Here is a 55,223-nt window from a genome sequence, read left to right as displayed (position 1 = left end):
CGCCGCCGCGGGCGCCATCGAGGAGAACCTCACCGAGGCCGACCTCGAGCTGGACACCATCGTCCCGGACTCGCCGAACCAGCCCTACGACATGCACGAGGTCATCAAGCGCCTGGTGGATGACGAGGAGTTCCTGGAGGTGCAGGCCGAGCGCGCGATGAACATCATCATCGGCTACGCCCGCATCGACGGCCGCAGCGTCGGCTTCGTGGCCAACCAGCCCTCGCAGTTCGCGGGCTGCCTGGATATCGACGCCTCGGAGAAGGCCGCGCGCTTCGTGCGCACCTGCGACGCCTTCAATATCCCGATCATCACCCTGGTGGATGTGCCGGGCTTCCTGCCGGGCACCGGCCAGGAGTACAACGGCATCATCCGCCGCGGCGCGAAGCTGCTCTATGCCTACGGTGAGGCCACTGTGGGCAAGATCACAATCATTACTCGCAAGGCTTACGGCGGCGCGTACGACGTCATGGGTTCCAAGCACATGGGCGCGGATGTGAACCTGGCGTGGCCGACGGCTCAGATCGCCGTCATGGGTGCATCCGGAGCGGTCGGTTTCGTCTACCGCAAGCAGTTGCAGACCGCCGCCGCCGAGGGCAACGATGTCGACGCCCTGCGCCTCGAGCTGCAGAACGAGTACGAGGACACCCTCGTGAACCCGTACGTGGCGGCCGAGCGCGGCTACGTCGACGCCGTCATCCCGCCCTCGCACACCCGCGGCCAGATCGTCTCGGCGCTGCGGCTGCTGGAGCGGAAGATGGTCTCGCTGCCGCCCAAGAAGCACGGCAACATTCCGCTCTGAATCGGCGATAAGCGCGGTATGAGGCGCACACTGTCCAGTAGGACAAGTGTCTCGTACCGCGCACGAACGCCTCATCCGAGCAAAGATGGTGAAGGAATGGCTCTCGTTTCCGAGGGCCGGAACGAATACCGTTTGCGGGCCTGGGAAGATCTTCCGGCCGCGAATAACCGCCCCGGCGGTGATTGGACAGGAGGACTGGCGCTGTGACGACCATGGCTGACGAAGAGGTACTGCGCGCCGCCGAGTTGGATCTAGCGGTCGACGAACTGGACGCGGTCGAGGCCGCCGTCGTCGTCGAATCCACCGAACCGTCGAGCAACGGACCGGTCATCGAGGTACTCAAGGGCAATCCCAGCGATGTCGAACTCGCCGCGCTGGTCGCCGTGTTCGCCGCCGCCTCGGCGAGCGCCGGCAACGGCACGGCCGACAACGGCCCGGCCGATATGTGGGGCCGCCCCACCCTGCTGCACCGCGGCTCCGCCCCGTTCTCCCCGTACGCCTTCCCGGCGCTGTCGCACCTGCGCGACTGACGGGCGTGACGGTCTTCGTACTGGGGTCCCAGTCCCCGGCACGGCTCGGTGTGCTGCGCAACGCGGGCATCGAGCCGGTGGTCCGGGTATCGAATGTCGATGAAGACGCGGTGGCCGCGGCACTGCCCGCGGGTACCGCGCCCGAGCAGATCGTGATCGAGCTGGCTCGGGCCAAGGCGCGGGATGTGGCGGCGACCATCTTCGCCGCAGGTTCCGAGGCCGCCGAATTCCCCGATTCCATTGTGGTGGGCTGCGATTCGATGCTGCTCGTGGACGGGGTGCTGCAAGGCAAACCGCACACCGCCGAGGTGGCTCGCGCGCGCTGGGCCGAAATGGCCGGGCGCAGTGCGGATCTGCTGACCGGGCATTCGGTGCTGCGGATTCGCGACGGCGCGATCGTCGGCGAATCGGCCGATTGCAGCTCCACCACAGTGCATTTCGCCAAACCCGAGCCCGCCGAACTCGATGCCTATATCGCGTCGGAGGAGCCGCTCCAGGTGGCCGGCGCCTTCACCCTCGATGGCCGGGGCGGCTGGTTCGTGGATCGCATCGACGGTGATCCGTCGAGCGTGATCGGTATCGGGCTACCGCTGGTTCGTCGACTGCTTGCCGAGGTGGGCGTCGGCATTGCGGAATTGTGGGTCCCCGTTCCGTAATTGCGGATCGGTATTGCGCAGTTGCGGCGCAACGCGATTGGTCGCGGTCGCCAGCCGCGGTTCGCCGTTCTCGGTGGCCGGCGTGGTCGGGGTGGCCTGTTCCGCGTTCGCCTGAGCTTCGGCCGGACGCGCTTTCAGCAGTTCCAGCCGGGCCACGCACAATTCGGGCTCCACGAAGGGGTGCAGGCGCACGCTCACCTCGTCGCGAGCGCCGTTGCGGTCCAATACTTCTCGCATCAGTCCCAGGTGTACGCCGCAGACCACTTCGGAGTGGGTGCGGGCGAGTTCCCGCAGCGGGCACGCGGTCATGCGGATCATGACCTGTTCCTCGGTCTCGGTGGCGTGATCGCGTTCGGGCGCGAATCCGAGTTCGGACATCAGGGTGATGGTGAGATCTTTCGCGTCTTCCAGCGATTCCACCGGCTGGTCGACGGATTCCATTTTCGCGCCCCAGACCCGGCCCGCGGTGACGGCGGCTTCGGAGCGGCGACGCGGATCACTGCCGAGCTGGTCGGCGAGAACCTGTGCCAATTCCTGATAACCGACGGATCGCTGAACAGCGGTATATCCGATGCGCGGGCGGCCTCTGCCGCGCGGTGGCTGCTGGAATTGGCGGACCAGGGATTCCTTGGTGAGCACATCCAAATGGAAACGGACGGTAGTCACATGTTGGCCGGTGACGCGCGCCAGTTCTTGCGCGTCGAGAGGCTCGCTGGCGCCGCGTAGGATCGCGAGCAGTCGTCGTCGCGGCCAAGAATCGGACATAGCTCACCCCTCCTCTCGGGAGACTTTATCGGATGAAGCTGCGCTTAATTCGCCCAATCATCCGATTCGTGATCTGAAACGAGTTTCGTTACCGCCATCTGCCTACGATCGGTGTTGAGATTCGAACCGCTGAAAGCCATCCCAGTCCACCCAACCACGCGCTAAGGACCACACCGTGCCCGTCGCTCCGGATCCACACCACTCATTCGGCTCCTACGCACATCCTGAACGACTAGTAACCACGGAGTGGCTGTCGGCAAACATCGGCGCGCCGGGTCTCAAGATCATCGAGTCCAACGAAGACATATTGCTATACGACATCGGTCATGTCCCCGGCGCCATCAAGATCGATTGGCGAACCGAGTTGATCGATCCTCGCACCCGCGACGTAGTGGATGGGGCGCGGTTCGCAGAACTCATGCGTGTCAAGGGGGTCGGACGCGACGACACGGTGGTCATCTACGGCGATAAATCCAATGGCACCGCCGCCGCTACGCTCTGGGTTTTCGAACTCTTCGGCCACCCCGACGTCCGGCTGCTGGACGGCGGGCGCGACGCCTGGATCTCCGAGGCCCGCGACACCACCTTCGAAGTGCCGTCCGCCGGACTCGGCGAGTACCCGACCGTCGATCGCGACGACAAGACCGCCCGGGCGTTCCGTGGGGACGTGGTGGCGCACCTGGGTCGTCCGCTCATCGACGCTCGCGCATTCGACGAGTACACCGGCGAACTCGTGGTCCTCGATCGCCCCGAGGAACAGGCGCTGCGCGCCGGTCACATTCCCACCGCCGTCAATGTTCCCTGGACCTCCTCGGTCGGCGCCGACGCCCGCTTCCGCCCCCGCGCCGAACTGGATGTCATCTACGGCGGCGTCTCCGAAGGCATCGCCCCGCTGGTCTACTCGCGCATCGGCGAACGCTCCGCGCTGACCTGGTTCGTCCTCACCTATCTGCTGGGCGTGACCGGGGTGCGTAACTATGACGGCTCCTGGACCGAATGGTCCAATGCGGTCGGCGCTCCGATCGTCACGGGTGCCGAACCCGGGCCGATTCCCGATAGCGTGCGTTCCTAGGATTTGTCCCAAGGGTTTCGGGGCCGGCCCGTGAGCTCTCCCGCTTTCGAGGTTTCAGGGGCTTGACCCTGAGAGGCTACGAGAGTTGTAGAGTGCCCTCGGTCACTTCCGGGTGCTACCGATGGGTAGCCCTATCCCCGTTCGGCGGTTGTTGGCAGACTGCCTACACTGCCCAAGACGAAGTTTTCAGAGCACAGGAGGCTCAGTGCCCAACCATGCCAACGCGCAGATCACAAAGGTCCTCGTAGCCAACCGAGGCGAGATCGCCGTGCGCGTGATCCGGGCCGCCAAGGATGCCGGCATCGCCAGCGTCGCCGTGTATGCGGAGCCGGATGCCGATGCCCCGTTCGTGAAGCTCGCCGACGAGGCGTTCGCGCTGGGCGGCCAGACCTCGGCCGAGTCGTACCTGGTCTTCGACAAGATCCTCGATGCCGCCGCCAAGGCCGGCGCCGACGCGATCCACCCCGGCTACGGGTTCCTTTCCGAGAACGCCGATTTCGCGCAGGCCGTGATCGACGCGGGCCTGATCTGGATCGGCCCCTCGCCGCAGTCCATTCGCGATCTGGGCGACAAGGTCACCGCCCGCCACATCGCCGAGCGCGCGCAGGCGCCGATGGCCGCGGGCACCAAGGACCCGGTCAAGAACGCCGACGAGGTCGTCGCGTTCGCCAAGGAGTACGGCGTTCCGGTGGCCATCAAGGCCGCGTTCGGTGGTGGCGGTCGCGGCATGAAGGTCGCGCACACCATCGAGGAGATCCCGGAGCTGTTCGAGTCCGCCACCCGTGAGGCCATTGCCGCCTTCGGTCGCGGCGAATGCTTCGTGGAGCAGTACCTGGACAAGGCCCGCCACGTCGAGGCGCAGGTAATCGCCGACAAGCACGGCAACGTGGTGGTCGCCGGCACCCGCGACTGCTCGTTGCAGCGTCGTTTCCAGAAGCTGGTCGAGGAAGCCCCCGCCCCGTTCCTCTCGGACGAGGTGCGCGCCAAGATCCATGAGTCGGCCAAGCGCATCTGCAAGGAAGCCGGTTACTACGGCGCCGGCACCGTCGAATACCTGGTGCAGGGCGAGACCGTGTCCTTCCTCGAGGTGAACACCCGCCTCCAGGTCGAGCACCCGGTCACCGAGGAGACCGCCGGAATCGACCTGGTGCGCCAGCAGTTCCGCATCGCCGAGGGCCACGAGCTCTCCATCAAGGAGGACCCGACCCCGCGCGGCCACTCCTTCGAATTCCGGATCAACGGTGAGGACGCCGGCCGCGGCTTCCTGCCCGCCCCCGGCCCGGTCGTCGTCTACAAGGAGCCCGCGGGCCCCGGCGTGCGCGTCGACTCCGGCGTGGTCGCGGGTTCGGTCATCGGCGGCCAGTTCGACTCCATGCTCTCCAAGCTGATCGTCACCGGCGAGAACCGCGACCAGGCGCTCCAGCGCGCCGCCCGCGCCCTGGCCGAGTACCAGATCGAGGGCCTGGCCACGGTCATCCCGTTCCACCGCCACATCGTCGAGAACCCCGCGTTCATCGGTGACGGCACCAAGTTCGAGGTCTACACCAAGTGGATCGAGAACGAGTGGGACAACACCATCGAGCCCTACACCGGTGGCCAGCCCATCGAGGACGAGGACGAGGCGCCCCGCCAGAAGGTAGTCGTCGAGGTCGGCGGCCGCCGCCTCGAGGTCTCGCTCCCCGGCCAGTTCTCGGTCGGCGCCGGTGCCGCTCCCGCCAACGGTGCGGGCGTCGTCCGCAAGAAGCCGAAGCCGCGCAAGCGTGGCGGCGGCGCCGGCGGCGCTGCCTCCGGTGACGCCGTGACCGCCCCCATGCAGGGCACCGTCGTCAAGGTGGCCGTCGAAGAGGGTCAGACCGTCGAAGCCGGCGACCTGGTCGTCGTCCTCGAGGCCATGAAGATGGAGAACCCGGTCACCGCCCACAAGGCCGGCGTCATCACCGGTCTCGCGGTGGAGGCCGGCGCGGCCATCACCCAGGGCACCGTGCTCGCCGAGATCAAGTAAGGCACAGCGCTTTCGGGCGGGCCGCTCACTTCGGTGAGCGGCCCGTTTCGTTTTCGGGCACCCCGAGAAATCCCTTACGTCCGCAGGCGTGCGTCGCGGTACGCATCGCGGCGGACGCGGGGGGTGACCGGGCGCGATAAGGTCGGAACATGGCTGAACCACCGGAGATTCGTATCGGGACCGCTGAGCGTGAGGACGCTATGAAGCGGTTGTCGGATCACTTCGCGGCGGGGCGGTTGAGTGTCGCCGAATTCGACGAGCGGAGCGGAGTTGTCGCCGCGGCCTTGACCCGGGGTGACCTGGCGAAGGTGTTCGTCGATCTGCCGGAGCCGGTGAGTATGCAGAAGGCGGTGGAGGAGCCGCGGCGGGCTCGGTTCGGCGGCTTGGTGCCGGAGCGGATCATGCCGGTGGTGCCGATTCTGGCGGTGATTCTGTTCTTTGTTACGCATCAGTGGTGGGTGTTCTTGTTGATTCCACTGGTGGGTGCGGTGTTGTTCGGGGGTGCGAATCAGGTTCGGCAGCGTGGGGTGCGGCGGGACCGGAGGCGGGAGCGGTAGTGGAGCCGATCGAGATCAATGCGGGTAGTTGGTATTTGCGGGCGTTGCGGGCGGATGAGCGGATCGATGATCGGCCGGCGCTGGCGGACGGCGGGATCACCGATCCGGAGTATGTGGCGCGGCGGAGTGCGGGATGGGCTGCGGAGACGCAGTTTTCGTGGGCCGTGTGCGTGCCGACGACGGCGGAACTCGTCGCCGAGATCGTGGTGACGCCGGGGACGGATGGGACCGCCGAGGTGGTGGGCTGGGCGCGGGACGGGTATCGGGCGGCGCTGGAGGACAGCCTTCCCACCGTGCACCGATTCACCGCCGGGGCGCTGGGATTGACGCCGCGCGACGCCTCCTGACGGCGTGTAGGTGCGCGCCGTCGGATCGCGCGGGTGGGGGCACGCGAGCCGGCGGGGCACGGGCGGGGAGTAGCGTGCCGAGCATGGAGCGGGCTGCGCTGGATGCGGAAAAACTGCGGCGGGATGTGGTCGAGGGGCCGGAGAAGTTCTTCTCCGGGCTCGAAGTGGTGGAATCGACAGGGTCGACGAATGCGGACCTGGTCGCGCGGGCCATGGATTCGGATGCGGATCGGCTGGTGTTGATCGCGGAGGCGCAGGAGAAGGGGCGGGGGCGGCACGAGCGGCAGTGGGTCAGTCCGGCGCGGGCGCAGATCGCCATGTCGGTGCTGGTGCGGGCGCGGGGGATCGATCCGGCGGTGCTGGGGTGGTTGCCGTTGCTGACCGGGGTCGCCGTGGTGGATGCGGTGCGGGCCGCGACCGGGGTGGGGGCGGTGCTCAAGTGGCCCAATGATGTGCTGGTCGAGGGGCGCAAGCTGGCGGGGATTCTGGCCGAGATCGCGGCCGCCGGCGCTGATCCGGCGGTGGTGGTGGGGATCGGGTTGAATGTGAGCCTCACCGAGGCGGAACTGCCGGTCCCGCATGCGACTTCGCTGCTGCTGGCCGGGGCGGCCGAGACCGATCGGACGGCGTTGGTGACGGCGATACTGCGGGAGTTCGCGCAGCGGTTCGCGGCCTGGGAGGCCGCGGGGTGGGATATCACCGAGTTGGCCGCCGCTTATCGCGATCGCTGTTCCACCATCGGCGCGCAGGTGCGGGCCGAGATTCCCGGCGGTGAGGTGCTCACCGGGATCGCCACCGGGGTGGATGAATTCGGGCGGTTGCTCATCGGTGATCGTGCGGTGTCGGCGGGTGACGTCACCCACCTGCGCGCCGAATATTGATCCCGCGCAGGGCTTTCCGTATGTGACCCGCGCCTAGTGGTGGGTTTTGGTCGGTTTATCGGGCTTACGCTGCCCGTTGCCGTTGCCGTTCCCAGTGCCGCCGTTGGGCTGGTTGTCGACCGGCGGCTCGGCACTACCGGGAACTGTGGGCAGGTTCGGTATCGGGAACGGGATCGTGACCTGTGTGGTGGTCGGAGCCGCCGTGGTGCCCGTGGTCGCCTGCGTCCCGGCGTCCGAACTTTCCTGTGGTGGAGCCGGATTGACCGCCCGCGTCGATACGTTCCCGGTGAACCGCGGCGCTTCCGTCGCCGCGGTGGTCGGTTCGGCCGTGGCGTTCGGACCCGGCGCCGGAGCCGAAGTGGTCTGCGTCGGCGATGAATCCGAATCCTGTCCGGCACGCCACAGCGCCAGCCCGGTACCGGTACCGGTGAGCAGCGCCGCGATGGCTACGATCGCCGCGAAGCGCCGCGGAAACGCCGGTGCGGGAACGGGTTCGACGGGCGTCACCCCGTCCTCCGCCTCCGCACCGCCCGGATCCACCCGCACCGCACCCTCGGCACCATTCCGTCCCCCCGCCGCGAGCACCCCCGCCATCGTGGTGCGCCGCCCGGGTACAGCGGTCAGCGGCGCGGTGGGTGCGCTGCCGACGGCGGCGAGCGGAGTGGTCGGCGCCGACCCGGCCGTATCGAGCGCATTGCGCGCCTGTGCCGCGAATTCGCCGGTGGTGGACGGTCGTTCGCCCGGATCCTTGGCGAGCGCGCGGATGATGACGTCGTCGAGCGCGGCCGGCAGCGTGGGATCGGATTCGCTGACCCGCGGCGGTTCGGCGATGAGGTGCGCGTGCATCTGCCCCGCCGGATCGGGGGCGGCGAAAGGTCTTCGGGCCGTGAGCGCTTCGTGCAGCACGCAGGCCAGCGAATAGGTGTCGGAGGCGGGAACGGCGGCGCCGGTGAACCTTTCGGGCGCCATATAGGCGGGGGTGCCGATCACGGTCCCGGTGCCGGTGAGCGTCGCTTGCCCGGTCTGCTGAGCGGTCCCGAAATCGATGAGATAGGTGAACCCACTGGGGCAGATCACGATATTGGAGGGTTTGACGTCCCGATGCACCAGCCCCCGGCGGTGCGCCTCGTCGAGCGCGGCCGCCGCCTGTGAAATCATGTCCACCGCCCTCGACGGAGACAGCGGCCCGCCGGCGCGCAGCAGCAGGCCCAGATCGGTGCCGTCCAGGTACGCCATATCGATGAACAGCCGACCGTCGTGCTCACCGAAGGTGTGGATCGGCACCACATGTGGTTCCCGCAGCTGCGCCGCGGCCCGCGCCTCGCGTTGGAAACGCTGCCGGTAGATCGGATCGGCACCGAGCTCGCGCGCCAGGATCTTCAAGGCGACGGTCCGTTCGGTGTGCGTATCGTGCGCCCGCCACACCTGCCCGGTTCCGCCGTTGCCCAGCAGTTTCTCGAGCCGATAGGGACCGAAATGCTCGTCCCCCATGAGAACTGATCCTTCCGTGCCGACAAGCTTCCGTTAGGGGACTACCCCCGATTCCGGAAGTTTCTCGCTCGGGCAGCGCAGTGGTTGTGCCGCTGTCGCGTGGTAGGCGAGGGTGGTGCTGCGGTTATCGCGACTTCCCCGGCTTGTCGGGCTTGTGTGCGCTGCCGCCGTGGTGGCTCGGTCCGGGGTGATCCACCGGCTCGCGCGGGTCCGAGTCCGGGGCGGGCGCGGACGGGCTCGCGGCATCCGGCGGTGCCACGCCCGAGGGTGCCGTGGTCTCCGGTTCCGACGCCGCGAGCTGCGGCGCGGATGGCGGAATCGTCTCCCGCGCAGGTGTTTTCGCGTCGGCCGTCGCCGTCGGCGTACTCGCTGGCGTTGGTGCCGAGCCGGTGTGCCCGGTAAACCACACCACGCCCATCCCCAGGGTGATCACCCAGGCGGCGAGCGCGACGACCGCGAGTGACACCGCAAGAACCCCAGCCACGGCACCCGGGTTTCCCGAGACCTCCGGCCGCGTGCCGCTCACCGGGCGCGCGTCCGGTATGGGCTGCGTGCCGGGCGGATCGATGCCGGGTGCTTCCGCCGCTATCGCAGCCGCGGCCGCGAATTCCCCTGCGCTGGCGTACCTTTGCGCCGGATCCTTCGCCATGCCGCGGGCGATCACCCGGTCGAGGGCGATGGAGACCGCCGGTGCGAGCGAGGAGGCCGCGGGCGGATCGGTTTCCAGCTGCGCACGCATGAGCTGCGCCGGGTTGCCGGTGCGGAAAGGCCGTTGCCCCGTGAGGCATTCGTACAGCACGCACGCCAGCGAGTAGATATCCGAACGCGCGCCGGCGATTCCGGCGTAGCGTTCCGGGGCCAGGTAGGCGGGCGTGCCGATCAGCATCCCGGATCGGGTGATGCTCGTCTGCCCGTCGTCCAGCACCGACCCGAAGTCGATCAGGTATGCCGTGTCGTCGGGCGCCACGATGATGTTCTGCGGCTTCACATCCCGATGCACCAGCCCGGCCGCGTGCGCTTCGTCGAGCGCCGCGGCTATCTGCGCGATGAGCCCGACCGCGGCGGCGGGCGCGAACGGCCCTTCCCATTCCAGCAGCGCCTCGATATCCAGCCCGTCCACGAATTCGGACTCGATGTAGAGCCGTCCTTCGAGCTCACCGAAGGCGCGCACCGCCACTACATGCGGACCGTGCAGCAGCGATGCGGCCCGGGCTTCCCGTTCGAAGCGCCGCCGGTACTCCGGATCCGCGGTCAGTACCGGCGCGAGCAGTTTGAGCGTGGCGGTGCGCCCGGTTTCGGTGTCGTGCGCCCGCCAGACCTGCGCCGAACCGCCACTGCCGAGTAGTTCGTCGAGGCGGTAGCGGCCCAGGTAGCCATCCGCCACTGCTGTCCTCTCGTTTCACCCGGGGGCTTACCCTAGTGGCCCGAGAGGCAAAACTGGTCAGACGGTTTGCAATTCGCCGCGGGCGGCTTCCCGCGCGAGCAGGCGATCGCGCTGCTCCTCGAACTTGAGCACATCCTGTTCGAGCTTGGCGACATACGCCGCGAGGGTCTCCCGCGCCTGCTCGCCGCGCGCCCCGAAGTCGTTGCGCTCGAAGATGTTCCAGTTCTTCAGCACCGGATTCACCACCTCCTCCAGATGCTGGCGCAGATCGTAGATGCCGTGCTTGGCCATCAGCACCCCGTTGCGCCGCCAGTTCGGCATCCCGGACCCGGGCATGACGAAATTGGTGAGCACCTTGGTGATGGCCTCCAGCGCCTGATCCGGCACCAGATCCAGCCCGGCCCCGCACAGCGTCCGATAGAAGATCATGTGCAGGTTCTCGTCGGCGGAGATGCGCTGCAACATCCGGTCGGCGATGGCGTCGTTGCACACCCGGCCGGTATTGCGATGCGAGATCCGGGTGGCCAGCTCCTGGAACGTCACGTACGCGACGTTCTCCAGGAACCCGCCCCAATCGTCGGGCGACTGCGCGCCATTGGTCATGTGGATCATCCGCGCCTGTTCCAGGGCCACCGGATCCACGCCGCGCGTCACCACCAGGTAATCCCGCATGACGATGCCGTGCCGGTTCTCCTCGGCCGTCCAGCGCCCCACCCAGGTGCCCCAGGCCCCGTCCTGGGAGAAGTTCTCGGCGATCTCCCGGTGGTAGGAGGGCAGATTGTCCTCGGTGAGCAGGTTGGTGACCATGGCGATCTTGGCGACCTCGCTCAGCTGCGACTGCGAGGGGTCCCAGTCCTCACCGCCCAGCGCGGCGAAGTTGCGGCCCTGGTCCCACGGCACGTAGTCGTGCGGGTGCCAGTCCTTGGCCATCGACAGGTGGCGGTTCAGATTCGCCTCCGCCACCGGCTCGAGTTCTCGGAGAATTTGCAGCTGGGTCAACTCTCGGGTCACACACGCCTCCTGTGTCATGCAGGGCAAGAATGGTGTCGCGCGGGGGACAGCTGGGCGGAGCTCGGCAGAACGTGATCGCCGATGTTACGCGCGAGGGCCGCACGATTGTGCGTCACACCGCTTCTCGGCGTCAGGCATTCTGGCATCTCGGCGCGGTAGCGTGTGCGCATGGGTTATCCGGAGGAGGCGCTGGCGCCCGAAGAGCGACTACTGCTGCACCGTCATCCGCATTGGAAGATGTTGTTCTGGCCCGCTGTGACTTTCATCCTGATCACCGCATTGGCCGGATTCGGCGCGGGGGTCGTTTCCCGCAATACCGAAGGTGGCGTGCGGTCCTGGCTGCTGCTCGCCATTCTGGTGCTGTGGGTGGTGATCGTGTGCTGGCGGTCGGTGATTCCGCTGATCCGTTGGAAGTCGACGCATTTCATCATCACCGACCGCCGGGTATTGATTCGCCAAGGCGTATTGACCCACACCGGCATCGACATTCCGATGAACCGGATCTCGAATGTGCAGTTCCGCCACGGCCTCTTCGATCGCATGCTCGGCACCGGCACCCTGATCGTCGGCTCGGCCTCGGAGGACCCGCTCGAGTACGACGACATCCCGGAGGTGCAGAAGGTGCACGCGCTGCTCTATCACCAGGTTTTCGATGTGGTGCAGAACAATCCGGGCAACGGCGGCGGCTACTACGGATCCGGGCCGGCTTACCCGTAGGCTTACTGCGTGACCGCCGTACTGCTGGCCGAAGACGACGAGGCCATTGCCGCGCCGCTGTCGCGGGCGCTGGGGCGCGAGGGCTATGCGGTGACCGTGGAGAGCTACGGTCCCGCGGTCCTGGAACGGGCCCTCGAAGGCGGTCACGACCTGCTGATCCTCGACCTCGGCCTACCCGGTATGGATGGCCTGGAGGTGTGCCGTCAGGTGCGCGCCCGCGGGGCCGATCTGGCCGTGCTGATGCTCACCGCGCGCACCGACGAGGTCGATTTCGTGGTCGGCCTGGATGCCGGCGCCGACGACTACGTCGGCAAGCCGTTCCGCCTCGCCGAACTGCTGGCCCGGGTGCGGGCGCTGTTGCGGCGCAGCGGAATCGGGGACGAAGCGGTCGAAGTGGGCGGTATCCGCCTGGAGCCGGCGGCGCGCCGCGTGCTGGTGAACGGCGTCGAGGTGAACCTGGCCAACAAGGAGTACGAGCTGCTGAAGGTGCTCATCGACCGTGCCGGACAGGTGGTCTCGCGCGAGACCATCCTGCGCGAGGTGTGGGGCGATGCCGATCTGCGCGGCTCCAAGACCCTCGATATGCACATGTCGTGGCTGCGCCGGAAGATCGGCGACGAGGGTCCGGTGGCCGAACGCCGGATCGTCACCGTGCGCGGCGTAGGCTTCCGCTTCAATACCGACTAGCTCGTCCGTCGGAACCGATCGTTCTGTGCTGTTGCGCGCGCGTACCCCACCCGAAAGCCCGGCGAAGCGAGGCATCTCGACGATGAGACGCAGGATCCTGCTGTCCATGGTGGCCGCGCTGACCCTCACCACACTGGTGCTGGGCGTGCCGCTGGCCTTCACCGCGTGGCAGTGGGTGGAGGACATCACCCGCAACGAACTGCGCAATCGCCTGGACCGGATCGCGGTGGAGGTGGTGGCGCAGGAGAAGGACGACGGCCTGGTGCACGGCGAGCTGGATCTGCGGTCGGTGCGGCCGCTGATCCCGGCGGGCGGGCGGCTGACCGTCGTGTACCCGACGCCGCAGGACAATGCCTCGCGGCTCGATGTGGGCCCGGACGCGGTCGACGATCCGATCATGGAATCCCTCGCGATGGGCACCTCCGGTTCGCTGCGCCTGGAAACCCCTGCGGCGCCGATGCATTCGATGCAGCGGCAGGCGCTGGGCGCGGTGGTGGGGCTGGTGCTCATCTCGCTCGGTGCGGGTATCGCGGTGGCGGTGGTGACCGCGCGGCGGGTCGCCGATCCGCTGCGCGATGTGGCGGCCCGGGCGGCGCGCCTGGCCATGGGTGACTTCCGGGCCGATCCGCGCCGCCACGGCATCACCGAACTGGACCGGGTCTCGGACGTACTCGATTCCGCCACAGTCGAAATCGCGGGCCGCCTGCAACGCGAGCACGCCCTGGTCGCCGATGTCTCGCATCAGCTGCGCAGCCGCCTCACCGCGGTGCGCCTACGCCTGGACGAGCTGTCCACGCACCACGATCCGGAGGTGGTGCACGAGGCGGAAGAGGCCATGGCGCAGGTGGATCGGCTCACCGACGCCATCGACGAACTGGTGCGCGCCTCCCGCGACGAGGGTGCGGCCGAACGCGATCCGGTGCCGGTCGTCGCGGAATTGCGTGGGGTGGTGGCGGAGTGGCGGCATCCTTTCGCGGAGGCGGGCCGCAAACTGGTGCTGCTCGGCGACCCGACCCTGCGGGCCCCGGTGACCGGTTCCCGGCTGCGCGAGGCGGTCGCGGTGCTGGTCGACAACGCGCTCATGCACGGCGGCGGCACCTGCACGGTCTCGGTCCGCACGGTCACCGGCGGCCGCCTCGACGATCGCGAACCCCTGGTGGTGGTGGAGGTCGCCGACGAGGGTGACGGCGTCCGTGACGAACTCGCCCCGCACATCTTCGATCGCGGTTTCTCGGCCGCCGGTTCCACGGGTGTGGGCCTGGCGCTGGCCCGCGCGCTCATCGAGGCCGATGGCGGCCGGCTGGAGCTGCAACGCCGCCGGCCCGCCCTGTTCGCGGTCTTCCTGGGCTCCTCCGGCGCTTCCCGCCCGCAGAACGGCCCGGTCACCGAACCGCGCTGATCTTCTATCCGTTCTCTAACCATTGGTTATCGAGAGTTGAAAAGTGGCTTCCTACTGTCGGTTTCGTTGTGAGGGAGCGATGAGCGCCTCCTCGACGCGAGGACAGGAGTGGTTATGCCGAAGTTCACCGTGCGCCGGATCGTGGGAGCGGGCCTGATCGGAGCGACGGGGCTGCTGGTGCTGGCGGTGCCGGCCAATGCCGCCGAACCCGCCGAGGCGACCGAGATCGCGCTGCCGGACACCGGGAGCGCGGGCGGCCGGGCCGAGCGGCCCGAGCACGGCCGGATCGTCATCCAGGATCGGGACGGCCGGGTCGAGTATCGCGATGGTCAGTTGCCGCCCGGGGTGGACGCGGTTCCGGCGATTCCGATCACTCCGGGACAGCCGCTGCCGGATGGCGTGACCATCATCCAGCGGGATCCTGGCGTGTCAGATGCACCGGGCGCGCCGCAGATCACCATCGTGCGCCCGGTTCGCTGATAGTTGTCCGGTCGCCGCGATCAGTATCGTCGACGGGTGTGACGGCTCCCCGGATTCTGGTGGTGGACGATGACGTCAGGGTGCTGACGTCGGTGGCGCGGGGGCTGCGGATGTCCGGTTTCGAGGTCGAGACCGCGGCGGACGGAGCCTCCGCGCTGCGGCATATCGCGGCCGACGCGCCGCAGGCCATGGTGCTGGATCTGAACATGCCCAACTTGGATGGCGTGGGCGTGGTGACGGCCCTGCGGGCGCTCGGCAACGAAATCCCGATCTGCGTGCTCAGCGCCCGCTCCGAGGTCACCGACCGCATCGACGCGCTGGAGGCGGGCGCGGACGACTACCTGACCAAACCCTTCGATCTCGGCGAACTGGTGGCCCGGCTGCGCGCCATGCTGCGGCGCGCGCCCGCACCCTCGCACGCCGCCGACGATCGCACCGTGGTGGGTCCGCTCACCATCCATCCCGGGGCCCGCCGCGCCTACCTCGACGGTGCGCCCCTCGACCTCACCAAACGCGAATTCGACCTGCTGGTCGCTCTGGCTTCCGCACCCGGCCAGGTGCTTTCGCGCGCCCAGCTGCTGGATCGGGTGTGGGGCTACGACTTCGAAACCCAGACCAAGGTGGTCGATGTGTTCGTTTCCTATCTGCGCCGCAAACTGGAGGAATCCGGGCGGCCCCGGCTGGTGCACACCGTGCGCGGGGTCGGCTTCGTGCTCCGGGAAGAGCTGTGAGACGGCCGTTCTCGCTGCGCGCAAGAGTGGCGCTCGCGAGTGCGGCGACCGCCGCCGTGGTGGTGGGGGCGGTCGCGGCGGTGCTGTTCGCGGTCGCGCCCAATGATGCGAACAATCAGGTCGGCAGGGTCGTGAAGGCCATCGCCATCCATCCGACGGTGCTGGTGGACGGGCAGCCCGCCCCATCCGCGCCCGCGCTGCCCGCCACCCCCGGCATGGTCATCCGCACCGATTCCGCCCCCGATTCCCTCGATTTCTCGCGCACCGTGCCGCTGGACGGGTCCGCCGTGACGGTCGCGGTGCCGCACGACGTGGCGACGGATTCGGTTGCCCAGCAACGCCTTCGAATCGTCCTGATCGGTGTCGCCGCGATCGCGCTGGCGGCCGTGCTGGGCTGGTTCTTCGCCTCGCGGGCGGTAGCGCCACTGCGCCGTCTCACCACGGCCACAGCCGATTTGGGCGACGAACTGTCCCTGACAGCTCCGCCCGGCCCGATGGCCAGCGAGACCGGCGAACTCGCCGATGCCATGAACACCATGCTGGCGCGCATCGCCGCCGAACGCCGGCACACCGACGAAGCCCTGGTCACCGCAAGGGATTTCGCCGCCACCGCCGCTCACGAACTCCGCACCCCCCTCACCGCCATGCGCACCGACCTCCAGGTACTTCGCTCGATGAAGCTCTCCGACACCGATCGCGACGAGATCCTCGACGAGGTGCTGACCAGCCAGCGCTCCATCGAATCCACCCTCTATGCCCTGGAACGCCTCGCCATGGGCGACCTGACCACGGAATCCGATTGGGAAGACCTGGATCTGGGTCAGCTGGTCGATCAAGTGGTGGAAGACGCCCGCCGGTCCCATCCGGCCGTCGAAATCTCCGCCGACGAAGTCGAAGCGGTCCGCCTGCGTGGCCTGGCGGCGGGCCTGCGATCGGTGCTCGACAACGCGATCACCAATGCGGTCCGGCACGGCAAGGCCGGTCGGATCGAGATCGCCGCGCACGAAACCGATGATCTGGTGACCCTGACCATCGACGACGACGGCTCGGGAATCCCGGAAGCCCAGCGGGAGAAGGTTTTCGAGCGCTTCTATCGCAGCGGATCCGAGCCGGGCAACGGCCTCGGATTGGCCTTGGTAGCGCAGCAGGCGCGGCTACACGGCGGCACGGCCGTGATCAGCGACAGCAGCCTCGGCGGCACCCGCCTCACCCTCACCTTGCGCGGGGACCAGGCGATCCCGGGGGCATGAGCCGAAGAGAGTCAGCCTCGCGCGGAGACCGGGGTCGGTGTGAGCCCGGCAGAGCGCCTCGCACCGAGACCGGGGGGTTTCAGGGGCGTCAGCCCCTGAGAGCCACGAGAGTTGTAATCAACTGTGCCCGAGCTGCTCTTCGTTCTCGCTGATGAGATCTTCGAACTCCTCCTGGAGCTCCTGCATTTCGTCGGGAAAGACCCATTTGCGCATGGACCAGAACCGGAACGCCATCTGCAAAAGGTTGCCGATAATGAACGCGCTGACGAAGTCCGCCACATTCTCGACCGTGAAGCTCACATTCGGCTGCCGCAGATCGAACACATAGCTCGATACATACAGCGGCAGCGAGGCCAGCAACACACCCACGCCGCTCACCGCGAAGAACAGCAGCGCCTCGTGATGCTTCTCGCGCCCGCCACGCTTGTCGAAGGTCCATTCCCGATTCAGGATGTAGGACGCGATGACCGCGATCACACCGGACAGGATGCGCGCCACCGTCGGTTTGGTGTCGAGGACGGTCAATTTCAGGAGGTAGAAGATGCCGATGTCGATCACGAACGTGGTCGCACCGACAATCGCGAACTTCAGCAGTTCGGAATGGCGGTCTGCGAGGTCCCGCAACGGTTTGGGCAGGACGTTTATCACGTCGTCGACAAATGACACGAAGCCGAGTCTACGGCTCCCGGCGAACCGGTGACCAACCCGCACGGAAGCCCCCGGTGGGTGTCATGACAACATTGTCGAACGTGAGCGCCCGTGCCTTCGACTCCTCCGCGATGCCCACCGTCACCATGATCGGCGGCGGCCAGCTCGCGCGCATGACCCATCAGGCCGCCATCGCACTGGGCCAGCGGTTGCGAGTGCTGGCCGAGCACCCCGATGATCCGGCCGCGCAGGTGACGCCGGACGTGGTGCTGGGCAGCCACCAGGACCTGGCCGCGCTGCGTAAAGCCGCGGTCGGTTCGCACGCCGTGACCTTCGATCACGAGGGCGTGCCCACCGAACTGCTGGAAGCGCTGATCGCCGAGGGCGTGAACGTGCAGCCGCCGCCGAGCGCGCTGATCTTCGCCCAGGACAAGCTGGCCATGCGCCGCAAACTGGCCGAGCTCGGCATTCCGATTCCGGCCTTCACCGAGGTGACGTCGGCCACCGAGGCCATCGCCTTCGGTGACGAGCACGGGTGGCCGTTCGTGCTCAAGGCGGTGCGCGGCGGCTACGACGGCCGCGGCGTGTGGATGCCCGCCGATGCCGCCGAGACCACCCGCGTCGTGGAAGACCAACTGGCGCACGGCGTCCAGCTGCTCGCCGAGGCCAAGGTCGACCTGAAGCGCGAACTCTCCGCCATGGTCGCCCGTTCCCCCTTCGGCCAGGCCGCCGCCTGGCCGGTGGTGGAGACGGTGCAGCGCAACGGCCAGTGCGCCGTGGTGATCGCGCCCGCCCAGGATCTGGAGGAGTCCAAGGCCACCGCTGCGGCGGCCCTGGCTTTGCGGCTGGCGGCCGAACTCGGCACCACCGGCGCGATGGCCGTGGAACTCTTCGAAACCCACTCCGGCGACCTCCTGGTCAACGAACTCGCCATGCGCCCGCACAACTCCGGCCACTGGGGCATGGACGGCGCCTGCACCGGCCAGTTCGAACAGCACCTGCGCGCAGTCCTGGATTACCCGCTGGGCAGCACCGAACCCCTCGCCCCCGTAACCGTCATGGCGAATATCCTGGGCGCTCCCGAAGCCCCGGCGATGTCCATGGACGAGCGCCTGCACCACCTGGCCGCCCGCATCCCCGAAGCGAAGGTGCACCTCTACGGCAAGGGCGAACGCCCCGACCGCAAGATCGGCCACATCAATATCCTCGGCGACGACGCCGCCGTGGCCCGCGAGAAAGCAGAGCGCGCGGCCCACTGGATGTCGCACGCCATCTGGACCGACGGATGGGATCCCCACCATGACTGACACCGCGCAAGTTGGCCTGATCATGGGCTCCGACTCCGACTGGCCCACCATGGAGGCCGCCGCGGAAGCCTTGGCCGAGTTCGGAATCCGCTTCGAGGTCGGCGTGGTCTCCGCCCACCGCACCCCCCAGCGCATGCTCGACTACGCCAAGTCGGCGGCCGGCCGCGGCATCAAGGTCATCATCGCGGGCGCGGGCGGCGCGGCCCATCTGCCGGGCATGGTGGCTTCGGCGACGGCGCTGCCGGTGATCGGCGTCCCCGTCCCCCTGAAGTACCTCGACGGCATGGACTCCCTGCTCTCCATCGTGCAGATGCCCGCCGGCGTCCCGGTCGCCACCGTCTCCATCGGCGGCGCTCGCAACGCGGGCCTGCTGGCCGTCCGCATCCTGGCCGCCGCCGATCCCGAATTGCGTTCCCGCATGGAGGCTTTCCAAGCCGGCCTGGAGACCATGGTGCTGGAGAAGGACGCGGCGCTGCGCAACAAACTGCTGGGCTGATCAGCGCGGCGAACACACCGACTACCGTTGTCTGGTGCCCAGCGACCTGAACGAGACCGCCCGCCGCCTGACCGTCGTGGATCAGGCGTTGCGGTTGTTCACCGAAAAGGGTTACGAGGCAACCACGGTCGATGAGATCGCGGAGGCGGCGGGGATCTCGCGGCGGACGTTCTTCCGGCAGTTCCGGTCGAAGGAAGATGTGGTCTTCGCCGATCACGAGTCGCAGTTGACGCAGGCCCGGGCGTTTCTGGATGGGGCGCACGGGGATCCGTGGGACGCGGTGTGCGAGGCCGTGGTCGAGGTTTTCGAGCGGTTCACGCAGTGGCGGGAGCTGGCGGCCCGGCGCTACGGGGTGGTGCGGCAGGTGCCGACCTTGCGCGAGCGGGAGATCGTGACGGTGTTCCGCTACGAGCGCCTGTTCACCGATTTCCTGCGCAGCCGCCTGCCCGGTTCCTCGGATCTCGCGCTGGTGCAATTCACCGCCGCGGTGACGGCCACGCACAACTACATGCTGCGCAGGCTGGTTCGCGGCGAGTCCGATGCCAGCCCGCAGGATCTGTCGGCGGCGCTGTTCGCGATTCCGCGGGCGGGGACGGTCACCACCGCGAGCGGTCCGGACTCGGACGAGATGGTGGTCGCGGTGTTTCCACGCGCTCTTTCCCCTCGGCAGGTCGCCGATCTTCTCGCCCGTCGGCTCGATACCCTTTGAGCAGGCTCCGCCACCCTGTTTCCGGGGGTTCGGGAGCATGTCCCGGTGCGTCTCCCGGCACCTTTCCGGGGGTACGGGGGCTTGCCCCCGAAGATCTCTCCCCGCGTGACCGCGAAGCGGTTGTGACACTCGGTGCCAGAGTTGTGTGATGAAGTACCCGCACGTGGCCGCCCTGTCGCGGCGTATAGTTGGCTTCAACTGGCACTGAGTGCCGCACCGACGACCAGGAGAGACACCTCATGGCGGGCAACCCCGACTTCAATCTGTTCCAGCTCGAGGACTTCCACAACGAGCTGCGTGCGGCCATTCGCGGCCTGGCCGAGAAGGAGATCGCGCCCTACGCCAAGGACGTCGACGGCAACTCGCGCTTCCCCGAGGAGGCGCTGACCGCGCTGAACGCGGCCGGCTTCAACGCCGTGCACGTGCCGGAGGCCTACGGCGGCCAGGGCGCCGACTCCGTCGCGACCTGCATCGTGATCGAAGAGGTCGCCCGCGTCTGCGGTTCCTCCTCGCTGATCCCGGCCGTGAACAAGCTCGGCACCATGGGCCTGATCCTGAACGGCTCGGAAGAGCTCAAGACCAAGGTGCTCGCCGATATCGTCGACGGCAAGATGGCCTCCTACGCCCTCTCCGAGCGTGAGGCCGGCTCCGACGCCGCCTCCATGCGCACCCGCGCCCGCCAGGACGGCGACGGCTGGATCATCAACGGCTCCAAGTGCTGGATCACCAACGGCGGCAAGTCCGATTGGTACACCGTCATGGCCGTCACCGATCCCGACAAGGGCGCCAACGGCATCTCCTCGTTCATGGTGCACAAGGACGACGAGGGCTTCGTGGTGGGCCCGCTGGAGCACAAGCTGGGCATCAAGGGTTCGCCCACCGCCGAGCTGTACTTCGAGAACTGCAAGGTGCCGGGCGACCGCATCGTGGGCGAGCCGGGCACCGGTTTCAAGACCGCGCTCCAGACCCTGGACCACACCCGCCCGACCATCGGCGCGCAGGCCGTCGGTATCGCGCAGGGCGCCCTGGACGCCGCGATCGCTTACACCAAGGACCGCAAGCAGTTCGGCAAGACCATCGCGTCCTTCCAGAACACCGAGTTCATGCTGGCCGATATGGCCATGAAGATCGAGGCCGCCCGCCTCATGGTCTACACCTCGGCCGCCCGCGCCGAGCGTGGCGAGAAGAACCTCGGTTTCATCTCCGCCGCCGCCAAGTGTTTCGCCTCCGATGTGGCCATGGAGGTCACCACCAACGCGGTGCAGCTCTTCGGTGGCGCCGGCTACACCACCGACTTCCCGGTGGAGCGGATGATGCGCGACGCCAAGATCACGCAGATCTACGAGGGCACCAACCAGATCCAGCGCGTCGTCATGTCGCGTCAGATCCTGCGCTGAAAACCCTTCGGTAGCTAAGGGATTGCTCCGGGACGCCGGGGGCCGCGGTTGGGGCGGCCTGCCGGGTCACCGGAGCTTTTCTTTGTGTCTTCCCCGGGTAAAGCCGTGGTTTCGGGGCTGTTTGTCCGTGCATGGGAGGGGCACTATGGACTCATGGCCGGAGTCGAAATCACCGACACCTTCGTCCGGCGCACCTTGGCCGACGGACGGGTGGAAGAGGTCGCGTGGACCGAATTGACAGAGGTACGGATCATTACGACGGCCGACGGGCCGTTCGCCGAAGACGTGTTCTTCGTGTTGATCGGGGCCACGGGTAAGGGTTGTGTGGTGCCGCATTCGGCGGCCGACCGGGCGTTTCTCGCGCGTTTGCAGGCGCTACCCGGGTTCGACAACGAGAAGGTGGTCGAGGCGATGGTGAGCGTCGCCGACCGGCAGTTCCTGGTGTGGCGGCGGGCGCAGTCCTCGCGCTACGACGGCCGCCACCGCGCGAATTAGGCGACCAGGTCGGCGTATTCGGGATGCGCCGCGATGTACTTCTCGACGTACCAGCAGGTGGGGATGATCGAAAAGCCTTCCGCGCGTGCGTCGTTCAGCGCGTATTCGACCACTTGGGCGGCAATGCCGCGGCCCCGGAACTCCGGGAACGTCATGGTGTGCTGGATGTCGCGGATTTTCGTGTCGCCGTCGACCCGCTCCGCGTAGTCGGCGTAGCCCGCGAGAGTGTCATCGAGAAAGATCTCGTAGCGGGTCGCGTCGGTGTTGTGCTCCAGCCTCGTGCTCATGATCGATATCAACTCCATTGTGTGGGGGATTGTTCCGCCCCGTAGGGGCGTGAAAGGGGTGGCGGGGGCAAAGCCCCGGACCCCCTTGTCCGGACCGCTGCGCGGTCAGAGGACCGCGCCCGGGTTGAGGATGCCGTGCGGGTCCAGGGCGTCCTTTATGCGTCGGGTGAGAGCCATCACGTCCGGTCCGAGCTGGTCCGGCAGCCAGGCTTTCTTGAGGCGGCCGACGCCGTGTTCTCCGGTGATGGTGCCGCCCAAGCTGATGGCGAGGTCCATGATCTCGCCGAAGGCCAGGTGGGCGCGCTCGGCTTCGGCCGGGTCGTTCGGGTCGTGGACGATCAGCGGGTGGGTGTTGCCGTCGCCCGCGTGCGCGATCACGGAGATGAGCACCTCGCGATTCCGTGCGATATCGGCGATGCCGTTGACGAGATCGCCGAGCCGGGGGAGCGGCACGCCGACGTCCTCGAGCAACAGCGGCCCCTTGCGCTCGACGGCCGGGATCGCGAATCGCCGTGCGGCGCAGAAGGCTTCGCCCTCCTCCGGATCGTCGGTGCGGAAAGCCTCGGTGGCTCCGGCTTTTTCGCAGGCCGCGAGCATGATGTCGGCCTCGTGCCCGGCGAACTGACCGGGTGCGTCCGATCGCGCCACCAGCAGCGCGGCGGCCCCGCGATCGAGCCCCATCCGCAGCTCGTCCTCGACGGCATTGATCGCCACCGAATCCATGAATTCCAGCATGGAGGGCCGCAATTGGCCGGTGATGGCGCGGATGGCCTCGGTGGCGGCGGTCATGGTGGGGAAGCCGGCGACCACCGTCGACTGCGGCGGCTGCGCGGGCAGCAATCGCAGGGTGAGTTCGGTGATGATGCCGAGCGTGCCTTCGCTGCCCACGAACAGTTTGGTCAAAGACAGTCCGGCGGAGTCCTTCAGCCGCGGCCCGCCCAGCCGCACCGCGGTCCCGTCCGCCAGCACCACTTCCATCCCCAGCACGTAATCGGTTGTGACGCCGTACTTCACGCAGCACAGCCCGCCCGCATTGGTGGCCGCGTTCCCGCCGATCGAGCAGATCTCGAACGAGGACGGGTCCGGCGGATACCACAGCCCCTGCTCGGCGACGGCCCGCTTGACCTCCGCGTTCAGCAGTCCCGGCTGCACGACCGCGGTCCGGGTGACGGTGTCGACGCTGATCTCGCGCATCTTCTCGGTGCTCAGCACCAGCGCCCCCGCCTGCGCGGTGGCGCCGCCGGACAATCCGGTCCCCGCTCCACGCGGCACGATGGGCACACGATGCTCGTGTGCCCATCGGACGACAGTGGAAACCTGTGCGGTGGTGAGCGGCCGGACCAAGGCGAGACCGATCCCGGCCTCCGGGTCCAGCGCCCGGTCTTGCCGGTACGCCGCCAGGATGTCGGGATCGGTCACCACCATGCCGTCCGGCAGCAGTTGGCGGAGGGTGTCGAGCTGGTTCGGGTCCACGTTCTGAAAGCTACGTGCTCCCGCTGGTTTTGTCCGGAAACCTCAGCGCGCGGTCGGCCGGGCGAGGACGAGGGCCGAGGCCAGCACCACCGCGATGATGCCCAGCGCCGCCAGCCCGGCGATCTCCATGCCGTGCACGAAATCGCCCACCCCGTGCGCGTTTCCGACCGCTCCGAAGAACACGGTCCCGAGCACGGTCGCCCCGATGGCATTGCCGAACTGCTGTGCGGTGGTGAGCACCCCCGCACCCATCCCGGCCTGATGCGCCGGAATGGTACCGGTCGACAGCACGGCTCCGATGGTCGACGGAATCGACAGGCCGTTGCCCGCGCCGACCAGCATCATGCCCGGAATCAGCGCGGCGGCGCTGATCGCCGACCCGTACCAGGCCAGGGTGGCCATGGTGAGGAGCATGCCGGTGAGGCTGACGGTCGCGCCGATCACGATCACCCGATTCCCCACCCGCTCAGCGACTTTGCGGGCGAAGAACGAGGTGGTGGCGAAGGTCAGGCCCAGCGGCGCGAAGGCCAGTCCGGCGGCCAGCGGCGACATGCCGAGCCCGTTCTGCAACAGCAGGGTCAGGCAGAGCATGAAGCCGGCGAAGAAGGCCAGGTACCCGCCGGAGACGATCATTCCGGCCCCGAACACGCGATCCCGCACCAGCGAGGTGTCCAGCACGGGTTCGCCGCCGCCGCGCAGCAGCCGGTTCTCGTAGCGCAGGGTCAGCAGCAGCACCGGCAGCGCCGCGGCCATCGACACCCAGGTCCACACCGGCCAGCCTTCGGGGCGGCCCAGGGTGACGGGGATGAGCACCATGGCCAGCGCGGCCGAGATGCCGAGCGCGCCAACGGGATCCATCTTGGGCCGCCGGGTCTGTTCGGTGCGCGGCAGCCACCGCGCGGCCAGCACCGCCGCGACGATGCCGATCGGCAGGTTGATGAAGAAGATGGTCCGCCAGCCCCACCCGAACAGGTCCAGGTCGAGCAGCACGCCGCCGAGCACCTGCCCCGACACCGCGCCGAGTCCGACGGTGGCGCCGAATCCGGCCATCGCCTTGGGGCGCTCCTCGACCGGGAACATGGTGTTGATCAGGGCCAGCATCTGCGGCACCAGGGCGGCGGCGGTAATGCCCTGCAACACCCGGAATCCGACGAGGGACCAAGCGTCCCAAGCCAATCCGCAGAGCAGCGAGGCGATGGCGAAGGCGATCATGCCGATCAGGAACATGCGCCGATGCCCGAACCGGTCGCCGAGCCGCCCGCCGGTGATGAGCCCGGAGGCGTAGGCGAAGCCGTACCCGCCGACGACGAGCTCCAGTGCGGCTTCCCCGGCGTGCAGATCGTGCTGTAGGGACGAGGCCGCCACATTGACCACGAAGTAGTCGAACATGGCCATGAACATGGCGGTGAGGATGACGGGCAGGGCGCGCCAGCGGTTCGGGTCGATTCCGGGTGCGGAAAGTGTTGGGGCAGGACGGGTCTGCATGGTGGTCACGGTGTGCTCCCGAGAAGTGGGCCGAGGGAGGGGATGAGGTGCGGCGTTGCGGTCCTAGGGGGTTCGGGGGCTTGGCCCCCGCCCCGTTTTCTTCGAGTCTCCAAGGTTGTAACTAACCGGTTGGTTGTTGATATTCCACCCGCTCGCCCTACTTGTCAACCAGTTGGTTGGTTACCATGAATCCCATGGCCGGTATCCGCGATCCCGAAGCGACCAAGGCGCGCATCTTCGATGCCGCGACAGCCGAGTTCGCCGAGTACGGCATCGCGGGCGCGCGCGTCGACCGCATCGCCAAGAACGCCCAGGCCAACAAGCAACTCATCTACGCCTACTTCGGCGACAAGGAGAAGCTCTTCCACAAGGTCCTGGAGAAGGCCATGCTCGATGTCGCGGGCTCGGTCACCACCGATATCGAGGATCTCGACACCTGGATCGACGAGCACATCGACTACCACCGCCGGAACCCGGAATTCCTGCGCCTGCTGATGTGGGAAGCCCTGGAACTGGGCGCGGAGAAGGCTTCCGGCGACGAACGCCGCTGCGGCCGTTACCACGAGAAGCGCACCAAGATCGAGATCGCCCAGGGCAAGGGCCTGATCCGCGACGATATGCCCCCCGGCTTCGTCCTGCTCCAGCTGATGAGCGTCATCAACTACCCGATGGCCCTCCCGCAGGTCACCCTGTTCACCCTCGACAGCGGCGGCCCGGCGGATCCGGAGATCATGCGCGCCTGGACCAAGGACGCCATCCGGCGCATCGTCGCCCCGCCCCCGCCCGCCTCCTGATTCCCGCGCGGTTACACTGCCGCGGTGTCCGATGCCAAGCTAGAGATTCAGATGCTCCACGACCGGGTGATGGTCAAGCTCAGCCCCGAGGCGGGCGAGCGGCGCAGCAGCGGCGGCATTCTCATCCCGGCCACCGCGCAGGTGGCCAAACGCCTGTCCTGGGGCGAGGTTTGCGGTGTCGGCGCGCACGTGCGCGCCGTGACGGTCGGCGATCAGGTGCTCTTCAGCGCCGATGACCAGTTCGAGGTGGAGGTCGGCGCACAGGCGTATTACGTGCTGCGCGAACGCGATCTGCACGCCGTCGCCAATACCCACCCCGAACACGGCACCGGCCTGTACCTCTAGATGGTCTTGATGGTCCCGCCGTCGATCACGAAGTCCGCGCCGACGATATTGCCCGCCCGCTCCGAGACCAGATAGGTGACCAGCGCCGCCACCTCGTCGGCTTCGGAGATGCGTCCCGAGGCGATGCCGAACTGGGCGGGTACCGCGGCCAGGAACTCTTCCTGCGCAACGCCATTGGTCGAGGACAGCCGCGCGCCCAGGCTGTCCGGGCCGCGCCAGATCGAGGTCCCGACCACGCCCGGCGATACGGTGTTCACCCGCACTCCGGCGGGCGCGAACTCCTCGCTGAGCCGCTTGCTGAACGAGCTGAGCCCCGCCTTGGCCTCGCTGTAGCCGACCGGGCCGACCGCCGGGATGCGGGAGTTGATGGAGGCCACGTTCACCACCGCGCCCCGGCGCTCGATAATGCTCGGCAGCGCCGCCCGGGTGGTCGACACCACGCCGAACAGGTTGAGGTCGAACATGATTCGCCACTGTTCGTCATCGGTGTCCAGGAACCCGTCGAGGCTCAGCTTGTCGCCGTCGCCGCCGCCGACATTGTTGACCAGGATGTCGATCCCGCCGAGCTCTCGCAGGGCCGTCCCGACCGCCGCGACCGCGCCCGCGGTCGTGCTCAGATCGGCGGAAACGGTTGCCGCCGCGACTTTTTCGAGCTCCGGGGTGATGGTGCGGGCCACGCCGGCCACCCGCACGCCCTCCGCGGCCAGCGTTTCGGCGATGGCCAGTCCGATGCCCCGGCTGGCGCCGGTGACGAGCGCGGTCTTGCCGTTCAATCCGAGATCCATGATGTGTGCCTTTCTTGAACTACAGGTCAAAAACTAGGGCAAAAGAAAAGGCCGCAGGTCGCGACCTCGATTTCAGAGTGTGGACAGGGTGGTGTCGATGATCCGGTACATGGTCTCGGCGTCCGACACCTTGGCGGTGACGCGGAGTCCGCCGGCCGTGGTCATCAAGTACTCCGCATACGCGCGAGCATCGACTTCGGCGCGTACATCGCCCTCGCGCTGCCCTTGCTCGATGCGTGCCTCGAAGGCTTCGACCATGTGCTCGTACGCATCTCGCACCGCCTTGGTCGCCGCCGTGTCCTGCCCCGCGAGCTCCATGGCGGTATTCACCACGAGGCAGCCACGCGGAACCGGAGCCTCCAGATCGCTGTCCACCAGGAATCGCAACCAGGCCGTCAATCGCTCCCGGGCGGTCCCGGGCTGGGACAGGATCCCCTGTGCGAGTTCAACTCCCGCTCGGTCATATCTGGCCATCGCGAGATCGAACAGCTCCCGCTTGCTTCCGAAAGCGTTGTACAGGCTGCCTTTTCCGATCCCGGTGGCCTCGGCCAGCTGTGCGGGCGAGCAATTCGCGTATCCGTGGGTCCAGAACGCCTCCATCGCCGCCTCCACCACGGAGTCGGTTTCGAAGTTGCGCGGCCTGCCCACGTCAGCGACGGTACTCCATTCTTGACCTCGTGGTCAAGAACAAGAGGAAAGATTCGGCCCGCGCCCTGGCAGGGGCGCGGGCCGAATCTCTTTGCGTGAGCCGCGCTTACAGCGCCTTCAGCTCCTCGGTGACCGCACCGACGGACTTCTTGGCGTCGCCGAACAGCATGGAGGTGGTGTCGGCGTAGAACAGCGGGTTGTCGATGCCGGCGAAGCCGGAGTTCATCGAGCGCTTGAGCACGATGACCGACTTGGCCTTGTCGACGTTCAGCACCGGCATGCCGTAGATCGGGGACGAGGCGTCCTCGCGGGCGGCCGGGTTGGTGACATCGTTGGCGCCGATGACCAGGGCGACATCGGTACGGTCGAATTCGCCGTTGATGTCGTCCATTTCCTTCATGGCGTCATAGGAGACCTCGGCCTCGGCCAGCAGCACATTCATGTGGCCGGGCATCCGACCGGCGACCGGGTGGATGGCGTACTTGACCTCGACGCCCTTGGCCTCGAGCAGCGCCGCCATCTCCTTGACCGCGTGCTGGGCCTGAGCGACGGCCATGCCGTAACCCGGGACCACGATGACCTGGTTGGCGTAGGCCATCTGGATGGCCGCGTCGGCCGCGGAGGTGGCCTTGGCCTGCTTCTGCTCGCCGCCGGCGGCGCTGGGAGCCGTTCCGCCGCCACCGAATCCACCGGCGACGATGGCCGGGATGGAGCGGTTCATGGCCTTGGCCATCAGGTTGGTCAGGATGGTGCCGGACGCGCCGACGATCATGCCGGCCACGATCATGGCGGTGTTGTTCAGCGCCAAACCGGCCGCGGCGGCGGACAAACCGGTGAGCGCGTTCAGCAGCGAGATGACCACGGGCATATCCGCGCCGCCGATGGGCAGCACCACCATCAGGCCGAGAATGCCGGCCAGCACCAGCAGCAGGATCATCCAGTACTGCGGCACACCGTCCTTGGTGGCCCCGATGCCGATCACCACGGCCGCGGCGATGGAGCCCGCGAGCAGCAGCAGGTTCAGCGGCTGCTGGAGCTTGCCCACGCTGATCGGGCGGCCCGACAGCAGTTCCTGGAGCTTGGCGAAGGCGATGACCGAGCCCCAGAACGACACCGAGCCGATGATGGCCGCGAAGAGCGAACCGATCACGATGTGCACCGAAGGCTGTTCGTGCACCGCGGAGAACCCGTCGGTCTCCAGGAATTCGGCCCACGCGATGAGCGCCACGGTGCCACCGCCGACGCCGTTGAACGCGGCGACCAGCTGCGGCATGGCGGTCATCTTGGTGAAGCGGGCCGGGGGCACGCCCAGGCCGATGCCGACCACCAGACCGGCCACGATGATGATCCAGTTATTGGTGTCGCGGATGGAGATGAAGGTCGCGACGACCGCGATCACCATGCCGACCGCGGCGATCCAGTTGCCGCGCACCGCCGTCTTGGGACCGGTCAGGCCCATCAGGCCGTAGATGAACAGCGAGAAGGCGACGATGTAGAGAATATTGACCAGATTGTCCATGGCTTACTTGCTCGCCTTCTCTTGCGCGGCAGGCTTCTTCGCCTTGAACATGCCCAGCATGCGGTCGGTGACCACGAAGCCGCCGATCACGTTCAGCGTGCCGAACACGACCGCGACGAAGAGAATGATCTGCATGAGCACCGACGGGTGCTCGATCTTGCCGAACACCACCAGCGCGCCCAGCACCACGATGCCGTGAATGGCGTTGGTGCCCGACATCAGCGGGGTGTGCAGGGTATTGGGAACTTTGGAGATGACGGCGAAGCCGACGAACCCGGAGAGCACCAGGATCGCGATATTCGCCAGCAGTTCGGTGTACATCAGGCTTCCACCTCGCGCGTGACGCAGGAGTCCGCCAGCACCTGATCCTCGAAATCGGGCGCCAGCGCACCGTCTTTCAGCATCAGTTCGAGCAGGGCGGAGATGTTCTTGGAGTAGAGCTCGCTGGCGTGCTCCGGCATGGTGGCCGGCAGGTTCAGCGGCGAGGCGATGGTGACGCCGTGGCGCACAACGGTTTTGCCGGGTTCGGTCAGCTCGCAGTTGCCGCCGGTCTCACCGGCGAGGTCCACGATCACGCTGCCGGGCTTCATGCCCTCGACGGCGGCGGCGGTGACCAGGCGCGGGGCCGGGCGGCCGGGGACGAGCGCGGTGGTGACCACCACGTCGAAGCCCTTGATGGCGTTCTCGAGGGCCAGCTGCTGCTGGGCCTTCTCCTCGTCGGTGAGTTCGCGGGCGTACCCGCCCTCACCGGCGGCGTCGATGCCGAGGTCGAGCCACTGCGCGCCGACGGAGCGAACCTGGTCGGCGACCTCGGGCCGCACGTCGTAACCGGTGGTCCGGCCGCCGAGTCGCTTGGCGGTGGCCAGCGCCTGGAGTCCGGCCACGCCCACGCCCAGCACCAGCACGGTGGCCGGCTTCACGGTGCCCGCGGCGGTGGTCAGCATGGGGAAGAATCGAGTGGATTCCGAGGCGGCCAGCAGCACGGCCTTGTAGCCCGCGACGTTGGCCTGCGAGGAGAGTGCGTCCATCACCTGGGCGCGGGAGATGCGCGGAATCGCTTCCACCGCAAAGGCTTGCACGCCCGCGGCCTTCAGTGCGCCGATCTTGGTGTCGGCATTGCGCGGGGCCAGGAATCCGATCAAGGTCTGGCCGGAGGAGAGCTTCGCGATCTCGGCGTCGTTCGGCGGGGCGACCTTGACGACGACCTCGGCGCTCCACGGATCGCCGATGGTCGCACCGGCTTCGGTGTACGCCTCGTCGGGAATCAGTGCGCCCAGACCGGCACCGGCTTCGACGACCACCTCCACACCCTGCTTCAGCAGGGCCGGAATGATCTTCGGCACCAATGCGACGCGTCGTTCGTCCGGGTTCGTCTCACGAACCACGCCGACGCGCGCACCGCGGGGCGCAGCAGCCGTCTGTGCGCTCTGCGTTGTGTCCACTTGTCAAACTTCCTTCTCGTGGTGAGCCCAGGCCACCCTGGTTCTGCTTGATGGGCCGCGTCACCGGTCCAACGGTGGGCCGAACTTACTCATGAGTAAGTTCGTGAGAATTCTCGCTACTGTACCTGGTCCGCGGTGAGGATAGCGGAGATGGACATCACATAGTGGAACGAAAATTCTCCACATCCCAATGCTCGGACACCTGCCCGACCGGCCACAAGTACCGATGAAAATGTGCGATACCAACCGGAAGGTGTGTATGCAGTTGGGGCGCTAGGGGATTCCCTCCGGGGTGTCGCGGATCACCCTTACGCCGTAATGTCAGCAGGGTGAGCGGCTGCATCTTCTGCCGGATCGTGGCGGGCACCGCGTCCGCGACCAAGATCCACGAGGACGACATCCTGATGGCGTTCCTCGACATCCGTCCCATCACCCGTGGGCACACCCTGGTTATCCCCAAGTGGCATGCCACCGATCTGGACGAGCTGAACCCCGCGCTCGGTGCACAGTTGTTCGCCTTCGGGCACCGCCTCGCCAAGGCCATGCGGCGCAGCGATCTCGCCGCCGACGGCGCCAATCTCTTGATCAACGACGGCAAGGCCGCCTTCCAGACCGTGCATCACGTGCACCTGCATGTGGTACCCCGGCAGCAGGGGGACACCCTGACCTTCGCCAAGGGGTTCGTCCTGCGCCGCCCGCACGACCGCGAAGAGACCGCAGCCGCCATCCGAACCGGCCTGGACCGGCTCGCTGCCGAAGAGAAGGCCGTTTAGATGAAAGAAGCCAGCGCATGACCGACACGGTGCCGGACCGGGCCGTCATTACCTCCGCCTTATCCGACCAGTGGGACGCGCTCACCCGGCTAGTGGACGGACTGGACGAGAAGAGCTGGCGCACCGCGTCGGCCTTGCCGGGCTGGACCGTGTTCGACGTGGTCGCGCATATCGTCGGCACCGAATCGCTGCTGCTCGGTGAGCCCGCACCGGATCTGGACGTGAGCGGATTCGGGCACGTGCGCAATGACATCGGCGCGCTCAACGAGAAGTGGATCCAGGCGCTGCGCCCGCTCACCGGTTCGCAACTGCTGGAACGATTTCTGGAGGTCACCGGCCGCCGGGTGAAAGCACTGGAACAGATCAGCCCCGAGGAGTGGGCGGCGCTGGTGCCGACCCCGGTGGGCATGGCCCCCTACGGCCGGTTCATGCGCATCCGCCTGTTCGACTGCTGGATGCACGAGCACGATATCGCCGACGGCCTGCGCGTCACCGTCGACGAAGGCGGGCAGCGCGGCGCGATCGCCTTCGAGGAATCGCTGCCTGCGCTCGGGCGTGCCGTGGTCAAGGGGGCCAAGGCGCAGGACGGCTCCCGCATCGCCTTCGAACTGACCGGTCCGGTGTCGCGCACCCTGCATGTCGCGGTGGACGGCGGTCGCGCCGACCTGGTCGAAACCCTCGACGCCCCGGCCACTCTCGTGCTCACCCTGGGTTCGGAGCTGTTCGCCCGCCTGCGCGGCGGCCGCACCACCGCCGATGCGCACTCCGGGGCGTACTCCGTCACCGGCGACACCGACCTGGGCGAGCGCCTGATCCGCGCCCTGACCTTCACCATCTGACGCCGTGCGGCTCTTCCTGTCCAGCTACCGCTTCGGTGCGCATCAGAACCGCCTGCTCTCCCTCGTCGGCGAGCCGGGCCGGGTCGCGGTCATCGCCAATGCCTGTGACGCCTGGCCCTCGGCCTGGCAGAGCGCGGTCACCAGCGATCTGGTTCCCCTGCGCCGCTCGGGTTTCCACCCGGAAGTCTTCGACCTGCGCGAATACGTGGACCGCCCCGGCGAGGTGGAGAGCGCCCTCGCCGCCTATCCGATGGTCTGGGTGCGCGGCGGCAATACCTTCGTGCTCCGCGTCCAAATGGCCCGCAGCGGAGCCGATCTCGCCCTCACCCGCCTGCTCGCCGCCGACGCCCTGGTCTACGCGGGCTACAGCGCCGGCGCCTGCGTCCTGACCCCGGACCTGCACGGCATCGAGGCGATGGACGATCCGGCCGAGGTCCGCACCGCCTGCGGCACCGAACCCCGCTGGGACGGCCTGGGTCTGGTGGACCGCGCGATCGTCCCGCACCTGGATTCCCCCACCGACCCCCAAGGGCTCTCGCGAAAACTGGTGCGCTCCTATATCGCCGCGGGCACCCCGCACTGGGCGCTGACCGACGATCACGTGGTGGTCGTGGACGGCGACCGCCTGGAACTCCTCACCTGAGACGAGATCGCCCCCGCCGCCGCCAGCGCGGGGCCTTCTCGCCACCAGCGATTCCGGTCGGCACCCGCGGTGAGCGGTGAGCCCTCCACCACAAACGATTCCGGCCCCACCGCTGTAAGCGGTGGGGCCGGAACATCTTTGTGCTCGAAAGAGCGTCAGCTCATTCGCCCTTGTGCCGCAGGCCGTGACCGACCGCGACCGCCGCGGTCAGGAACGCGCCGACCGACAGGATGGCGAAGCTGGCGACGTAGGCGTTCACGCTCGGCACCTTGGTACCGGCGATGAGGTGCGCGGACAGGATCGACGCCGTGACCGCGCCCGCGATGGAACCACCCGCGGTCCGCACCAGCGAGTTGATGCCCGAGGCGATACCGCTCTCGCTCATCGGCACGTGCTGCACCGCCAAGGTGCCCAGCGCCGCGTACCCGATACCGAATCCGGTGCCCTGCAAGATCTGCGAGATCACCATGTCGTACCCGTGGTCGTGCGAGATCGCCAGCCACGCCATGGACGCGCCCGCGAACGCCGCGCCGATGGCGAGCGTGTACGCCGGCCCGATCTTGGCCGAGATCTTGCCGGTGCGGAAGGAGAAGAACGTCATCAGCGCCGCGCTCGGAATGCCGTAGAGACCCACGGCGAGCACCGAACCGGAGAGCCCGTACCCGACCTTGTCGGCCGGGGTCTGGATGAAATTCGAGATCAGCGTGAAGGATCCGAACATGGCGAAGCCGAGCAGCGCCGAGGCCAGGTTGGCCGAGAGCGACTGCGGTCCGACCAGCAGCGGCAACCGCACCAGCGGCTGGGCGACCTTGAGCTCCACCACGACCCATACGGCGGTGAGCGCCGCGGCGGCCACGAAGAGCCCGATCACCGAGCTGGAACCCCAGCCCCAGCGCGGTCCTTCGCTGATGCCCAGCAACAGGCAGATCAGCAATCCGGCGAGCAGCGCCGCGCCGATGAAGTCGGGCTTGCCGCCGTGCCGCACGCCATTGTTCTTGGCGCTCACCTGAATCAGCACGGTCGCGACGACGCCGAGGCCCGCGGTCAACCAGAACACGGGGTGCGGGTTCTGGGTGTGGTCGGCGATGATGCCGGTGGCGAGCAGGCCGACGGTGCCGCCGACGCCCATGGTGCCGGAGACGACGCCGATGGCGCCGACCAGCCGATCGCGCGGGAAGGTATCGCGAATGATGCCGATGGCCAGCGGAATCATGGCCGCCGAGACGCCCTGGAGCGCGCGCCCGACGATGTAGACGGCGAGCGAATCGGCGAAGGCGCAGATGACCGAGCCGACGATGAGCAGCCCCATGGCGGTCAGCACCATCGGCTTCTTGCCGTACATGTCGCCGAAGCGGGACAGCAGGGGAGTGCAGACCGCGCCGGTGAGCAGCGAGGCGGTGAAGAGCCAGGTGACGCCGGAGACGTCGGTGTGCAGCTGGACGATCATCCGCGGCAGCAGCGGGATGACGACGGTCTGTTGCAGCGAGACGACCAGGCCGGCCGCGCAGAGAGCGAGCAGAGTCAGGCCCAGGTGGGCCTTGGAGGGGTCGTCGGCTTTCGTGTCGACGGCCGGACCGACTGAGGTCGTTGTCATGGGAGCGCTGATCCTTACGGTTTACTTTCCCTTTGGATTACTTACCAAAATTAAGTAAATGGGTTTCGTAAGATAACCACATGCCGCCCCCGGAAGCCACCTCCGCGCCCGAAGTTGACGCAGGTCACATCGTCGAATTGGAACGCGCGCTGGCGCGCGTCGCCTACCTGCTGACCCGCGTGCGCCGCCACGACCGCGCCATGACCCAGTGCGGAATCACCATGGATCGGGCCAGCGTGCCGCTGCTGCGCCTGCTCGCCGACGCCGAGGAGCCGATGCGGCTGGGCGAGTTGGCGACTCGGCTCGATGTGGAGGCCCCGCATGTGAGCCGGCAGATCCAGCGGCTCGAAAAAGCGGGCTACGTCGAGCGGGTCGCGGACCCCGACGACCGGCGGGCACAACGGGTGAAACCGACCGAGCGGGGACGCAAGGCCGTGGACGCCGTGCGGGATGTGCTGCGCGGCTGGATGCGGGAAGCGTTGTCGGACTGGACCACCGAGGACCTGAGCGCACTCGCGGTCCTGAATCACCGCATGGTGGATGACTTCCTCGATCACGCCGAATCCATCGGCGATTTCGGTATGGGCGCGCGCGAACGGCGAGCCGCCCGGGTCGAGGACTGACCGCGGCCCTCGCGAAGGAGGCCGGGGCTACTTCCGTGGTTCCGCCGAGGCCGGTGCGGCGACGCCGGCGGCCCAGGCGCACAACAGCATTGCCGCCAACGGCACCGTCATGGCTGCGGTCAGCGGCACCGCTTTGTTGAGCCACCCGATAATCGCCGGCCCGGCCAGGAAACCCAGATAGCCGAGCGTGAACACCCGCGACATATCGGTGGCGGCGGTCGCCGAGCCCAGATTCCCGGCGGCGCTGAACACCTGCGGCACGCCGCCGGAGAGTCCGAGCCCGCACAGTGCCCAGCCCAGCAGGGTCACCGGCAGCCACGGCGAGGCGATGACGAGCGCGAAACCGATTGCGGCCAGCAGGGTTCCCCACCGCACCACCGCGACCGGGCCGATCCGCCCGCTCACCCGATCCGCCGCGAACCGCCCGGCCGTCATCGTGGTCGAGAACGCGCCGAACCCCAGCGCCGCCGTCCCGATATCGACGCCCAGCCGATCCCGCAATTGCAGCGCGCTCCAGTCCGCCGCCACCCCCTCGGCCATCAGCAGCGCGAACGCGATCACGCCCAGTGCCAGCACTTTTCGCGAAACCCAACGGCCGCCGCCGGATCCGGCCGGTTCCGCTTCGCCGTCCGGACGCGAAGTGCCCGCCCGCGCCGGAACGAAGTCCACGTGCATGTCCAGCGGTGCCTGCGCGTCGCCCGCCACGGTGGACCGGCCGGATTGCGGATCGGGTTCGGTTGCGGCGGGGGCGGTTCGGGGCCGGGGGAGCAGTCGGGGCGCGCAGATCGCCACCAGCGCGAGGCCGAATCCGGCGGAGATGGCGAGGGTGAGGTGGATATTCCATCCGGCGTGCTGCGCCGCGCCGCCGGCGATGGATCCGGCGAGCCCGCCGAGGGAGAAGAAGGCGTGGAAGGCGGACATGATCGGCCGCGCATAGGCGCGTTCCACCTCGACGGCTTGGGAATTCATCGAAACGTCGAGCGCCCCGGCGGCGAAACCGTAGGCGGCCAAGGCGATTCCGAGCGTCGCCGCGTTGCTCGCCAGGCCCGGGCCGATGATGGACAGCGACAATGCGCTCGCGGCCGCAGCGGTGAGGGTGCGGCTGCCGAGGCGGTCTGCCAGGGGGCCCGCGGTCTGCATACCGGTGATGGCCCCGACCGCTATCAGCAGGATGAGCATGCCGAGGGCGGTGTGGGTTACCCCGGTGCGCTCGGTGACGGCCGGGATGTGGACGATCCAGATGGCCGCCAGCATCCCGTTGAGGCCGAACACCGCGAACAGGGCGAGTCGCGCTTTTCGGATCGGAGGAGCGGGCGTCGCGGCGGCCATCGGCACGACGCTACCGAAGATCGGTGGCTCCTCGTCACCCCCGGCCCGGTGCGGCTGCGCCGACGCAGCGGGCGGGGATCCGAATCCTGTGAACTTCAAGCTGTTTCGTATTGATCGTATGCCCGGGCACCGACAAGTTATGCCTGCACTGTGACCGGCCAGACACCGGAAAACGCCACGTCGCGGGCGTACTGGGCGAAATCGCGCGGGGCGCGGCCGAGGGCCCGGAACACGCCGTCGGTGAGGTGGGAGTTGCGGCCGTCCAGCACCGTGCCGAACAGATAGTCGAGCAGGCTGACCTCATCGCCGGGGACGCCGTAGGAGGTGAGGGTGTCCACGAACTCGGTCCGGGTCAACGGGATGAAGGCGATCTCGCGTCCGGTGGCCCGGGCGATCTCGGCGACCACGTCGGCGAAAGTCAGTGCGCGCGGCCCGGTCAGCTCGTAGATCTCGCCGATGTGCCGGTCCTTGGTCAGTGCCGCCACCGCCACGTCGGCGATATCGTCGGCGTCGACGAAGGGCTCGGGTACGTCACCGGAGGGCATGGCCACTTCGCCCGCCAGAATGTAGTCGATGAATGCGCCCTCGCTGAAGTTCTGGGCGAAGAAGGCGCAGCGCACCACCGTCCACTCCAGGCCCGAATCCCGCACGATCGCTTCGCATTCCAGGGCTTCGGGCTCACCGCGCCCGGACAGCAGCACCAGCCGGCGCACCCCGGCGGCGGCCGCGGCGGCACACAGCGCCTTGATATCGGCGGGCGCGCCGGGCACCGCCAGATCGGGTTGGTAGGCGAGGTAGACGGCGTCGATGCCGGCCAGCGCGGCGCCCCAGGTGCCGCGGTCCTGCCAATCGAACGGAATTGCCGCCGTGCGGGATCCGAGCCGCACCGGTACCTCGAGCGCGGTCAGCCGGTGCACGATCCGGCTACCCGTCTTACCGGTGGCGCCCAGCACCAGGACGGTATTTTCGCTGCTCACAATGTCTTTGATCATCATGTGACAAGTACATCGCGGATACTCGAGACGAAACATGGTTGAGAAGCGCGCTCGCATTTGCCATCGTCTTCGTTATGGATGCGCTGGCCAGTCTGCTCGAAGGTCCACGCGCGCGGGCGGCATTCGTCATGCGCTCATCGTTCGATCCGCCCTGGTCACTACGTATCCGGGACGAAGCACCGCTGACCCTGGTGGCGGTGGTGCGCGGCGGCGGCTGGGTGCTGCCGGATCCCAAGGGCGGCAAGCCGGTTGCGCCGCGGCAATTGCGGGCCGGGGACATCGCGGTCTTCCGCGGACCCGACCACTACACCATGGCTGACGACCCCGGCACCGCCCCGCAGGTGATCATTCATCCCGGTCAGATCACCACCACCCCCGAGGGGGAGGTGCTGTGCGAGACCCTCAGCCTGGGCGTGCGCAGCTGGGGGACCAGCGCCGACGCCCAGACCGTGCTGGTCACCGGCACCTACGAGCAGGAATCCGCGGCCAGTCGCCGGCTGCTGCGCGCGCTGCCCCCGATCGCCGTATTGAATCGCGGCGATATCGACTCCCGGGTGCTGGACCTGCTGGTGGACGAGGCGGGCAAAGACCTGCCCGCGCAAGGCGCGATGCTCGATCGCCTGCTGGATCTGCTGCTCATCGCCACCCTGCGCGCCTGGTTCTCCCGGGCCGACGCCCCCGCCTGGTATCACGCCTACGGTGACCCGCTGGTCGGCAAGGCCCTGCGCCTCATGCAGCACAATCCGGCCCACGGCTGGACCGTCGCCTCGCTCGCCGCCGAGGTGGGCGTCTCCCGCGCCGCCCTGGCCCGCCGCTTCACCGAGCTCGTCGGCGAACCGCCCATGGCCTTCCTCACCGATTGGCGGCTGGCGCTGGCCGCCGACCTGTTGCAGGAATCCGATGCGACCTTGGAATCCATCGCCCGCCGTGTGGGTTACGGCAGCGCCTTCGCCCTGAGCACCGCGTTCAAACGCCACTACGGCGTCAGCCCGCGCGATCACCGCAACGGTACGGACCAGCGCTCGGCGTAACGCGACCTCAACCACGTCATTCCGGCACGCTTTCAGCCGGAATCCACACGGTGACGGATGTGGATCCCGGCTGAAACCATGCCGGGATGACGAGTGGCGGCCGGACCGCCGCTATCGTCGGGCGGGTGACTTCGGACTCGGGATACCCGGTGCTCTGGCCCATGCCGACGCGCTGGGCGGACAACGACCACTACGGGCACGTCAACAACGTGACGTACTACTCGTACTTCGATACCGCGGTGAATGCGTTCCTCATTCATGCCAGCGGCACCGATATCCGGGACCTACCCGCGATCGGGGTGGTGGCCCAGACGTCCTGCAAGTTCGTCGGGTCGGTCAGTTTCCCCGATCAGCTGCGGGTCGGTATCCGCGTCGCCCGCCTCGGCAATTCCAGCATCAGCTACGAGCTCGCCATCTTCCGCCTGGACGGCGTGGATCTCGAGCTCGCCGCCACCGGCACCTTCGTGCACGTCTACGTGGACGAGACGACCCGCAAGCCGGTGCCGATTCCGGACGAGATCCGCAGGGCGGTCGAACCTCTCGTGGTCACCGCCGCCGCCGACAGCTAGACCCGCCCGAGCAGGGTGAGCGGATCCTCCAGCAGCGCGGCCACATTCGCCAGGAACCGCGCACCCTGTTCGCCGTCGATCAACCGGTGATCGAAGCTGAGCCCGAGCGTGGTCACCCACCGCACCGCCAATTCGTCGCGATGCACCCACGGCCGCTTCCGGATCGAGCCCAGGCAGAGAATCCCCGCCTCGCCCGGATTCACCAGCGGCACACCGGTATCCACGCCGAACACCCCGACATTGCTGATGGTGAAGGTACCGCCGGTGAGATCCGCGGGCGTCGCCGTCCCGGCCCGCGCCGTCTCGGCCGCCTTCCCGATCGCCACGCACAGATCCCGCAGGCTCAACCCCTGCGCCTCTTTGAGATTCGGCACCAGCAGCCCCCGTTCGGTGGCCACCGCGATCCCCAGATTCACGTAATGCTTGGTGACGATCTGCTGATCCGCCTCGTCCCAGTAGGCGTTCAACTCCGGGAACTCACTGAGCGCCACCAGCGTCGCCTTCGCCACCAGCGCCAGCGGCGTCAGCGTCAACCCCGCGAACGAGGTCGTCGCACGCAAGTGATCCAGCAATTCCATCGACCCCGTGAAGTCCGTCGTCACGAACGCACTCGCCTGCGGAATGTGCTGCGCGCTGGCCACCATCGCTGCCGCTGTCCGCTTCCTGATCCCAGCGATCGGCGTACGCGTCTCACGCTCGCCGGAATTCGCCCGCGCCGAGCCCGTCGTGCTCATCGACGTCACCGGCGGTGCGGTGTGGATCGGAATGTGATCGGCCCGCGGCTGCGGTTGCGCCCCGGCCAGGTCCTCCACCCGCACGGCTCCGCCCGGCCCGGAGCCCGGAATGGTCCCGAGATCCACCCCCATCTCCCGCGCGAGCCTGCGCGCAGCCGGGGTGGCGGCGGCTCGCATCGAATCGGACTCGCGTGCAGGGAAATTCGGTCCGCCGGTGGCGGGCCTCGAACTCGCGCCGGACTCCGTTCCAGCCTCCGCGCCGGGGCCGGCAGGGCCACCCGCGTCGGCTGGGGCGGCAGGCCGACCGGTCGCATCCGCCTCGCGCTCGGCCGTACTCGCGCCGGCGTGTGCTTCCGCCGTCGCGGAAGTACCTGCTGCCATTCCGTTTCCGCCGATCGGAGCCCCCGCGGGCGCCCCGGCGTCCGCCAGGATGCGCGCCACACCCCGCTCCCTGGGAGTCGCCATACCCCGCGCCGCGGCCGCTCTGGCACGGCGGGAGACGCCTTCGTTCTCCGGGCCGTAGCCCACCAGCACCGACTGCCGCCCGCCCGCCTGCTCGGAGGTGGCGGACACGGCTGTCTCAGGGTGCGGGGAGCCGACGGTCGACTCGGGATGCGTTGAGCCGGAAGCGCTTCCGGAGACGGTCGCGTCGGATTCGGCCGCCGGTGCTGCCGCCGTGGTCGCTATGCGAATCAGGGGCGCGCCGACCAATACCGTTTCGCCGGGTTCGGCGAGCAGTTCCGTCACGGTGCCCGCGTACGGGCTGGGCAGTGCCACCTGTGCTTTCGCGGTTTCGACTTCGGCGATGATCTGGTTCAGCTCGACCGTGTCGCCGACCGCCACCGACCAGGACACCAATTCGGCGTCCGCTAAACCCTCGCCGAGATCGGGCAGCCGGAATTCCATGACCTGACGCTGATTATCCACCGAGCTTCCTCCGTGCGTGACCGATTAGGCGGCGAGCGTGCGATCGACCGCGGCGAGAATGCGGTCGGGGTCGGGCAGGTGGTGCCGTTCGAGTTTAGCGGGGGGATAGGGGATGTCGTGCCCGCCTACCCGCAATATCGGCGATTCCAGCTGGTAGAAGCAGCGTTCGGTGATGCGGGCGGCGATTTCCGCGCCGAGCCCGCCGAATACGGGGGCTTCGTGCACGATCACCAGTCGCCCGGTCTTGCGCACCGAGGTTTCGATGGTGTCGAAATCGATCGGCGACAAGCTGCGCAGATCGATCACCTCCAGCGAATGCCCTTCGGACGCCGCGATATCGGCGGCGGTGAGCGCGGTGGCGACGGTGCCGCCGTAGGCCACGACGGTGGCGTCCGTCCCGCTGACGCAGACCCGCGCCTGGTCCAGGGCCAATCCGCCGTCCCGGTCCAGCGCCGCGAAATCCACGTCGGCTTTGTCCCAATACCGCCGTTTCGGTTCGAAGAACACCACCGGATCGTCGAGCGCGACGGCCTGCCGGATCATCAGATACGCATCGGCCGGATTGCTCGGCGACACCACCCGCAGCCCGGCGGTGTGCGCGAAATACGCCTCCGGCGATTCCGAATGATGCTCCACCGACCCGATCCCGCCACCGAACGGAATGCGAATGGTGATGGGCGCGACCACTTTTCCGCGCGTCCGATAGTGGATTTTGGCGACCTGGCTGACGATCTGGTCGAAGGCCGGATACACGAATCCGTCGAACTGAATTTCACAAACCGGCCGCAACCCCCGCAAGGCCATTCCGAAAGCCGTTCCCACGATTCCGGATTCGGCCAGCGGGGTATCGATGACCCGATTGTTCCCGAAATCCTTTTGCAGCGTATCGGTCACCCGGAACACGCCGCCCAGCCGCCCGATGTCCTCACCCATGAGCACCACCTTGGGATCGTCCTCCAAGGCCCGGCGCAACCCGAAGTTGATCGCGCCCGCGAATGTCGTCTTCATGACTGGGCTCCCTCCAGGTAGGCGGTGTACTCGCGGCGTTCTTCCTCGATCAGCCGGTGCGGGGTGGCATAGACGTGCTCGAAGAGTTGCGTGACCTCCGGGTCCGGCATGTTCAGGGTGGCGCTGCGCAGCCGCGCCGCCACCGCATCGGCGCGCACCGCCACCTCCTGTTCGAAGTCGCTGTCCCACAGCTCTTCTCGTTGCAGCAACAGCCGCAATCGATCGATGGGATCGCGCCGCTGCCACAGTTCGAGTTCAGCGGCGGTGCGGTACCGGGTGGGATCGTCGGCGGTGGTGTGCGGCCCCATCCGGTAGGTGATGGCCTCGATGAACGACGGCCCACCGCCGGACCGGGCCCGAATCAGGGCCTGCCGGGTCACCGCCAGCACGGCCAGCGCGTCGTTCCCGTCCACCTGCACCCCGGGAATCCCGTAGCCGACGGCCCGCCGCGCGATCGGCGTCGCACTCTGCACCCGCACCGGCGCGCTGATGGCCCAATGATTGTTCTGGCAGAAGAACACCACCGGCGCACTCCAGCTCGCCGCGAACCCGAGCGCCTCGGCGATATCGCCCTGGCTGGTGGCCCCGTCCCCGAAGTAGGCGATGGTGGCGATCTCCGCGCCCTCGAGATGTGCGGCGAACGCGTATCCGGTGGCGTGTAACCCCTGCGCCCCCACCACGATCGCCGGATTGGTCATCTTGACCGCGTCGGCATCCCAGCAGGAGTGCGCGACCCCGCGCCACAGCGTCGTCATCTGCTCCGGCGGCACGCCGCGGCACCAGGCCACGCCCGCCTCGCGGTAACTACAGAACACATAATCGTCGGCGCGCAACGCATGCGCGGAGCCGATCTGCGCGGCCTCCTGCCCGAGCAGCGGCGGCCACAATCCGAGCTGACCCTGCCGCTGCAACGCGGTCGCCTCGGTATCGATCCGCCGCGCGATCACCATGTCGGTGTACATGGCCCGCAAACGTTCGGCATCGATGTCGGCGACCAGTGGGGCGTGGACGCGATCGTGCACGCGCCGGCCGTCGGGCTGGATCAACTGCACCGGATAGGCGTTCTTCTCGGGCATGGGTATCGCCTCCTCGAAACACCGGGTACACCGTCATCGCCGGAGGATTGTGTCCTGTGAGCAACCGGTGTGTGTCCTGTATCACACAGCATCCTCCTTCGGGCGAACTGCGCAAGCACCGACACGGCAACTGAGCAGAATGCTCGGTTGAACCGGGGTGGGGGGTGTCATACTGCCTGACATGTCCAGTAGGGAGCCCGCTACCGGAACGATCGACGCCACCGATGCCCGGCTGTTGCTGGAATTGGTCGCCAACCCCCGCGCGACCGGCGTGGAACTCGCGGCCCGCCTGGGTCTTTCGCGCAATACGGTGCAGGCCAGATTGGCGCGCTGGGAGACCAACGGCGTCCTGGCCAGCTTCGAGCGCCGGGTGGAACCGCGCGCCCTCGGCTACCCCCTCTCGGCCTTCGTGGCGGTGGTGGTCGACCAGCATCAACTCGACTCCGTGGTCGCCGAACTGGCCGAGATTCCCGAGGTCACCGAGGTCTGCGGGATGACCGGCCCCACCGATCTCACGGTCCGCGTGGTCGCGCAGGACGCCGACGACCTCTACCGGATCACCGGCCACATTCTCGAGATCCCCGGTGTCGAACGCACCAATATGGCCCTGATCATGCGCTCGCTCGTCGGTCCCCGCACCACCTCCCTGCTGAACCGTCTCGCCGGCGCCGACACCGCCCCCGCCCGCCCCGCCGAGGACCTCGACCTGCGCTGACCGCGGTGACGCGCGTGCGGTAATTCAGTCCAGTTTCGGGCGATTGGCCGCTGACTCGGGGGTGACTGGACCGCCACGATGGCGCGATGAGTACCAGCACAACCAGCGACTCGCCGGCGGTCGAGACCGCGCCCGAAACCGGGATCGGGCAGCCGATCGGGGCCGGGATCGTCACCGCGCTGGTCGGTTTCACCAGTTCGTTCGCGGTGGTGCTGGCCGGGCTGACCGCCATGGGAGCTACTGCGGGGCAAGCGGCTTCGGGGCTGCTCGCGGTCTGCGTCACGCAGGGCTTGGGGATGCTGGTGCTGAGCCGCCGCTATCGAATGCCGATCACACTGGCCTGGTCCACGCCCGGGGCGGCGCTGCTGGCGAGCACCGGGATGGTGGCGGGCGGCTGGCCGGCGGCGGTGGGCGCGTTCGTGGTGGCGGGGATTCTCATTGTGCTGACCGGTTTCTGGCAGCGACTGGGCGCGCTGATCGCGGCGATTCCGGTGGAGATCGCGCAGGCCATGCTGGCGGGTGTGCTGCTGCCGCTGTGCCTCGCGCCGGTGAAGGCGTTGACGGTGAGCCCGGCGGTGGTGGTGCCGGTCATCGTGACGTGGCTGCTGTTGCAGCGGTTCGCGCCGCGCTGGGCGGTGCTCGCGGCGTTCGCCGTGGCGGCCGCGGGCGCGACGATCGACATCGTCGTCACCCATCGCGCACTGGACTTCGCGGCCATGGTGCCGCGCGTGGAATTGACTGTGCCGCATTGGAGTTGGCAGGCGCTGATCGGCGTCGCGGTTCCGTTGTACATCGTCACCATGGCGGCGCAGAACATTCCCGGCACCGCCGTCATGAAGACCTTCGACTATCAGGTTCCGTGGCGGGCGGCCATGAGCGTCACCGGCCTCGGTACCGTGCTCGGCGCGTTCGCGGGCGGGCACGCCATCAACCTGGCCGCCATCAGCGCCGCCCTCTCCGCCGCCCCGGCCGCGCACCCGGACCCGAAACGCCGCTGGATCGCCGCGTTCACCGCGGGCCTCGGCTACCTCGTCCTCGCTCTCGCCTCCGGAGCCCTCGTCACCCTGGTCGCCGCCGCCCCGAAGGGTGTCCTGGAAACCGTTGCGGGCCTTGCCTTGATCGCGACCCTGGCGGCGGCCCTGACCGCCGCCCTCACCCCGGCCGAGCACCGCTCCGCGGCCGCCCTCACCTTTCTGGTCGCCGCCTCCGGTGTCACCCTGCTCGGCATCGGTGCCGCCTTCTGGGCCCTGGTCGCAGGATTGATCGTTCGCTGGCTGCTGCGTCCCGCCACCTGACGAGCACCGCCCCCCGGCCGTGGTCGCGGGGGCGTGGGTGGGCTTTCGGCGCGGCGGCGGAGCGGGCTGCGTAGGGTGGGGGCGACGTCTTCAGGTGCGGAATTTCTGCGAAGAGGAGTGGGCTTGAGCGCGGTGCTGATCTCGGCCGGGGAACTTCAGGAGCGGTTGGCGGGCGGGGATTCCCGGACCCGGTTGCTCGATGTGCGGTGGGCGCTGGGGGATCCGGACGGTCCGCAGCACTATCTGGACGGACACATTCCGGGTGCGGTGTTCGTGGATCTGGAGACCGAGCTGGCCGCACCGCCCTCGCCCGCGAAGGGGCGGCACCCGATGCCGGATATCGCGCATTTGCAGAAGTGCGCGCGCAGTTGGGGTGTGCGCGAAGGGGATACGGTCGTGGTCTACGACGCCACCGGCGGGATGGCGGCGGCGCGGGCCTGGTGGCTGCTGCGCTGGGCGGGCATGCCGGAGGTGTTCATTCTCGATGGCGGGCTGCCGGCGTGGGAACGCGCGGGCGGGAAGATCGTCTCGGGTGAGGAGCCCGACCCCGAGACCGGCGATGTGGTGCTGACCTCCGGAAATATGCCGGTGATCGACGCCGACGCCGCCGCGTCCTGGGCGGGCCTGCTGCTGGATGCCCGTGCGGGCGAACGCTATCGGGGCGAGGTGGAGCCGATCGACCCGCGCGCGGGACATATTCCAGGTGCCGTCAGCGCGCCGACCGCCGAAAACCTCACGGCCGAGGGGCTTTTCAAGCCGGTCGACGAATTGCGTTCGCGTTTCCAGGGTTTCGGCTCCGGTCAGGTCGCCGCCTACTGCGGCTCCGGGGTGACGGCCGCCCACCAGGTGGCCGCCTTGGCCGTAGCGGGCATCGATGCCGCGCTCTACCCGGGTTCCTGGTCGCAGTGGTCCAACGACCCGAAGCGGCCCGTCGCCACCGGCCCCGAGCCGCTGTAACCAGGGCGTATCGCCCGCCCGGACCGCGTTTCAGTCCGGCTTGACGGCGGTCAGGATGCCGACCGGGAAGCGGCTGGTGCGGTACTCGATATCGGTGAAGCCGATGTCCGTCAGCACTTTCCGGTACCGCTGAACGTCCACCGCGGCCAGCGGATCGCCGGACCGGCCGCCAGCCCGGTCGTGCCCGCGCCCGCTGTCGTGCGCGTGCTGGCCGTGTTCGTGCCCGCCGCGTGCGTGCCGCCGGGCCGACACCCGGGCCATGAAACGGATCGCGGCGCTGCTGATTCCGCTGGTCGGGGTGGCGTCGGCGAGCATGAGCCGTCCGCCGGGGCGCAGGATGCGGTGGATCTGCCGCAGCGCCCGTTCGCGTTCGGTGTCGGGGATGTGGTGCATGGCGAAGGTGGAGGTGGCGACGTCGAAGGCGGCGTCGGGCTGGGTCAGGGACTGGGCGGGGGAGAGCTCGAAGCGGCAATTGGCGGGCGAGTGCGTGCCGGCGTAGTCGATCATCGGGGCCGAGGGGTCGACGCCGACCACCTGCCCACGGGGTCCGACGCGTTCGCTCATCGCACGCACCAACCGGCCGGGACCGCAGCCGATATCGACGGCGTGATCGCCGGATCGCACGCCACTGGCGTCGGCGAGTTCCGCGATGAGCCGGTCGGCCCGGCCGAGGAAGAACAGATCGGTGAGCAGGTTGTAGCGGCGGGGCCAGGTGATCAGGGCGCCGATTTGCCGAGATTCGGTTCCGGAGGCTTGTTCGTTTCGGGTCATGTGTCCATCATCGAAGGATGGAAAAGTCCAGGCCAGAACCAGAATTGGCGAATCCGTACGGTTCCGGACACGATGCCGGAAAGTGTGCGGAAACGCCCGTTCCGTCGCCGCCGGTGGATCGGCGGGTGCGGCGCACTCGGCTGGCACTGCACCAGGCGCTGATCGAACTCATGAGCGCGGGACCGTACGAGCGGATCACGGTGCAGGACATCATCGATCGCGCGGACGTGGGGCGGTCGACCTTCTACGCTCACTATCGCGATAAGGACGATCTGCTGGTGGTCAGTTGTACCGAACACGTGCGGACGATGATTTCCCGCGAACTCGCCGCCCGCCCGGCCGAACCGTCACCGCTGGCCCCGGTGTCGATCCTGTTCCGGCTCGCCGGTGAGCATCCGCGGGTCTATCGCCCGCTTGTCGGTCCGCGCGCGAATGCCACCGTGTTGCGGGCGGTCCGGCAGATGTACGCCGAGCTGCTGACCGAACATCTGGGTCCGCACCTGGACCGGAAGCCCGCCGAGTCGGCCGCGGCCATCACCTTCCTGTCCTGGGGGGTGCTCGGCCTCCAGGAGGCGGTGGTGGACGAGCGCGATCCGCTCACCGCGGCGCAGGCGTTCCGGCTCTTCGGTGAATTATGGGCAGGTTCGGGCTATGCGGGCGAGCGCGTCGCGGTCGGCGGCGGTGACCGGTAGCTCGTAGCGGGTGGCGACGGTGAGGTACTTGCCGGCGTAGAAACAGTGCCCGGCTCGCGAGGGCGGCAACCAGTCGCCGGGTGTGCGATCGCCCTTGTCCTGGTTGGTCTTTCCGTCCACGGCCAGCAGATTGACCTCCACGTCGTTGGCGAACCGCAGCCGTTGCGCCGCATTCCATCCGGACGCGCCCATATCCCAGGCCGCCGCCAGCGGATACACGTGATCGATCTGAATATCCTTGGCATCGGATTTGGTGAACTCGATGCGCTTGCCGGTGTACGGATCATCGAGCGTGCCCGAGACCACGACACAGTCGCCCTTGCGCACAACCGCTGAAAGCTGTTGCCCCAGAACGTTGTTCCTGGTGTCGCAACCGTCGTGCCCACCCGGCGCGTCCTGGTCGTCACTCCACGCCGGCCCGAACACGCACCCCTGCCCGCTCTTGCACCCGCGCTCGTATCCGCCCGGATGCCCGCGCGCATCGACGACTCGTACTGCGGCCAGCAGCTTTTCGATCTCCGCCCGGGCCGGACTGCCGGGCGCGGGCGCGGTTTCCCCGCTGATAGCTGTGCACCCTGTCGCTAGCAGTATCAGCGCGGCGAGCACCGCGAGCGCGGCCGGAATCCGAGAAAAGCGGGACCCGTGAAGTGCTGACACACCACGGGTCTACCCGAAAGCGGCTGTCCTACGCCGCTTTCGAGCGTCTTCGCGCGACCCGCGCGGGCGTGTCTACAACCAGGCGTGGGCGAGCAGGTCGTCCGCCGCGGTCTCGGAGAGTTGCGGTGGATACCGCATGGATTGGATGGATTCGCTGTGCGCGCCATCGTGGCCGATCAGCCAGGAGCCGCCGCGATCCTCGCATTCGGCGATCTTGGCGAAGGTGGTGAGCAGGAACGTGATGGAATCACGCGGATCGACGGTCCGTGCCAGACGCTGTGATTCTCCCGGCCTGGACAGATCCAGCCAGACCCCGGACTGCCCGTCCAGGCGCATCCCCACGATCTTGGTCGTGTCCACGAAGGTGAACTTGCGTCGTTCCCACGGCGTTGTCGGCGTGAAGCTCTGCTCGAGCACTTGGAGCAGAATCGTCATCTCCACGGCCTCCCTCGGTATCGAAAGTGCCACGGCTCCGGATTGAGTCGCGGTGGATTATCAGGGTGCGCCCCCGCCGGCCGTCGCCGAATCCCGTCGCGGACGGGCACAAGCGACCTCGCCGTATGCGGTGACCTGCGGATATCCAAGTATGTTCCGATACGGCGGAAAAAAGAAGACCCGGCGGGGGTGGTGATTTGCCGGATTTCCGCAATGCCCCGGATGACACCTCGGAAACACGGCATAACGGGTTGATTCCGGGCTGTCGGACCCGGCTGATTTGATGGTCGGATGCTGCACGGACTGTGGTCACCGGGCTCGGGCTTGCTGCTGTGGCACCACCCGGGTGCGGCCACGGCCGCCGCGGCGTCCCCCGGCGAGCCGCTGACCACGGTCGATGCCGCGAATCTGCCCGATCCGCTGGGCGCGATCGTGCGGTCGGCCAAGTTCCGGCACCAGGCCGAGGTGCTGGTGAACGGGGAGTACGGCCCGGAGCGCGCACAGGTCCGCGCGCACGCCCTGGCCCCCGAATCCGCCGCCCGGGTACTGCTGCAAGCGCTGCCCAGCGGGACCGTGGCCGGGGATCTGCGCTTCCTCGCGCATGTTGCCAGGGGGGTGGACCGCTGGGTGCGGGCCGGGCGGATCGTGCCCGAGGTCCGGCGCGAGGACGGCGAATGGTGGGTGCGCTGGCGGCTGGTCGGCGGGCAGCGGCAGCGCGCCTGGCTGGCCGAGCTCGCCGTGGCCCTGCCGCCGGCCCTGAAGGTCGCCGGGCAGCCCGCCACGGTGCTGGAGAACTTGGTCGCCGAGCTGACCGACCCCATCGCCCGCATCCGCCTGGATGCCGGCGCCGCCCCGGAGGGTGAATCGCATCCGCTGCTCGCCGCCCTGCTCGCGGCCGAACCCCTGGAGACGGGTTCGCATCGGGTGGCGGCGGTGCTGGAGGACTGGCGGACCAGCCTGACGGTGGACGAGCCGGAGTTGCTGTTGCGGCTGCTGGAGCCCGAGGAGGAGGACACCGGGGGGTTGTGGCGGCTGGAGGTGTGCCTGCGCACGGAAGGTGAAGCGCCGCAACCGGTGCTGCTGCCCGGCGATCCACTGCTGGTGCGGATCGCGGGGGAGAAGCTGGCCGCGGCCAAGCAGGCGTATCCCCGGCTGCGGGATCTGCCCGGGGACGCCCGGAGCATGGATTTGTTCCTGCCGACCGAGGTCGTGATGGATCTGGTCGCGCACGGCGCGTCGGTGCTGCAAGCCGCCGGGGTGAAGCTGCTGCTGCCGCGCGCTTGGCGAGTGGCCGCGCCGACCATGAAATTGCGGGTGCAGAGCCCGGCCGCGACCGAAAGCGCGGTCGGGCTACAGGGTTTGGTGAAGTTCCGCTGGGAGCTGGCGCTCGGCGACATCGTGCTCACCCCCGCCGAGATGCACCGGCTGGTGCAGTCCAAATCGGATCTGGTGCAGTTACGCGGCGAGTGGGTGCAGGCGGATCATCGAATGCTGGCCGCGGCCGCCGACTATGTGGCGGGCCGGACCGACGGCACCGAGACCACCATCGGCGGGCTCTTCGCCGAACTGGCGCAGAGCCCGGTGCTCGGGGTGCCGCTGGAGGAGGTCAGCGCGACCGGCTGGGCCGCACAGCTTTTCGACGCCGACCACGCGATCGAACCCGTTCCCGATCCGGTCGGCTTGAAGGCGCAGCTGCGGCCGTATCAGCAGCGCGGCCTGACCTGGCTCGCCACCATGAGCCGGCTCGGCTGCGGCGCGATCCTGGCCGACGATATGGGTTTGGGTAAGACGGTGCAGGTACTGGCGCTGCTGGTGCACGAGCGGGAAACCGTTGCCCGGGAACCGGATTCCGCGCCGATCGGCCCCACCCTGCTGGTCTGCCCCATGTCGGTGGTCGGCAACTGGCAGCGCGAAGCCGAACGGTTCGCACCCGATCTGCGGGTGCTCGTCCATCACGGCAACGCCCGCCGTTCGGGTGCGGAATTGGATGCGGCGGTGGCGCATTCGGATCTGGTGATCACCACCTACGCCCTGCTGGCCCGGGATGTGGAGGAGCTGAAGGGGCAGCCCTGGCAGCGCGTGGTGCTCGACGAGGCCCAGCACATCAAGAACGCCGGCACCCGCCAGGCCCGCGCCGCGCGACTGGTGCAGGCGCGACATCGCTTGGCGCTCACCGGAACCCCGGTGGAGAACCGCCTGGAGGAGCTGCGCTCCATCCTGGACTTCGCCAACCCGAAACTGCTCGGCAAGCCCAAGGACTTCCATGCGCGCTTCGCGGTGCCGATCGAACGCGAGCAGGACGCCAATGCCGTCACCCGGCTCAAGGCCATCACCTCGCCGTTCGTGCTGCGCCGGGTGAAGACCGATCCGGCCGTCATCTCCGACCTGCCGGAGAAGATCGAGATGACGGTGCGCGCCAACCTCACCGTGGAGCAGGCCGCGCTGTATCAGGCGGTGCTGGACGATATGTCGGCCAAACTGAAGTCCGCCAAGGGGATGGAGCGCAAGGGCGCGGTGCTGGCCGCGCTCACCCGGCTCAAGCAGGTGTGCAATCACCCCGCGCACTATCTGAGCGACGGTTCGGCGCTGCTGCGGCGCGGCCACCATCGGTCCGGGAAGCTGGGGCTGGTGGAGGACATTCTGGAGTCCGTCATCGCCGACGGCGAGCGGGCGCTGCTGTTCACCCAGTTCGCCGAGTTCGGAAATCTGGTGGCCCCGTATCTGACCGAGCGTTTCGGCACCGAGGTGCCGTTCCTGCACGGCGGGGTGAGCAAGCAGCGCCGCGACGATATGGTCACCGGTTTCCAGTCCGAGGACGGCCCGCCGCTCATGCTGCTCTCGCTCAAGGCCGGCGGCACCGGTTTGAACCTGACCGCCGCCAATCACGTGGTGCACCTGGATCGCTGGTGGAATCCGGCGGTGGAGAACCAGGCCACCGACCGCGCCTTCCGGATCGGCCAGCGCAAGGATGTGCAGGTGCGCAAGCTGGTCTGCGTGGACACCATCGAGGAGCGGGTGGACGACATGCTCCGGGGCAAGAGCCGGCTCGCGGATCTGACGGTGACCTCCGGGGAGAAGTGGATCACCGAACTGGGTAATGACGAACTGCGCGAACTGTTCGCTCTGGGTGCGGAGGCGGTCGGCGAATGAGCCCGTACGTGGATTACTCGGAGTTCGGCAAGCGGCGGCCGGTGCAGGGCGGGGTGGCCGCGCGCAGTCAGCGCGGTGCGGCCTTCGCCAAGACCTGGTGGGGCCGTTCGTTCCTGGAGGCCGTCGAGCAGGTGGCCGACGCGGGCCGCTTGACGCGTGGTCGCACCTATGCCCGTGCGGGGCAGGTGATCAGCTATCACCTGGAGCCCGGCGCGGTCGGCGCGGAGGTGCAGGGCAGCCAGCCGCGTCCGTTCATCTGCGTGCTCACCCTGCGGCAATTGCGTGACGAGCGGCTCGACGAATTGGTGGAGCTGGTGCGTTCGACGCCGGGCATGCTCGGTGAGATCGCCGCCGGCACCCTGCCCAAGGCGTTGGGTCCGCTGCTGCTCCCCACCACCGCCTCCGAACTCGACTTCTCCTGCACCTGCCCGGATATGGGCTGGCCCTGCAAGCATGTGGCGGCGGTCTGCTACGTGCTGGCCGAGCGGCTGGACGAGCGGCCGATCGACATGCTCACCCTGCGCGGGGTGGAGCTGGACGCGCTCATCGGCAGCGTTCAGCAGGCCGGAGCGGGGCAGGAGTCCACCGATATCTACGGCGACGACACCACGCTGCCGGGCCTGCCGAAACCCGACTTCCGCCCGGCGCCGGAGGATCTGGACGCGATACTGCTGCGGCAGGCGCTGCGCATGACGGCCGAGGACGAGCGCGGCGCCGAGAGCGGGCTACGTCAGCTTCGCGCCCTGTACCGCTCGCTGGGTGCGTGATCCACCGCCGGTACCTGCTCGAATCGGTAGTCGTCGAGGCTGAAATGCCCTGCCCGCCAGGCGGCTTCGACGGTGCTCATGGGACGCAGTGGCACATCGCCGTTCCTGTCGAAGTAGTAGCTGTTGGACAGGGCGCAGCTGTCCTGCCAGAACACCTGAGTGCCACGGCGATTCAGCATTTCGCGGAAGTAGCGGTCATTGGCTTCGCCGGTCACCTCCACGCGGGTGGACCGCTGCTTGCGGGCCCGGCGGAGCAGCCGCAGAATATGCCGGGTCTGCATCTCGATGAGCGTGAAGTACGAGGATCCGTTGTAGCCGTAGGGTCCGATGATGGTGAAGAAGTTCGGGAACCCGGGCACGCTGACGCCCTCGTAGGCTTGCAGCCGGTTCTCGTCCCACCAGTCCTCCAACCGCACCCCCGCGCTGCCGTGCAGGTCGAAGGTGGGCATATTGCCCGATTCCATGACCTTGAAGCCGGTCGCCATGATGAGCACATCCACCTCGTGATCGGTTGCGGCGGTGCGCAATCCGGTCGCGGTGAGCTCGGTGATCGGATCGGTCTCCAAGGTCACGTTGTCGCGGTTGAACGTCTTCAGGTAGTCGTTGGAGAACGACGGGCGCTTACAGCCCAGCGCATAGCGGGGCGTGAGCTTGTCCCGTACCTCCGGATCGTCGACCTGATCTCGCAGGTGTGCCAACCCGGTGCGCTCACCCAGCTTCACCGCCGGCAGCACCTTGTAATAGTGCGCGCTGAGCGGGAACGTGATCTCCACGAACGCCTGGCTGAGCAGCCGGGTCAGCAGTTGCCCGCCCGGCAGCCGCATGATGGCACGAACCGCCGGGGAGATCGGGGCGTCCGGCCGGGGCAGGCACCAGATCGGGGTGCGCTGGAAGACAACGAGTTTCGCGACTTCCGGGGCGATCTCCGGAATCACCTGCACGGCCGATGCGCCCGTGCCGATGATGCCCACCCGTTTACCGCGCAAGTCCTGGGTGTGATCCCAGCGCGCGGTGTGCATGATGATGCCCGTGAACCGCTCCGCGCCCGGAATATCGGGCAGCTTGGGCCGCGTCAGCACCCCGGTCGCACCGATCAGGTATCGCGCGGTGAGCTCTTCACCCGCGGCGGTCCGGACCCGCCACAGATGCAGTTCGTCGTCGAAATCCGCGCGAGCGACGGTGGTGCCGAAGCGGATTCGCGGCCGCAGCCCGTACTTGCGCACGCACTTCTCGGCGTAGGCTTCGAGCTCCCTACCGGGCGCGTACACCCGCGACCACGAGTTCTGCTGTTCGAACGAGTACTGGTAACTGAAGGACGGAATATCCACGGCGATGCCGGGGTAGGTGTTCCAATGCCAGGTGCCGCCCACACCGTCGGCCTCGTCGAGAATCACGAAATCCTCGAATCCGGCTTTGCGCAGGGCGATTCCCATGCCGATGCCCGAGAATCCGGCTCCGACGATCAGGATCTCGTGGTCGACAACGGTGCTCATAGTCCGTCCTCCGCGTAGATGATGCAGTCCACCCGATGCTCGATCCCGTCCACGGTGCGAATGCCCAGCGGGGCGAGCCGGGCGATGGGCCAGGTGATCAGGGTGCAGCCGGGGCTTTCCAAGGCTCGGTAATAGTGGTTGTGCAGACGCACCGCGGCGGTGGTGTCGGGGGTCAGTTGCCGCCGCCGCCACGAATCCCGCACCTGCACACGCAGATTCGCCGCTGCCGCCCGCCGCAGCACGGCGGCGGTGAGCCAGTGTGCGGCGCGTGGGTGTTCGGGGGCGCGATCCCCGGGCAGTGGCGGGGCCGAGTCCGAGGGCAGCAGGCCGAGCAGATCCGGGGGGAGCAGGCGCACGACCGCGCACACGCCCGGTAGCGGCGGGCTCGGCAGCACCCACACCGGCGTCTGCTGGAAGACGGTCACCCGGGCCGCCTGCGCCACGATCGGCGGCAGTATCCGGGCCACCGCCGCACCGTCGCCGATCACGGCCGCGTGCTGCCCGCGCAGGTCGAAGTCGTCGCGCCAGCGAGTGCGGCGCAATTGCGGACCCCGGAAGTCCGCCGCCCCGCGTCCACGCCGATCACCGCGCCGGACGGGCGCACTCATTTCGCCACCGGTTCGTGGGTCAGCGCCTTCGACCAGGACGGCGTCCGACCGAGGATCCGTACCGGGAATCGGTCGATGGCCTTGTTCAGTCCGTCGTTGACGGCCTGGATCGGTTGTCGGCGATTGATGGTCGCGAGCCCGTGCGTGCGCACCAGATGGAACAGCGGCAGCCGCTTGATATCCGGGCTGCGCTCGCCCGCCTTCTCGTAGCGGCGGACCGCGTTCCAGAGCTTGTCCTCGTCGAGCCCCATCGCCATGATGTTGGCCGACATGCGGGACAGCAGCGGCGTGTACAGCAGCGCGCCCATCAGGACGGTGGGGCGCAGGGCGTATCCGGCCGTCTCGATGGCGATACGCCGTCCGGGACCCGCGCCGAGCTGTTCGAGAACCTGGAAGCCGACGGCCAGATGCCGGGATTCATCGCTGTTGATATTGCGGAACACCTCTTGGCACAGGGGATCTCGCACCTCGTCGAGGAGGAACTTCACCAATGCGCCGTCCAGGGCGCACTCCAGTGCGGGGATCACGGTGCCGAGTACCGGCAGCGTGAGTCCGTCGCCGTACCGGTCCAGCCACTGGATGATCAGGCGAATGTTCTTGTTGGGCACCGGCATCCGGTCGCCGTCGAGCATTCCCCAGCGGCGCATGAGCGCCAGTTCGGCATTCGCGTGCTTCTGCTCCTCGGCATGGAAGTGCCGGTAGATCTCCTTGAGCGGGCCTTCGGGCGCACGCTTGGTCAGTGCCGCGAACCCGCGCGCACCCACATGTTCGATCCACACCAGATCCGCCATGAATCGGGCCAGGCCGGGCCGCTGCTCCGCGGTGATGAGCTCGGCTCCCGGTGCGTCCCAATCGATATCGGCGAGTGCCCACTGCCGGTCCTTGATCGTGCCGAGCATGTCGGAATATGCGAACGCCATTGTTCAGACTCCTTGCGGGTTACCGCACCA

General features: G+C 68.1%; 59 protein-coding genes (2 of these 59 only partly in view). 33 read left to right on the top strand and 26 right to left on the bottom strand.

Features of this window, described 5'->3' with window-relative positions:
- The 3 genes from NI1_RS11895 to NI1_RS11885 all read left to right on the top strand — a co-directional run.
- Positions 1–802: the final stretch of an acyl-CoA carboxylase subunit beta gene (locus NI1_RS11895; RefSeq protein WP_067818521.1), read on the top strand. It extends 836 nt beyond the left edge of the window; 802 of the gene's 1,638 nt are visible here — the last part of the coding sequence; the start codon falls outside the window, past its left edge; the stop codon is at positions 800–802.
- Between the two features lie 212 nt (positions 803–1,014).
- A complete protein-coding gene (locus tag NI1_RS11890; protein WP_369690132.1) occupies positions 1,015–1,332 on the top strand; it encodes an acyl-CoA carboxylase subunit epsilon in 318 nt (105 codons plus the stop codon).
- A gap of 5 nt (positions 1,333–1,337) precedes the next feature.
- A complete protein-coding gene (locus NI1_RS11885) occupies positions 1,338–1,988 on the top strand; it encodes a Maf family protein (protein WP_067818515.1) in 651 nt (216 codons plus the stop codon).
- Here NI1_RS11885 and NI1_RS11880 read toward each other — a convergent pair.
- Positions 1,917–2,753, bottom strand: coding sequence for a helix-turn-helix transcriptional regulator (locus tag NI1_RS11880; RefSeq protein WP_245663179.1), 837 nt, complete (start codon positions 2,751–2,753; stop codon positions 1,917–1,919). The genes NI1_RS11885 and NI1_RS11880 overlap by 72 nt on opposite strands.
- A gap of 175 nt (positions 2,754–2,928) precedes the next feature.
- Here NI1_RS11880 and NI1_RS11875 point away from each other — a divergent pair, with 175 nt between their 5' ends.
- From NI1_RS11875 to NI1_RS11855, 5 genes are all read left to right on the top strand, one after another.
- Positions 2,929–3,825 (top strand): sulfurtransferase, encoded by an 897-nt coding sequence (locus NI1_RS11875; RefSeq protein WP_067818512.1) that lies wholly within the window; start codon positions 2,929–2,931, stop codon positions 3,823–3,825.
- Positions 3,826–4,030: 205 nt separating this feature from the next.
- The gene (locus tag NI1_RS11870; RefSeq protein WP_067818509.1) at positions 4,031–5,827 is read left to right on the top strand and encodes an ATP-binding protein; all 1,797 of its coding nucleotides are present in this window, start codon (positions 4,031–4,033) and stop codon (positions 5,825–5,827) included.
- 149 nt (positions 5,828–5,976) lie between these two features.
- Complete coding sequence (locus NI1_RS11865) at positions 5,977–6,384, top strand: DUF1707 SHOCT-like domain-containing protein (protein ID WP_067818507.1); 408 nt, start codon at positions 5,977–5,979, stop codon at positions 6,382–6,384.
- Positions 6,384–6,731, top strand: coding sequence for a hypothetical protein (locus tag NI1_RS11860; RefSeq protein WP_067818504.1), 348 nt, complete (start codon positions 6,384–6,386; stop codon positions 6,729–6,731). Before NI1_RS11865 ends, NI1_RS11860 begins: the two co-directional genes overlap by 1 nt.
- 83 nt (positions 6,732–6,814) lie before the next feature.
- Complete coding sequence (locus tag NI1_RS11855) at positions 6,815–7,612, top strand: biotin--[acetyl-CoA-carboxylase] ligase (RefSeq protein ID WP_067818501.1); 798 nt, start codon at positions 6,815–6,817, stop codon at positions 7,610–7,612.
- A 33-nt stretch (positions 7,613–7,645) separates the two neighbouring features.
- Here the strand turns inward: NI1_RS11855 and NI1_RS11850 are convergent, their stop codons facing one another.
- From NI1_RS11850 to NI1_RS11840, 3 genes are all read right to left on the bottom strand, one after another.
- Positions 7,646–9,103 carry a serine/threonine-protein kinase gene (locus tag NI1_RS11850; protein ID WP_067818498.1) on the bottom strand — a complete coding sequence of 486 codons (1,458 nt, stop codon included), beginning with the start codon at positions 9,101–9,103 and terminating at the stop codon, positions 7,646–7,648.
- Between the two features lie 124 nt (positions 9,104–9,227).
- Positions 9,228–10,487 (bottom strand): serine/threonine-protein kinase, encoded by a 1,260-nt coding sequence (locus tag NI1_RS11845; RefSeq protein ID WP_067818495.1) that lies wholly within the window; start codon positions 10,485–10,487, stop codon positions 9,228–9,230.
- Positions 10,488–10,544: 57 nt separating this feature from the next.
- Positions 10,545–11,498, bottom strand: coding sequence for an acyl-ACP desaturase (locus NI1_RS11840; RefSeq protein WP_067818493.1), 954 nt, complete (start codon positions 11,496–11,498; stop codon positions 10,545–10,547).
- 168 nt (positions 11,499–11,666) lie between these two features.
- Here NI1_RS11840 and NI1_RS11835 point away from each other — a divergent pair, with 168 nt between their 5' ends.
- The 6 genes from NI1_RS11835 to NI1_RS11810 all read left to right on the top strand — a co-directional run bounded on the left by NI1_RS11835 (position 11,667) and on the right by NI1_RS11810 (position 16,762).
- The gene (locus NI1_RS11835; RefSeq protein WP_067818490.1) at positions 11,667–12,215 is read left to right on the top strand and encodes a PH domain-containing protein; all 549 of its coding nucleotides are present in this window, start codon (positions 11,667–11,669) and stop codon (positions 12,213–12,215) included.
- A 9-nt stretch (positions 12,216–12,224) separates the two neighbouring features.
- Positions 12,225–12,902 carry a response regulator transcription factor gene (locus tag NI1_RS11830; protein WP_067720599.1) on the top strand — a complete coding sequence of 226 codons (678 nt, stop codon included), beginning with the start codon at positions 12,225–12,227 and terminating at the stop codon, positions 12,900–12,902.
- A gap of 82 nt (positions 12,903–12,984) precedes the next feature.
- Complete coding sequence (locus NI1_RS11825; RefSeq protein WP_067818487.1) at positions 12,985–14,301, top strand: sensor histidine kinase; 1,317 nt, start codon at positions 12,985–12,987, stop codon at positions 14,299–14,301.
- 114 nt (positions 14,302–14,415) lie between these two features.
- Positions 14,416–14,781, top strand: a complete 366-nt coding sequence (locus NI1_RS11820) for a hypothetical protein (RefSeq protein WP_067818484.1) — start codon at positions 14,416–14,418, stop codon at positions 14,779–14,781.
- Positions 14,781–15,512, top strand: a complete 732-nt coding sequence (locus NI1_RS11815; protein ID WP_067818481.1) for a response regulator transcription factor — start codon at positions 14,781–14,783, stop codon at positions 15,510–15,512. Before NI1_RS11820 ends, NI1_RS11815 begins: the two co-directional genes overlap by 1 nt.
- Complete coding sequence (locus NI1_RS11810) at positions 15,509–16,762, top strand: HAMP domain-containing sensor histidine kinase (protein WP_067818478.1); 1,254 nt, start codon at positions 15,509–15,511, stop codon at positions 16,760–16,762. Before NI1_RS11815 ends, NI1_RS11810 begins: the two co-directional genes overlap by 4 nt.
- A 117-nt stretch (positions 16,763–16,879) precedes the next feature.
- On the opposite strand, the gene NI1_RS11805 is transcribed toward NI1_RS11810, so the two are convergent.
- A complete protein-coding gene (locus NI1_RS11805) occupies positions 16,880–17,428 on the bottom strand; it encodes a GtrA family protein (protein ID WP_067818475.1) in 549 nt (182 codons plus the stop codon).
- 65 nt (positions 17,429–17,493) lie between these two features.
- On the opposite strand from NI1_RS11805, the gene NI1_RS11800 reads away from it, so the two are divergent.
- The 5 genes from NI1_RS11800 (at position 17,494) to NI1_RS11780 (ending at position 21,814) form a co-directional block, all read left to right on the top strand.
- Positions 17,494–18,717: a 5-(carboxyamino)imidazole ribonucleotide synthase gene (locus NI1_RS11800; RefSeq protein WP_067818650.1), complete on the top strand. Its 1,224-nt coding sequence runs from the start codon at positions 17,494–17,496 to the stop codon at positions 18,715–18,717.
- A complete protein-coding gene (gene purE, locus NI1_RS11795; protein ID WP_067818472.1) occupies positions 18,710–19,213 on the top strand; it encodes a 5-(carboxyamino)imidazole ribonucleotide mutase in 504 nt (167 codons plus the stop codon). The genes NI1_RS11800 and purE overlap by 8 nt, the downstream gene beginning before the upstream one ends.
- A 31-nt stretch (positions 19,214–19,244) precedes the next feature.
- Complete coding sequence (locus NI1_RS11790) at positions 19,245–19,922, top strand: TetR family transcriptional regulator (RefSeq protein ID WP_439957251.1); 678 nt, start codon at positions 19,245–19,247, stop codon at positions 19,920–19,922.
- A 239-nt stretch (positions 19,923–20,161) separates the two neighbouring features.
- Entirely contained in the window at positions 20,162–21,319 is a 1,158-nt protein-coding gene (locus NI1_RS11785; RefSeq protein ID WP_067818466.1) for an acyl-CoA dehydrogenase, read from the top strand.
- 153 nt (positions 21,320–21,472) lie between these two features.
- Positions 21,473–21,814 (top strand): hypothetical protein, encoded by a 342-nt coding sequence (locus NI1_RS11780; protein ID WP_067818463.1) that lies wholly within the window; start codon positions 21,473–21,475, stop codon positions 21,812–21,814.
- Here the strand turns inward: NI1_RS11780 and NI1_RS11775 are convergent.
- From NI1_RS11775 to NI1_RS11765, 3 genes are all read right to left on the bottom strand, one after another.
- A complete protein-coding gene (locus NI1_RS11775) occupies positions 21,811–22,101 on the bottom strand; it encodes a GNAT family N-acetyltransferase (RefSeq protein ID WP_067818647.1) in 291 nt (96 codons plus the stop codon). The genes NI1_RS11780 and NI1_RS11775 overlap by 4 nt on opposite strands.
- Positions 22,102–22,206: 105 nt before the next feature.
- A complete protein-coding gene (locus NI1_RS11770) occupies positions 22,207–23,526 on the bottom strand; it encodes an FAD-binding oxidoreductase (RefSeq protein ID WP_067818644.1) in 1,320 nt (439 codons plus the stop codon).
- Between the two features lie 90 nt (positions 23,527–23,616).
- The gene (locus tag NI1_RS11765) at positions 23,617–25,059 is read right to left on the bottom strand and encodes an MFS transporter (protein WP_067818641.1); all 1,443 of its coding nucleotides are present in this window, start codon (positions 25,057–25,059) and stop codon (positions 23,617–23,619) included.
- A gap of 194 nt (positions 25,060–25,253) precedes the next feature.
- Here NI1_RS11765 and NI1_RS11760 point away from each other — a divergent pair, with 194 nt between their 5' ends.
- Together NI1_RS11760 and NI1_RS11755 are read left to right on the top strand one after the other, a co-directional pair.
- Positions 25,254–25,853: a TetR/AcrR family transcriptional regulator gene (locus NI1_RS11760; protein WP_067818639.1), complete on the top strand. Its 600-nt coding sequence runs from the start codon at positions 25,254–25,256 to the stop codon at positions 25,851–25,853.
- Between the two features lie 24 nt (positions 25,854–25,877).
- The gene (locus tag NI1_RS11755) at positions 25,878–26,198 is read left to right on the top strand and encodes a GroES family chaperonin (RefSeq protein WP_067818461.1); all 321 of its coding nucleotides are present in this window, start codon (positions 25,878–25,880) and stop codon (positions 26,196–26,198) included.
- Here NI1_RS11755 and NI1_RS11750 read toward each other — a convergent pair.
- The 5 genes from NI1_RS11750 to NI1_RS11730 all read right to left on the bottom strand — a co-directional run bounded on the left by NI1_RS11750 (position 26,195) and on the right by NI1_RS11730 (position 30,592).
- The gene (locus tag NI1_RS11750; RefSeq protein ID WP_067818458.1) at positions 26,195–26,983 is read right to left on the bottom strand and encodes an SDR family NAD(P)-dependent oxidoreductase; all 789 of its coding nucleotides are present in this window, start codon (positions 26,981–26,983) and stop codon (positions 26,195–26,197) included. The two genes, NI1_RS11755 and NI1_RS11750, sit on opposite strands and share 4 nt — an antisense overlap.
- A 72-nt stretch (positions 26,984–27,055) precedes the next feature.
- Positions 27,056–27,631, bottom strand: a complete 576-nt coding sequence (locus NI1_RS11745) for a TetR/AcrR family transcriptional regulator (RefSeq protein ID WP_067818455.1) — start codon at positions 27,629–27,631, stop codon at positions 27,056–27,058.
- 106 nt (positions 27,632–27,737) lie between these two features.
- A complete protein-coding gene (locus NI1_RS11740) occupies positions 27,738–29,150 on the bottom strand; it encodes an NAD(P)(+) transhydrogenase (Re/Si-specific) subunit beta (protein ID WP_067818452.1) in 1,413 nt (470 codons plus the stop codon).
- Between the two features lie 3 nt (positions 29,151–29,153).
- A complete protein-coding gene (locus NI1_RS11735; protein ID WP_067818449.1) occupies positions 29,154–29,471 on the bottom strand; it encodes an NAD(P) transhydrogenase subunit alpha part 2 in 318 nt (105 codons plus the stop codon).
- On the bottom strand, positions 29,471–30,592 hold the full coding sequence (locus tag NI1_RS11730) for a Re/Si-specific NAD(P)(+) transhydrogenase subunit alpha (protein ID WP_067818447.1): 1,122 nt from the start codon (positions 30,590–30,592) through the stop codon (positions 29,471–29,473). The genes NI1_RS11735 and NI1_RS11730 overlap by 1 nt, the downstream gene beginning before the upstream one ends.
- 329 nt (positions 30,593–30,921) lie before the next feature.
- Here NI1_RS11730 and NI1_RS11725 point away from each other — a divergent pair, with 329 nt between their 5' ends.
- Genes NI1_RS11725 through NI1_RS11715 form a run of 3 tightly spaced genes read left to right on the top strand, consistent with a single transcriptional unit; the run spans position 30,922 to position 32,847 of the window.
- Complete coding sequence (locus tag NI1_RS11725; protein ID WP_067818444.1) at positions 30,922–31,365, top strand: HIT family protein; 444 nt, start codon at positions 30,922–30,924, stop codon at positions 31,363–31,365.
- A 17-nt stretch (positions 31,366–31,382) separates the two neighbouring features.
- Positions 31,383–32,204 carry a maleylpyruvate isomerase family mycothiol-dependent enzyme gene (locus NI1_RS11720; protein ID WP_067818441.1) on the top strand — a complete coding sequence of 274 codons (822 nt, stop codon included), beginning with the start codon at positions 31,383–31,385 and terminating at the stop codon, positions 32,202–32,204.
- A 4-nt stretch (positions 32,205–32,208) separates the two neighbouring features.
- Positions 32,209–32,847, top strand: a complete 639-nt coding sequence (locus NI1_RS11715) for a Type 1 glutamine amidotransferase-like domain-containing protein (protein ID WP_067818439.1) — start codon at positions 32,209–32,211, stop codon at positions 32,845–32,847.
- A 160-nt stretch (positions 32,848–33,007) separates the two neighbouring features.
- On the opposite strand, the gene NI1_RS11710 is transcribed toward NI1_RS11715, so the two are convergent.
- A complete protein-coding gene (locus NI1_RS11710) occupies positions 33,008–34,441 on the bottom strand; it encodes an MFS transporter (protein WP_067818436.1) in 1,434 nt (477 codons plus the stop codon).
- An 80-nt stretch (positions 34,442–34,521) separates the two neighbouring features.
- On the opposite strand from NI1_RS11710, the gene NI1_RS11705 reads away from it, so the two are divergent.
- Positions 34,522–35,064: a MarR family winged helix-turn-helix transcriptional regulator gene (locus NI1_RS11705; protein ID WP_067818434.1), complete on the top strand. Its 543-nt coding sequence runs from the start codon at positions 34,522–34,524 to the stop codon at positions 35,062–35,064.
- A gap of 27 nt (positions 35,065–35,091) precedes the next feature.
- Here the strand turns inward: NI1_RS11705 and NI1_RS11700 are convergent, their stop codons facing one another.
- Together NI1_RS11700 and NI1_RS11695 are read right to left on the bottom strand one after the other, a co-directional pair.
- On the bottom strand, positions 35,092–36,393 hold the full coding sequence (locus tag NI1_RS11700; RefSeq protein ID WP_067818432.1) for an MFS transporter: 1,302 nt from the start codon (positions 36,391–36,393) through the stop codon (positions 35,092–35,094).
- 137 nt (positions 36,394–36,530) lie between these two features.
- On the bottom strand, positions 36,531–37,370 hold the full coding sequence (locus tag NI1_RS11695) for an NAD(P)H-binding protein (protein WP_439957247.1): 840 nt from the start codon (positions 37,368–37,370) through the stop codon (positions 36,531–36,533).
- 92 nt (positions 37,371–37,462) lie between these two features.
- Here NI1_RS11695 and NI1_RS11690 point away from each other — a divergent pair, with 92 nt between their 5' ends.
- The gene (locus NI1_RS11690; RefSeq protein WP_067818429.1) at positions 37,463–38,419 is read left to right on the top strand and encodes an AraC family transcriptional regulator; all 957 of its coding nucleotides are present in this window, start codon (positions 37,463–37,465) and stop codon (positions 38,417–38,419) included.
- An 86-nt stretch (positions 38,420–38,505) separates the two neighbouring features.
- The gene (locus NI1_RS11685; protein ID WP_067818428.1) at positions 38,506–38,988 is read left to right on the top strand and encodes an acyl-CoA thioesterase; all 483 of its coding nucleotides are present in this window, start codon (positions 38,506–38,508) and stop codon (positions 38,986–38,988) included.
- On the opposite strand, the gene NI1_RS11680 is transcribed toward NI1_RS11685, so the two are convergent.
- Genes NI1_RS11680 through pdhA form a run of 3 tightly spaced genes read right to left on the bottom strand, consistent with a single transcriptional unit; the run spans position 38,985 to position 42,733 of the window.
- Positions 38,985–40,628: a dihydrolipoamide acetyltransferase family protein gene (locus NI1_RS11680; protein WP_067818632.1), complete on the bottom strand. Its 1,644-nt coding sequence runs from the start codon at positions 40,626–40,628 to the stop codon at positions 38,985–38,987. The two genes, NI1_RS11685 and NI1_RS11680, sit on opposite strands and share 4 nt — an antisense overlap.
- Positions 40,629–40,673: 45 nt before the next feature.
- Positions 40,674–41,657, bottom strand: a complete 984-nt coding sequence (locus NI1_RS11675; RefSeq protein WP_067818425.1) for an alpha-ketoacid dehydrogenase subunit beta — start codon at positions 41,655–41,657, stop codon at positions 40,674–40,676.
- Positions 41,654–42,733, bottom strand: a complete 1,080-nt coding sequence (gene pdhA, locus NI1_RS11670) for a pyruvate dehydrogenase (acetyl-transferring) E1 component subunit alpha (protein ID WP_067818421.1) — start codon at positions 42,731–42,733, stop codon at positions 41,654–41,656. The genes NI1_RS11675 and pdhA overlap by 4 nt, the downstream gene beginning before the upstream one ends.
- A gap of 181 nt (positions 42,734–42,914) precedes the next feature.
- Between pdhA and NI1_RS11665 the strand changes: the two genes are divergently transcribed.
- From NI1_RS11665 to NI1_RS11655, 3 genes are all read left to right on the top strand, one after another.
- Positions 42,915–43,448, top strand: a complete 534-nt coding sequence (locus tag NI1_RS11665; RefSeq protein ID WP_067818418.1) for an Lrp/AsnC family transcriptional regulator — start codon at positions 42,915–42,917, stop codon at positions 43,446–43,448.
- Between the two features lie 86 nt (positions 43,449–43,534).
- A complete protein-coding gene (locus NI1_RS11660; RefSeq protein ID WP_067818416.1) occupies positions 43,535–44,743 on the top strand; it encodes a benzoate/H(+) symporter BenE family transporter in 1,209 nt (402 codons plus the stop codon).
- Positions 44,744–44,878: 135 nt separating this feature from the next.
- On the top strand, positions 44,879–45,700 hold the full coding sequence (locus NI1_RS11655) for a sulfurtransferase (protein WP_067818629.1): 822 nt from the start codon (positions 44,879–44,881) through the stop codon (positions 45,698–45,700).
- Positions 45,701–45,730: 30 nt separating this feature from the next.
- Here NI1_RS11655 and NI1_RS11650 read toward each other — a convergent pair whose 3' ends face one another.
- Positions 45,731–46,471, bottom strand: a complete 741-nt coding sequence (locus NI1_RS11650) for a class I SAM-dependent methyltransferase (protein WP_067818413.1) — start codon at positions 46,469–46,471, stop codon at positions 45,731–45,733.
- A gap of 125 nt (positions 46,472–46,596) precedes the next feature.
- Between NI1_RS11650 and NI1_RS39835 the strand changes: the two genes are divergently transcribed.
- Positions 46,597–47,163 carry a TetR/AcrR family transcriptional regulator gene (locus NI1_RS39835; protein WP_281179490.1) on the top strand — a complete coding sequence of 189 codons (567 nt, stop codon included), beginning with the start codon at positions 46,597–46,599 and terminating at the stop codon, positions 47,161–47,163.
- On the opposite strand, the gene NI1_RS11640 is transcribed toward NI1_RS39835, so the two are convergent.
- Together NI1_RS11640 and NI1_RS11635 are read right to left on the bottom strand one after the other, a co-directional pair.
- Complete coding sequence (locus NI1_RS11640) at positions 47,104–47,820, bottom strand: HNH endonuclease family protein (protein ID WP_439957246.1); 717 nt, start codon at positions 47,818–47,820, stop codon at positions 47,104–47,106. The genes NI1_RS39835 and NI1_RS11640 overlap by 60 nt on opposite strands.
- A gap of 72 nt (positions 47,821–47,892) precedes the next feature.
- Positions 47,893–48,255 carry a hypothetical protein gene (locus NI1_RS11635; protein ID WP_067818408.1) on the bottom strand — a complete coding sequence of 121 codons (363 nt, stop codon included), beginning with the start codon at positions 48,253–48,255 and terminating at the stop codon, positions 47,893–47,895.
- A 291-nt stretch (positions 48,256–48,546) separates the two neighbouring features.
- Between NI1_RS11635 and NI1_RS11630 the strand changes: the two genes are divergently transcribed.
- On the top strand, positions 48,547–51,405 hold the full coding sequence (locus tag NI1_RS11630) for a DEAD/DEAH box helicase (RefSeq protein WP_067818406.1): 2,859 nt from the start codon (positions 48,547–48,549) through the stop codon (positions 51,403–51,405).
- Positions 51,402–52,172 carry an SWIM zinc finger family protein gene (locus tag NI1_RS11625; protein ID WP_067818403.1) on the top strand — a complete coding sequence of 257 codons (771 nt, stop codon included), beginning with the start codon at positions 51,402–51,404 and terminating at the stop codon, positions 52,170–52,172. Before NI1_RS11630 ends, NI1_RS11625 begins: the two co-directional genes overlap by 4 nt.
- On the opposite strand, the gene NI1_RS11620 is transcribed toward NI1_RS11625, so the two are convergent.
- The 4 genes in view from NI1_RS11620 to NI1_RS11605 are tightly spaced (at most 19 nt apart) and all read right to left on the bottom strand, a layout consistent with a single transcriptional unit that may run on beyond the window.
- Positions 52,136–53,665 (bottom strand): flavin-containing monooxygenase, encoded by a 1,530-nt coding sequence (locus NI1_RS11620; RefSeq protein WP_067818400.1) that lies wholly within the window; start codon positions 53,663–53,665, stop codon positions 52,136–52,138. The two genes, NI1_RS11625 and NI1_RS11620, sit on opposite strands and share 37 nt — an antisense overlap.
- Positions 53,662–54,273, bottom strand: a complete 612-nt coding sequence (locus NI1_RS11615; RefSeq protein ID WP_067818397.1) for an NAD(P)/FAD-dependent oxidoreductase — start codon at positions 54,271–54,273, stop codon at positions 53,662–53,664. The genes NI1_RS11620 and NI1_RS11615 overlap by 4 nt, the downstream gene beginning before the upstream one ends.
- The gene (locus tag NI1_RS11610; protein ID WP_067818395.1) at positions 54,270–55,193 is read right to left on the bottom strand and encodes a reductase; all 924 of its coding nucleotides are present in this window, start codon (positions 55,191–55,193) and stop codon (positions 54,270–54,272) included. The genes NI1_RS11615 and NI1_RS11610 overlap by 4 nt, the downstream gene beginning before the upstream one ends.
- 19 nt (positions 55,194–55,212) lie before the next feature.
- Positions 55,213–55,223: the 3' portion of an SDR family NAD(P)-dependent oxidoreductase gene (locus tag NI1_RS11605; RefSeq protein ID WP_067818392.1), read on the bottom strand. 826 nt of this gene lie beyond the right edge of the window; only the last 11 of its 837 coding nucleotides appear in the window; the start codon falls outside the window, past its right edge — the gene reads right to left on this strand; its stop codon occupies positions 55,213–55,215.

Source organism: Nocardia inohanensis NBRC 100128, assembly GCF_001612945.1.
Taxonomy (GTDB): domain Bacteria; phylum Actinomycetota; class Actinomycetes; order Mycobacteriales; family Mycobacteriaceae; genus Nocardia; species Nocardia inohanensis.
The sequence above is the reverse complement of the archived record's forward strand: the minus strand, read 5'-3'. Positions and strand labels throughout refer to the sequence as shown.

What these genes read in the sequence shown, in the direction of transcription:
- NI1_RS11890 (WP_369690132.1), top strand. Translation starts at nt 1,015, where the DNA reads ATGGCTGACGAAGAGGTACTGCGCGCCGCCGAGTTGGATCTAGCGGTC.
- NI1_RS11880 (WP_245663179.1), bottom strand. Translation starts at nt 2,753, where the DNA reads ATGTCCGATTCTTGGCCGCGACGACGACTGCTCGCGATCCTACGCGGC.
- NI1_RS11865 (WP_067818507.1), top strand. Translation starts at nt 5,977, where the DNA reads ATGGCTGAACCACCGGAGATTCGTATCGGGACCGCTGAGCGTGAGGAC.
- NI1_RS11855 (WP_067818501.1), top strand. Translation starts at nt 6,815, where the DNA reads ATGGAGCGGGCTGCGCTGGATGCGGAAAAACTGCGGCGGGATGTGGTC.
- NI1_RS11850 (WP_067818498.1), bottom strand. Translation starts at nt 9,103, where the DNA reads ATGGGGGACGAGCATTTCGGTCCCTATCGGCTCGAGAAACTGCTGGGC.
- NI1_RS11835 (WP_067818490.1), top strand. Translation starts at nt 11,667, where the DNA reads ATGGGTTATCCGGAGGAGGCGCTGGCGCCCGAAGAGCGACTACTGCTG.
- NI1_RS11825 (WP_067818487.1), top strand. Translation starts at nt 12,985, where the DNA reads ATGAGACGCAGGATCCTGCTGTCCATGGTGGCCGCGCTGACCCTCACC.
- NI1_RS11820 (WP_067818484.1), top strand. Translation starts at nt 14,416, where the DNA reads ATGCCGAAGTTCACCGTGCGCCGGATCGTGGGAGCGGGCCTGATCGGA.
- NI1_RS11800 (WP_067818650.1), top strand. Translation starts at nt 17,494, where the DNA reads ATGACAACATTGTCGAACGTGAGCGCCCGTGCCTTCGACTCCTCCGCG.
- purE (WP_067818472.1), top strand. Translation starts at nt 18,710, where the DNA reads ATGACTGACACCGCGCAAGTTGGCCTGATCATGGGCTCCGACTCCGAC.
- NI1_RS11785 (WP_067818466.1), top strand. Translation starts at nt 20,162, where the DNA reads ATGGCGGGCAACCCCGACTTCAATCTGTTCCAGCTCGAGGACTTCCAC.
- NI1_RS11780 (WP_067818463.1), top strand. Translation starts at nt 21,473, where the DNA reads ATGGCCGGAGTCGAAATCACCGACACCTTCGTCCGGCGCACCTTGGCC.
- NI1_RS11775 (WP_067818647.1), bottom strand. Translation starts at nt 22,101, where the DNA reads ATGAGCACGAGGCTGGAGCACAACACCGACGCGACCCGCTACGAGATC.
- NI1_RS11770 (WP_067818644.1), bottom strand. Translation starts at nt 23,526, where the DNA reads ATGGTGGTGACCGATCCCGACATCCTGGCGGCGTACCGGCAAGACCGG.
- NI1_RS11765 (WP_067818641.1), bottom strand. Translation starts at nt 25,059, where the DNA reads ATGCAGACCCGTCCTGCCCCAACACTTTCCGCACCCGGAATCGACCCG.
- NI1_RS11760 (WP_067818639.1), top strand. Translation starts at nt 25,254, where the DNA reads ATGGCCGGTATCCGCGATCCCGAAGCGACCAAGGCGCGCATCTTCGAT.
- NI1_RS11750 (WP_067818458.1), bottom strand. Translation starts at nt 26,983, where the DNA reads ATGGATCTCGGATTGAACGGCAAGACCGCGCTCGTCACCGGCGCCAGC.
- NI1_RS11740 (WP_067818452.1), bottom strand. Translation starts at nt 29,150, where the DNA reads ATGGACAATCTGGTCAATATTCTCTACATCGTCGCCTTCTCGCTGTTC.
- NI1_RS11735 (WP_067818449.1), bottom strand. Translation starts at nt 29,471, where the DNA reads ATGTACACCGAACTGCTGGCGAATATCGCGATCCTGGTGCTCTCCGGG.
- NI1_RS11720 (WP_067818441.1), top strand. Translation starts at nt 31,383, where the DNA reads ATGACCGACACGGTGCCGGACCGGGCCGTCATTACCTCCGCCTTATCC.
- NI1_RS11710 (WP_067818436.1), bottom strand. Translation starts at nt 34,441, where the DNA reads ATGACAACGACCTCAGTCGGTCCGGCCGTCGACACGAAAGCCGACGAC.
- NI1_RS11705 (WP_067818434.1), top strand. Translation starts at nt 34,522, where the DNA reads ATGCCGCCCCCGGAAGCCACCTCCGCGCCCGAAGTTGACGCAGGTCAC.
- NI1_RS11700 (WP_067818432.1), bottom strand. Translation starts at nt 36,393, where the DNA reads ATGGCCGCCGCGACGCCCGCTCCTCCGATCCGAAAAGCGCGACTCGCC.
- NI1_RS11690 (WP_067818429.1), top strand. Translation starts at nt 37,463, where the DNA reads ATGGATGCGCTGGCCAGTCTGCTCGAAGGTCCACGCGCGCGGGCGGCA.
- NI1_RS11685 (WP_067818428.1), top strand. Translation starts at nt 38,506, where the DNA reads ATGACGAGTGGCGGCCGGACCGCCGCTATCGTCGGGCGGGTGACTTCG.
- NI1_RS11680 (WP_067818632.1), bottom strand. Translation starts at nt 40,628, where the DNA reads ATGGAATTCCGGCTGCCCGATCTCGGCGAGGGTTTAGCGGACGCCGAA.
- NI1_RS11675 (WP_067818425.1), bottom strand. Translation starts at nt 41,657, where the DNA reads ATGAAGACGACATTCGCGGGCGCGATCAACTTCGGGTTGCGCCGGGCC.
- pdhA (WP_067818421.1), bottom strand. Translation starts at nt 42,733, where the DNA reads ATGCCCGAGAAGAACGCCTATCCGGTGCAGTTGATCCAGCCCGACGGC.
- NI1_RS11665 (WP_067818418.1), top strand. Translation starts at nt 42,915, where the DNA reads ATGTCCAGTAGGGAGCCCGCTACCGGAACGATCGACGCCACCGATGCC.
- NI1_RS11660 (WP_067818416.1), top strand. Translation starts at nt 43,535, where the DNA reads ATGAGTACCAGCACAACCAGCGACTCGCCGGCGGTCGAGACCGCGCCC.
- NI1_RS11650 (WP_067818413.1), bottom strand. Translation starts at nt 46,471, where the DNA reads ATGACCCGAAACGAACAAGCCTCCGGAACCGAATCTCGGCAAATCGGC.
- NI1_RS11635 (WP_067818408.1), bottom strand. Translation starts at nt 48,255, where the DNA reads ATGACGATTCTGCTCCAAGTGCTCGAGCAGAGCTTCACGCCGACAACG.
- NI1_RS11630 (WP_067818406.1), top strand. Translation starts at nt 48,547, where the DNA reads ATGCTGCACGGACTGTGGTCACCGGGCTCGGGCTTGCTGCTGTGGCAC.
- NI1_RS11625 (WP_067818403.1), top strand. Translation starts at nt 51,402, where the DNA reads ATGAGCCCGTACGTGGATTACTCGGAGTTCGGCAAGCGGCGGCCGGTG.
- NI1_RS11620 (WP_067818400.1), bottom strand. Translation starts at nt 53,665, where the DNA reads ATGAGCACCGTTGTCGACCACGAGATCCTGATCGTCGGAGCCGGATTC.
- NI1_RS11615 (WP_067818397.1), bottom strand. Translation starts at nt 54,273, where the DNA reads ATGAGTGCGCCCGTCCGGCGCGGTGATCGGCGTGGACGCGGGGCGGCG.
- NI1_RS11610 (WP_067818395.1), bottom strand. Translation starts at nt 55,193, where the DNA reads ATGGCGTTCGCATATTCCGACATGCTCGGCACGATCAAGGACCGGCAG.